Consider the following 53,447-nt stretch of genomic DNA (forward strand, 5'->3'; position numbering starts at 1 on the left):
CCCGAGGGCGGCGAGCGGCTTGCGCCGGACGATGTCGGCAAGTCCTTCCTGCCCCGCATCCACCGCTTGCGCCGCGCCCTTCGCCTTGTCGACCCATTCGTCGGCCAGCAGGGCCGCGCGCGCCAGCAGTTCCCGCGCCGCTTCAGCCGCCGCGGTGGCGGCCTCCGTACCCTCGCTCTGCGCGGCACGGGCAATGGCGGCGGACGCCTGGTCGAGATGTTCACGCAGAGCTGCAGCCTCCGTCCCGAGGTAGCCGAACCTGTCCTTGGAAGTGCACTTGGTCATGAGAATTCCCCTCTACGGGAAAGATCATCGGCGAAGGCCGGTTCCGCTTTGACCTGAGTCAAAGCGCATCGAGGGTGCGGAGACAAAATGACATCGTGCGCACGTTCGTCTTCCGCTGCCCGACCACGGGCTACAATGTCCAGGGCCGCTACGAAGGCGGCACGGGTCCCCTGCCCGCGTTCGTCGGGCAGCACTGCCTCGCCTGTAACGGGCTGCACGTCGTGGATCCGCGGACCGGAAAAGGAATGAGCGAATTGCGCGCTGTCGCAGCGCGCCGGCAGTCGTCTGACCCGACATCGTCCAACGATTGACCTGAATCAACGCGTCGCCGCGCACGCCGACGCAGGATATCGCCACATTATCACCGGGAGAAATCATGACTCACAGTCACGCCATCGTCTGGATGGACAGCAAGGAAGCCCACGTGTTCCGCTTCAACGCCGACGATGTGGAGCGCGAGACCATCAAGGCCCACAGCCCGTTCCGCAAGGTACACCACAAGGCAGGCGTCATCGGCGCGGGCCACGCGGCTCTCGACGTGAGCTTCCTCGATCATATCGTCGATGCTGTCCGCGGCACCGAGGAGTGGCTTCTGGTCGGCCCGGCGCAGGCCAAGCAGGACCTCGTCCGGCATCTCGACAAACATCTGCCGCACGTCAAGAAGACCCTCGTCGGTGTCGAGGCGATGGATCACCCGACCGACGGAGAGCTGCTCGCCTACGCGCGGCGGTCGTTCAAGGCGATCGATCGACTGCGGCCCAACGCCCCGGTCGGGGCCGTTTCTCACTGAGCATCGCGCAGGCAAGGAGGGTGCGATGAGCGATATCCCGATCTACTTCCTGCTGCTCGCCTGCGGCTCGTTCATGCTGCTGGGCGTTTCCGTGGCCTCGGCGACCGCGCAGTACCTGCGGTCGCACCAGCCGAAAGCCGCGACCGTCGTGAAGCGGCCAGCCAATCGCTGACCGGTGAAAGAAAATGACGGGCTGAATTTCCTGGAGGAACCGCGGAGGGCAGGTCGCTCCGCGATTCCCGGTCGTCCGGATCAGGCGTCGAGCTTGCGCAAGGCGGCCATGTTGCACAGATCGACCGACCGGCTGCCGGCCTGCAGGCGGATCAGGCCCTGGCGTGCGAAACAGGTCAGCGTCCGCGACACCGTCTCGATCGTAAGGCCGAGATGGTCGGCGATGTCGGAACGCTGCATCGGCAGCTCGACATGCTCGTCGTCACTGGAAATGCGCTTGGCCATGTCGAGCAGGAAGGTCGCGATCTTCTCCTGGGCGGTCTTGCGACCGAGCAGAAGCATGTGGTCCTGGGCGCGGCCGAGGCACTTCATCATCGACGCGAGCACCTGGTTGGCAAAGGCCGGATCGGCGGCCGTGAGTTCGGCAAGGCGAGAGCGGCGGAAGGCCACGAGGGTGGCGTCGCCCAGCGCTTCGGCCGTGAAGCGGTGCTCGGCCCCGGCTTCCAGGCCGAAGATGTCGCCCGGCAGGTGGAAGGCATCGATCTGCCGGCGACCGTCGCTCAGCAGCTTGCAGGTCCGGATCGAGCCCGACACCACCTTGTAAAAATAGTCCGCCGGATCGCCTTCGGCGAACAGCTCCTCGCCTTTCGCCAGCATCCGCGGCTGGCCCGCCGTCGGAGTACCGGCAGGCTGCATGTTGGCAGCTCCACGCAGGGCGACGGCAGCAGGAATACGGGCAGAAATCGCTGAATTCGTATGCATGGCTGGCTCCCGACTGGGTGTCTTTGACGGACACAGGGATAGGGCCCGGGCGGGCGGCCGACCATTTGGGTCTTGAACTAAGGGATTCTACGTAGGCCGCTGGCCGTCGGCCGGGGTCACGAGGTCCTCCAGAACACCCGCGAACAGCCGGTATTTGACCCCGACGACGGCCAGTTCGCGGGCCCAGTTCACGATGTCTCCCCAGGGGTCGTTGAGCTTTCCGAGCCCCGCCACCACCGCGACCACGGTTCCCACCTCGATCGTTCCTTGCAGGACCTGCCAGCCGCCGAAACAAAGCGCGGAGGCCACGGCCAGGTGATGCATCATGTTCATCAGCAGGTTCATCGTGAACTTGATCCTGTAGATGCCCATGTTCAGCGTGAACACGCGCTCGATCGGGTCCTGCGTCCAGCCCCAGCCGATGCGCCCGCCCGGGCCCCCGCGACCTGCGATGCGGCTCACCAGCCCGCCGCTGATGCCGCGCTTGACCAGGATGCGCGACTGGGCGCGCCGGTTGATGGCACGTTGCAGAAGAGGAACGAAGAAGACCTGCGGCAGGAAGAAGACGAGGCCCAGAAGCGCCATGCGCCAGTCGAGATAGAGCATGTAGACGATGACGCTCGCCAGCACGCCGCCCTGCAGCAGCGGCTCGGACAGGCTGACGCCGGTGAAGCCGCCGATCGGTTCGGCCTCCTCGAGCACCATGGAAATCTCGATGCCGGCTTCCTCGCCGCTGACGTCCCGCCTGGCCCGGTCGGCATATTCTCCGACCAGGCTGCGCAGGCGGCGCACCGAATCCTCGGCGACCCATCCGCGATACACGTTGAGGCAGAGCTTCAAGGCCTGCTCGGAAAGCACGACGCCGACATAAGCGGCGGCCAGCCACAGCACGGTCTCGAAGGCGCCGCGGTCTACCAGGACATTGATCACACGACGCTGCAGCTCCAGGGGAACAGCGCTCAGCAGGAAGACGAGGACCGACAGGACGGCCAGGGCTGCCTGATGGCGCCCCGACGAGCGGAGAACGAAGCCGAGGATCGTCGCTGGCATCGGCGCATGGTTGTCAGGGCCCGTCATCCAGGACTCGCCTGATGCTGCCGACCAGATCGGAGAGCGGCTTCTCCAGTACGTCCCTGATCCCCAGACCGGACGCCCGGTCGCGCAGGGACCGGGTCACCCGGCCGCTGATCAGGAGGACAGGCAAGGCAACGCCCCGGTTCCGCAGCCGCTCCACGAGTTCGAGCCCGTCGATCTCGGGCATCCGGTAGTCGATGACGAGGCATCCGTCAGCCGGCAGGTCGGTCTCGGCCAGAAGGGCCTCCGGGGTCGGATAGAGCCGGACGCTGAACCCCTCCATCTCGAGCGAGAACTTGAGGGCGTTGCGCACGGCCGCATCGTCGTCGACGAGCAGAATGACATCGGGAGCCTTCGACATGCAGCAAAGTCGCCCGCGGGGCGCGGAACCGCGTTGATCCAGCGCAAATTCTAGGAGTCTCCCTCGGCCAGGAGGACCATGCGGACCAATTCGGAAAGGCTGTCGGCCTGCATCTTGGTCATCACGTTCGCGCGATAGACCTCGACCGTGCGGGCGCTGATGCCGAGGTCGTAAGCGATCACCTTGTTCGCCTTGCCAGCGGCGAGCCCCCGCAGGACGTCGCGTTCCCGACCGGACAGGGCGTCCAGGCGCTTGCGGATCGCCACGATGCGGTCCTCGCGCTCGCGGTTGCGGGAATGGCTGTCGAGGGCAGATCTGATCGCGGAGAGAAGGGTTTCGTCGTCGAACGGCTTTTCGATGAAGTCGACGGCCCCGGCCTTCATGGCCTCCACTGCCATGGGCACGTCGCCGTGGCCCGTCATGACGATCACGGGAAAGCCGGCATTCAGGTCGACAAGACGACGCTGCAGCTCCAGCCCGTCCATCTCGGGCATGCGGATATCGGTGACCACGCAACCTGGCTGAGCATCCGGCAGGGCTTTCAGGAACGCGACCGCGGACTCGTGCACGCGCACAGCGAGGCCGGCCGTGCTGAGCAGGAAGGCGAGCGACTGCCGGACGTCGACATCATCGTCGATCACGTGAACGACCTGGCTAGGCATCCTCGTTCTCCCGATCGTGTGGCGCCGCGCGCAGGGTGAAGTGGAAGATCGTGCCGCCCTCCGGAGGCGATTCCACCCAGATCTTGCCGCCATGCGCCTCGACGATCGTACGGCAGATCGACAGGCCGAGCCCCATGCCCTTGCGCTTTGTCGTGACGAAGGGTTGGAAGAGCTGCCTCGCCACCTCTGGCGCAAGACCCGACCCGGTGTCGGCGACGGTCACCTCGACCTGTTCATCGGGCCCACCCGCGGTGGCGATGTCGAGCCGGCGGACCGCACCGCCCTCGCTCATCACGTCTATGGCGTTGCGCATCAGGTTGACGAGCACCTGCTGGATCTGGATCCGGTCGGCCAGGACAAGATCGGCGTCGGGATCGAGCCTGAACGTGACCGCAATGCCGTGTTCCCTCGTACCGACGAGCGCGAGCGTGCTGGCATCCTCGATCAGTTTCGGAAGACTCTCGATCCGCCGCTCGCTCTCCCCGCGCGCCACGAATTCGCGCAGGCGACGGATGATCTGTCCGGCCCGCAGGGCCTGGTCGGCGGCTTTGGAGACCGCATCGCGAAGCATCTCGACATTCTCGCCCTCCATCCGTTCCAGCAGGCGGCGCGAGCCCTTGAGATAGTTGCTGATGGCGGTCAGCGGCTGGTTGATCTCGTGCGCGAGTGTCGAGGCCATCTCGCCGAGCGCCGTGAACCGCGACATGTGGGTCACTTCCGATTGCAGCTCCTTCAGCCGGCCCTCGGTGAGCTGCTGGTCGGTCAGGTCACGGATGAATCCGGTGAAGTGGTGGCGGTCGCCGGCGCGGAGCTCGCCGACCGTGAGATGCATCGGGAACGTCGTTCCGTCCTTGCGCTGCCCCACCACGATGCGGCCGATTCCGATGATCCGGCGCTCGCCGGTCTCGAGATAGCGCCCGATATAGGCGTCGTGCTGCTCGCGATAGGGCGACGGCATCAGGAGGCTGACATTGTGGCCGCATGCTTCTTCCGCCCGGTAGCCGAACAGGCGCTCCGCGGTCGTGCTGAGCGATTCGATGCGGCCCCGCTCGTCGATGATGATCATGGCGTCGGGCACGGTCTGCAGGATGGACCGCAGGCGCGCTTCCGCCGCCTCGAGCGCAAGCGCGATCGACGGTTCGCTCATCGGGGCATCCGGCTCATCGGCGCATCACCATGACGGGTGCCTTATAGCACGCACCCAAGTGCCGGGGTCACCTCAATCAGGGTCGGATGAAGGAGAGCGGCGCATCCTCGTCGAGATTGTCGATCGCTGCCGTCAGCTCCGCCGCGATGTCGTCGATCGGCCGGCCCGACCGGAAGATGCGAATGGCCTCGGAGAGCAGGCAGCGCGCGACCACGTCGTCGGCAATGCCCTCCTTCGATGCCTCGGCCAGCGCTGCCTCGACGTGGCGGGAGACCATTTGGTAAGTGCTCATGACAGTTCCTTCTTCAAATCCCGCGGGAATGCCGGCCGTCGACATGGCCGAGGTGGGTATCGAAAGCAGCGCAGACGAAACGCACCAGCGGACGTCCGCGCTCGGTGACGTGCAGTGACTCGCCGTCGCGCTGGACGAGCCCGTCGCTGACAAGCTTGGGAAGCCCGGTCACCTCGGAAATGAACGATTGGGTCGAGGCGCCATGCCGGCGGCAGACGTCATCCAGATCGACCGAGAAGCTGCACATCAATCTCTCGATGATCTCGCCGCGCAGCCGGTCCGCCGCGGTGAACTCCAGGCCCCGCGCCGAGGCGAAGCAGCCCGCCTCGATCAGCGACTGGTAGCGTCCCGGATCGGCGATGTTCTGGGTATGGCCGCGGGGCAGGCTCGAAATCGCCGAAGCGCCCAGCCCAACGACGGATGGCTGGTCGACCGCGACATAGCCCTGGAAACTGCGGCGCAGCCGGCCGCGTTCCGCCGCCGTCGAGAGCGGGTCGTTCGGTCGCGCATAGTGATCCAGGCCGATCCGCGTGTAGCCGCCCTCGACCAGGCGTTCCGCCACGAGATTCGCCATGGCGGCGCGCGCCTCTGCCCCCGGCAGGCTCTCCGTGTCGATCAGGCGCTGACGCGCTTTCATCCAGGGGACATGCGCGTAGGCGAACACGGCAAAGCGGTCCGGCGACAGTGTGAGCGCGGCGTCGAGCGTGCGGGCAAGTGTCTCCGGCGTCTGCTTCGGCAGGCCATAGACAAGGTCGATATTGATGCGGGCGATGCCGGCGGCGCGAATTCTCGCGATGGCCGTGGCCGTATCGTCGACCGACTGCAATCGGTTGATCGCTTTCTGCACGTCGATGTCGAAATCCTGCACACCGAAGCTCACGCGGTCGACGCCGATCTCCCGCATCGTCGCAACGAACTCTTCGTCACAGAAGCGCGGATCCACCTCCATCGAGGTTTCAGAGCCGCTGCGCCTGTCGAAGCGCGCGGCCAGCCGCTTCGCCACCGCCGCGATGTTCGCCGTCCCCAGCTGGGAGGGCGTACCGCCGCCCCACTGGATCTGGCCGACCATCATTCCCGGCACAGCCTCGGCGACGAGATCGATCTCCTTGGCAAGGGCGCGGGCGTAGGCGCCAAGCGATTCCGAACGGTTCATTGCCGCCGTGTGGCAGGCACAGTACCAGCACAGGCGCGCGCAGAAGGGCACGTGGAGATAGACCGTCGAACAGTCTCGCCCGAGGTCCGCGAGCCAGTCCTTGTGCTGCACGGCCCCCACGGCGCCGTGGAACTGGGCGGCCGTCGGATAGCTCGTGTACCGAGGAACCGACCGGTCGTAGGCCGCGATGGTGGTAGCGTCCATCAGTGCGAGATCAGCACGGGGATGGTCATGCTGGAGAGGAGCGTGCGACTCACGCCGCCCAGCACCATCTCGCGCACCCGCGAATGGCCGTAGACGCCCATGACGATGAGGTCGCTGCCGATATCCGCGGCGCGCGACAGGATGATGGCGCCCACGTCGCTGTCGGCGGCGACATCGCGCTGCACCGTGACCTTGACACCGTGACGGGTGAGCCAGAGCGCCACATCGGCGCCCGGCTCGGCACCGTGGCCGTCCGGAGACGTGCGCGGATCGACCACGAGAATGACGACCTTCTTCGCCATCCGCAGGAACGGCAGGGCATCGGCCGCCGCCCGAGCGCTTTCGCGGCTGGCGTTCCAGCAGAGCAGCACGGACTCGCCGACCGGCGCGCGCACGCCGATATGCGGCACGACGAGGGTCGGCCGGCCGCTTGCCAGGACGACGGCTTCGGGCAGGTCCGAGGGAGTCGGCGTCTGGGCATCCGGGTCCGTCTGACCAAGGACGAGAAGATCAGTGTATCGCGCCTGGATGACGAGCTCGGAATCGATGAACCCGTCCGTCACGCGCCATTCGTGCGACGGGACGCGGCGCTCCTTGACCGCCTTCTGGAAGGCCGCGAGCGCGGCGGCCTGGTCGGCGTCGGCGCTGGCTTCGTAGCTGGCAAAAAGCGAGTCCATGGCGACACCGCCTTCGAAGAAGATCGGCGCTTCGAGCGGCGGACGGGCATGCATACCGACCAGATGGGCGCCATAGCGCTCCGCCAGTTCCGCCGCCACGGTCAGCCTCTGGCCAACCTTGGGGCTGGCATCGCAATGAACGAGAATCGTCTTGTAGGCCATGGGCATCCTCCTGAAGGTCCGTCGATCGTGCCGGGCCGCGAAGCGCGCGACCTTGACGCAGGTCAATCGCGGCCTGGGAAAATCATGGTCCATTGCCGTCGATGGACATCATTTCCCGTTTCTTCGCGATGTGCGGCGACGGCCTCATGGCCGCCGCATCGATGCCGCTCGGCCTGCCGGCGGCGCTGCTCCTGGCCGGCCTTGCCGGCAGCCTCGTGCATTGCGTGGGCATGTGCGGTCCCTTCGTGCTGGGCCAGGTGATGGCCTCGGTCGAGCAGCCGGGGAATCGCTCCTATGGCGAATGGCACCGGCTGACCGGCGCCCTGCTCGTGCCCTACCATCTCGGCCGATTCACCACCTACACAGCGCTGGGAGCCGTGGCCGGAGGCGCGACGGCGGTCTTTGCCTCCCTCGAGATGTTCAGCTGGCTGTCGGCCATCCTGCTGATCGTGGCGGCCGGCCTGCTGGCAGCGCAGGCCCTCGGCATGGCCGTGAACGCCGCCGCGCCCGCAACGACCGTGCTGGCGCGTCTCGCCGGCCCGCTTTCCGCCTCGCGCACCGCGCTCGCGCGGTACGGGCTGGGCGTCATCCTGGGCTTCCTGCCCTGTGGTCTTCTCTACGCGGCCCTGGCTGCCGCGGCCGGTACCGGCTCGGTCGTGTCGGGAGCCATCGCCATGGCCTGCTTCGCGCTCGGCACCGTGCCGGCGCTCGTCGCCGTCGGCTGGGGCGGGTTGATCATGCGGCGGCATCTGCGGACGATCGCGCGATGGGTCAGCCCGCCGCTCCTCGCCGGCAATGCGCTGGTCATGCTCGCCCTGGCGAGCCAGAGGCTCTGACAGCTCCGACCATCGAGACTTCAGCGGGTCGCGATGGACTCGAGAATGGCAGCCGCAGCCAGAACGAGCAGGATGGCGGCGAACAGCCACAGTCCAACGGACCCGACGTCATGGACCAACTCCTCGGAGGTCATCCGTTTTTCTTGCCTGGTCATGTCGCGCTCCTGCACCCACGCCTTCACCGCGCGCGGCGCCTCTGCTCTGCACAGCAGGCTAAGAGGATGTGCGCCAGCCGGCAATTACGGAATTGACCTAGGGGAGTCTACGTAGCCCACCCTGCCGCTCTTACGCGTCAGGAGCAGGCTCCGGCTCGAAGTTGATGACGTCGCGGTAGGCGTGCCACGTTGCGTGGGCGACCAGCGGCAGGGTCACGACCAGGCCGAGCAGTCCCGGAATCATGCCGACGCCGGTGAGGAACACGATCAGGCAGGCCCACAGGAGCATCGGCCGGAAATTGAGGCGGGTCGCGGCCACTGAGGTCGCGATCGCCTCGAATATATTCGAGTTCCGCCGGTCCAGCAGATAGGGAATGGAGAAGGCACCGATCGCGAAGGCGATGGCCGCCAGAAAAGCTCCCAGCCCAACTCCCAGTGCGAGGAACGGCAGGCTCTTCGAGGTCGTCCAGACGAGGTCGAGAAAGCGGTCCCAGGAGGGCACGGTGCGAAATTCGAAGAGGGCGAACAGGAGTTGCGCCATTCTCATCCAGGCCAGATGGAAGAGGAGGAGAAGTACCCCCATGAGCGCGATCTGCTCGGGATTGCGCCGCCAGGCCATCAAGGTGGACTTGCCATCGATGGGTTGCCCGGCCTCGATGCGGCGGCTGATCTCGTACAGTCCGGTGGCGATGAAGGGGCCGACATAGAAGAAGCCCGCGCTGAGCGGCAGCACGAGATAGGGCAGATCGAAGCGCAGCATCAGGACGATGGCCAGCCAGCCGGCGGCCACCGGCACGAGTCCATAGGCGAGGCTGGCGCCGGGCGCGGCCACTATGTCGCGCCAGCCGGCGACAAGCCATGTCCAGGGTCGATCGACGGGAACCCGCCGGATCAGTGGCCGGGGTGTCGGAAACACCGCAATCGTCTCGCTCATGGCGCCTCACATTCAGGTTGCATGCGTCATTCTGATCCGCCAATCGGCGCAACGGCCTTGACCCAAATCAAGGGACCACCCGGCACCACCTCCTAGTGTCCCCCCGACCATTCGGGGAGTGAGCATGCCGAGCCAAGCCGTATTGACAGCCGACCAGCGCCCGGCGCCACGTTATGTCGAGGACGTGATCCGCGCGGCCGTCATATTGACGATGTTCTGGGGCATCGCGGCCTTTCTGGTCGGCGTCGTCATCGCCGCCCAGCTCGTCTGGCCGCAGCTCAGCTTCGACAGCCCGTATCTGACGTTCGGCCGGCTGCGGCCGCTGCATACGTCCGCCGCGATCTTTGCCTTCGGCGGCACCGCGCTGATCGGCACGGCCTTTCACGTGGTGCAGAGGACCTGCCGTGCGCGGCTGTTCGGCGGCGAGCCGCTCGCTTGGTTCGTGCTGCTGGGCTACCAGTTCTTCATCGTCGCCGCGGCGCTCGGCTATCTGTTCGGCATCACGCAGAGCAAGGAGTACGCCGAGCCCGAATGGTTCGTCGACCTGTGGCTTACCATCGTGTGGGTGGCCTATCTGATCGCCTATGTCGGCACGGTGATGAAGCGCGAGGAGCCGCACATCTACGTGGCCAACTGGTTCTACCTGGCCTTCATCATCACCATCGCGATGCTGCACATCGTGAACAACCTGGCCATGCCGGTCTCGATCACCGGTACGAAGAGCTACGGTGCGTGGTCGGGCGTCCAGGACGCGATGATCCAGTGGTGGTACGGCCACAACGCCGTCGGCTTCTTCCTCACTGCGGCCTTCCTCGGCATGATGTACTACTACATCCCGAAGGCGGCGAACCGGCCGGTCTACTCCTACCGGCTGTCGATCATCCATTTCTGGTCCCTGGTGTTCCTGTACATCTGGGCCGGCCCGCATCACCTGCACTACACGTCGCTGCCCGACTGGGCCCAGACTCTGGGAATGGCCTTCTCGGTGATGCTCTGGATGCCGAGCTGGGGCGGCATGATCAACGGCCTGATGACGCTGTCGGGCGCGTGGGACAAGCTCCGCACCGACCCGGGCCTGCGCTTCTCAGTGACCGCCGTCGGCTTCTACGGGATGTCGACCTTCGAGGGACCGGTCATGTCCATCAAGGCCGTCAACTCGCTCAGCCATTACACCGACTGGACGATCGGCCACGTGCATTCCGGCGCGCTGGGCTGGGTGGCCTTCATCGTGTTCGGCACGCTCTACTACCTGGTTCCGAAGATGTGGAATCGTCCGGCCATGTGGTCAACGCGTATGATCAGCTGGCACTACTGGATCGCGACCATCGGCATCGTGCTCTACATCACGGCGATGTGGGTGAGTGGTATCATGCAGGGCCTGATGTGGCGCGCCTACGACGAGCTCGGGTTCCTCCAGTACTCGTTCGTCGAGACCGTCGCGGCCATGCATCCCTTCTACCTGATCCGTCTGCTGGGCGGCGTCTGCTTCCTGAGCGGCGGGCTGATCATGGCCTACAACATGTGGCGAACCATCCGCACCGAAACGGAGACGCTCGCCACCCACAACCAACCGGCACTCGCGGCGTAAGAGGAGCTTTCAATGTTTATTCGCCACGAGACGATCGAGAAGAACGTCATCCTGATGCTCGTCCTGACGCTGATCACGGTATCGATCGGCGGCCTGGTGCAGATCATCCCGCTGTTCACCGTCGAAACGACAATCGAGCGCGTCGACGGCATGCGCCCGTACACGCCGCTCGAGTTGATGGGCCGCAACGTCTACATTCGCGAAGGCTGCTATCTCTGTCACAGCCAGCAGATCCGCCCCTTCAAGGACGAGGTCGAGCGCTACGGCCACTACAGCCTCGCGGCAGAGAGCATGTACGACAAGCCCTTCCAGTGGGGCTCCAAGCGCACGGGACCGGATCTCGCGCGCGTCGGCGGCCGCTACTCGAATGACTGGCACGTCGCCCATCTGGTCTCGCCGCGCGCCGTCGTGCCCGAGAGCGTGATGCCGGCCTATCCCTTCCTGGCGAACAAGCCGCTCGACTACTCCGACATCGCCCAGCATCTCCGCACGCTGCGCAGCGTCGGCACGCCCTACACCGACGAGATGATCGCCAACGCGCGCGCCGATCTCGAGGCGCAGGTCGATCCGGACCGCGATCCGACGGCCATGCAGAAGCGCTATCCCCGCGCGCCCGTCGCCAAGTTCAACGGCGAGACGAGCACGATCACCGAGATGGATGCGCTGGTCGCCTACCTGCAGATGCTGGGCACTCTGGTGCAATTCGGCGACATTCCGCCCGACCGGCTCAAGCAATAGAGAGGAGCCCGCCATGACCCTCGAAAGCCTGCACGAGTTCCTCGCCTCTTTCTGGACGGTCTGGGCCGTCATCATCTTCCTCGTGATCGTCTTCTGGGCCCTGCGGCCGCGCAACCGGAAGCGTTTCGAGAAAGACGCCCAGATCCCCCTCGACGACGACCGCTGAAGGACTGGCCATGCCAACCAAGATCGAGAAAGACACGCTTTCCGGCCAGAACACGACCGGCCACGAATGGGACGGCGTTAAGGAGCTGAACACGCCGCTGCCGACATGGTGGGTCTACACCTTCTACGCCACCATCGTCTTCGCCGTCGTCTATTGCGCCCTGTATCCGTCCTGGCCGTGGCTCACGGGCCATACCCAGGGGCTGCTGGGCTATTCGAGCCGCGCGGAGCTGCGCCAGGAGCTCAGTGCCCAGGCGAAGGAGCGTGCCAGCTTCGTCGACCGCATCCGCACAGCATCGCTGGCCGACATCCGCAAGGATCCGGAACTCTTCAACTTCGCCATGGCGGGCGGCCGATCGGCCTTCCAGACCAACTGCATGCAGTGCCATGGCGCCGGCGGCGGCGGCAGCACGGGCTTCCCCAACCTGGTGGACGACGACTGGATCTGGGGCGGCAGCATCGACCAGATCTACGCCACCATCGAGCACGGGATTCGCAACAGCGACGACAAGTCCCGCCAGTCGATGATGCCGCGCTTCGGCGCCGACGGGTTGCTCACCGGCGCGCAGGTGGCGGCCGTGACGGACTACGTACTCAGTCTCTCCGGCAAGGCGAAAGCGACGCCCGAGGGCGCAAAGATCTACGAGGAGCAGTGCGTCGCCTGTCACAAGGCCGGCGGCAAGGGCGACCAGGAGCTGGGTGCGCCCAACCTCGCCGACGGGATCTGGCTCTACGGCGGCAGCCGCGACGCCATCTACCGTTCGATCTTCTACGCGCGCAACGGCAGCATGCCGGCGTGGAGCGGCCGTCTCGACGAGGCGACCATGAAGATGCTGGCGGTCTACGTCCACGCGCTGGGCGGCGACCGCTAGGCGCGATGCAGGTCGAACGATGGCTTCCCCCGCCCGCCAGACCGACACGGCCACGCCACGGCCGCCGACGCCGGAGCCTCCGCCGCTCTATGCCCCGCGCGCCAGGGTCTATCCTCGCGCGGTCTCCGGGAAGTGGCGGCAGATCAAGTGGGCCACGCTGGTCGTGCTTCTCGGCCTCTACTATGTCGTGCCCTGGCTGCGCTGGGACCGCGGCCCCGGCGCCCCCTCGCAGGCCATCCTGATCGATCTCGACCATCGTCGCGGCTGGTTCTTCGACGTCGTCATCTGGCCGCAGGAAGTCTACTTCGTCACGGGCTTGCTGATCCTGGGCGCATTCGGCCTGTTCTTCGCCTCGTCCCTGTTCGGTCGCGTCTGGTGCGGCTTCACCTGCCCGCAGACTGTCTGGACCGACCTCTTCATGTGGGTCGAGCGGATGGTCGAGGGCGACCGGAACGAACGCATGCGGCTCGACCGCCAGCCGATGTCGGCGGGCAAGGCCGTCCGCAAGACGCTGAAGCACGCCGCTTGGCTGGCGATCGCTGCAGCCACCGGCGGCGCCTGGGTCTTCTACTATGTCGATGCCCCGACCACGCTGCTGAAGATCTTCCGCGGCGAGGCGTCGATGGAAGTCTATACCTTCGTCGGCCTGTTCACCGCCACAACCTATGTCCTGGCCGGCTGGGCGCGTGAGCAGGTCTGCACCTACATGTGCCCGTGGCCGCGCTTTCAGGCTGCTATGCTCGACGAGCAGAGCCTCATCGTCACCTATCAGAAGTGGCGCGGTGAACCGCGGGGCAAGCATAAGGCCGGCGACAGCTGGGCCGGCCGCGGCGACTGCATCGACTGCAATCTCTGCGTCGCCGTCTGTCCGACGGGCATCGACATCCGCGACGGCCAGCAGATCGAATGCATCGGCTGCGGCCTGTGTATCGATGCTTGCACGCAGACCATGGAAAAAGTCGGACGTCCGACCGGGCTCATCCGCTGGGATACGCTCGCCGCCCAGCAGGCGAAGGAGGCCCGCAGCGCGCCCGTCCCGTGGCGGCCCGTCCGGCCGCGCACCCTGCTCTACGCCGCGCTGCTCGGCATCGTCGCCATTGTCATGCTGGTGGCCTTCGCGCTGCGCGCCGACACCGAACTGACGGTCCAGCGCGACCGCAACCCGAACTTCGTACGCCTGTCGAACGGCGACATCCGCAACTCCTACGCCGTCAAGGTGCTCAACAAGCGCCGCACGCCCCGACACGTCCATCTCGAGATCGACGGCCTGCCGTCGGCCCAGCTGGGCTTTGTCGGCGCAGACGTCGAGGGCAGCGGTGCGACCGCGACGCTGTCAGTTCAGCCCGACACCGTGGGCACCTTCCGCGTCTTCGTGACGGTGCCTGCATCCGCCGCGCCCTCGGGCGCGAAGCCCATCACCTTCACCGTGCGCGACGAGGCCGGCGACGGGCGTGCCTCGCACGACGCCGTCTTCGTCGGCCCGGGACGTTGAGGACAGGATCATGAATACCACCGATGCCACGCGCAGCCGTTACATCCCCTGGCTCTTCGTCGCGGGGTTCGCGATCGTCTTCGCCGTCAATGCGACGATGATCGGGGCGGCGGTCGGATCCTTCTCCGGCCTCTACACGCCGAAGCCGCGCGACCGCGGCCTGCACTACAACGAGGTCATCGCGGCCCAGCAGGCCCGCGATGCGCTCGGCTGGCGGGTCGAGCCCACCTGGCAGCCCGGCACTGACAGTATCGAGATCGCCGTGTTCGATCGCGCCGGCCAGCCTCTCGCCGGCGCACAGGTTGCCGTGGCGCTGGTGCGACCGGCCGAGAGGGGCGCGGTGGTGGACGTTGCGATGGCCGCCGTCGATATCGGGCGACACGCCGGCCATGTCGCCCTGCCCGCGCGCGGCAACTGGGACGTCGATATCTCCGTCGAACAGGGCGGCCAGCGCTTTGCGCAGACTCGCCGGATGTTCCTCAGGTGACCGACGCGGCCCTCTTCGCGCCGTCCGTCGCCGCTCCCGCGGCTGTGCGGACATGCGCGCATTGTGGAGAGACGCTGCGGGGTGCGACGGACACGCTGTTCTGTTGTCCGGGCTGCGCCAGCGCCCATGCCATCATCGGCGCCGCCGGACTCGGCGCTTTCTATCGGCGGCTGGAAGAGACGCGTGCCCGCCGGCCTGAACCGCTCGAAATCGATTTCACCACCTATGCCAAGCCCGACGGGCACGGGGGCGCCTCGCTGGAGCTTCTGGTCGACGGCCTCGACTGCGCCGCCTGCGTCTGGCTGATCGAGAGCCTGCTGGCGCGCAATCCCACGGTCACCCGCGCGCGGGTCCATCTCTCGACACGGCGCCTCTCGCTGGCATGGCAGGGATCGATCGACGACGCCAACGGACATGCCGGCCTGGTCGCAGCCCTGGGCTTCCGGCTGGCGCCCTACGACACCATCGCCGCGGCGGCCGGTGACGATCGCGAGACCCGCGAGCTGCTGCGCGCCCTGGCAGTGGCAGGCTTCGCGGCGGCCAACGTGATGTTGCTCTCCGTCGGCGTCTGGGCGGGCCATGACGGCTCGATGGGCGATGCCACGCGGACGCTTTTTCACTGGCTGTCGGCGTCCATTGCCCTGCCGGCGGTCGCCTATGCCGGCCGGCCCTTCTTCCGCTCCGCCCTGAACGCGCTGCGTGCCGGGCGCACCAACATGGACGTTCCGATTTCGATCGGCGTCACGCTCGCCTGCATCGTCAGCCTGCACGAGGCGTGGGCCGGAGAGCAGCACGCCTATTTTGATTCGGCTATCACGCTGCTGTTCTTCCTGCTGATCGGACGCTACCTCGACCGCCGCGCCCGCGGGCGCGCGCGGCAGGCGGTGCATGCGCTGCTGGCGCTCTCCAGCCGCAGCGCGACGGTGGTCGGCGCCGATGGCAGCACGGCGTCACGTCGCGTCGACAGTCTCGTTCCCGGCGACGTGCTGCTGGTCGCCGCCGGTGAGCGGCTGGGCGCCGACGGCATCGTGAGCGAAGGCGTCTCCTCGCTGGATACGTCCCTGGTGACCGGCGAGAGCCTGCCGCAGCCGGCCTTTCCCGGCGTCAAGACCTTCGCCGGCACGATCAATCTCGGCGCGGTCCTGCGCGTTAAGGTCACGGCGGCGGCCGACAATACCCTGCTCTCGGAGATCGTGCGCCTGGTCGAGGCCGCGGAGCGCGGCCGCTCGCGTTTCGTCGCCATCGCCGATCGGGTCGCACGCGCCTATGCGCCCGTGGTGCACATGACGGCCCTGCTGACCTTCCTCGGCTGGACCCTGCTGGGTGGCCTCGCGTGGGACCGGGCGCTGCTGATCTCCACGGCCGTGCTGATCATCACCTGCCCCTGCGCGCTGGCTCTGGCGGTGCCGGTCGTCCAGGTCGTGGCCAGCACACGGCTGCTGCGATCCGGCATGCTGCTTCTGTCGCCGACCGCGCTGGAGCGCCTGGCACAGGTCGATCACGTGGTCTTCGACAAGACCGGCACGCTCACTCTCGGCAGACCCGAGCTCGTGGCGGCGCCGGAGGACCCCGGGGCCCGGCAGCTGGCCGCCTCGCTCGCGCTCAACTCCCGCCATCCGCTGGCCCGGGCCCTCGTGCGGGCTATCCCGGAGGCGATCCCGGCCGCGCGCGTCGTCGAACATCCGGGTGCGGGACTGGAGAGTGACGGCGTAAGGCTCGGGTCGGCCTCCTTCTGCGGGGTTGCGAATCCGCCGGATGACGGACGGTCTGAACTTTGGCTCTCTCAGCCGCACCGCTCGCCCGTGCGCTTTGCCTTCGCCGACCGGCTGCGGCCCGACGCGAGTGCGACGGTCGCCGCCCTGCGCCGCAGCGGCCTCGCTGTCGAAGTCCTGTCGGGCGACCGGCAGGCAGCGGTCGCCGAAGCGGCGGCAGCCGCCGGCATCGCCGAGTGGCGGTCCGGCGTCACGCCGGCGGAAAAGGCGCAGCGCCTCGCCGACCTTGCCGCGCAGGGCAAGCGCGTCCTGATGGTGGGCGACGGGTTGAACGATGCGCCGGCGCTCGCGGCCGCCCACGCCTCGATCTCGCCAACCACCGCGGCCGAGGCCACCCAGTCCGCCGCCGACGCCGTCTTCCAGGGCGATGCGCTCGGGCCGGTCGCCGAGATCCTGGACGTAGCGCGCCGCGCCGACCGGCTGGTTCGCCAGAACTTGACTTTGGCGCTCCTCTACAATCTCGGCGCCGTGCCGCTGGCGATCCTGGGCAGCGTCACGCCGCTGATCGCGGCCGTGGCGATGTCCTCGTCTTCCCTGCTGGTGATCGGCAATGCCCTGCGTCTCGGCGCCGGCGGAGCCAAAGGCCGGAGATCCTGATGGACAGTCTGCTCATCCTGGTGCCGGCGGCACTCATACTCGGCCTGCTCGCGCTCGCCGCCTTCCTCTGGGCGCTGCGCAACGGGCAGTACGACGACCCCGACGGCGCCGCCGGCCGCATTCTGTTCGATGACGACGACACAAGGAGCAAGTGATGTCTTACTGGATCATGGGAATCATGGCTGCCCTGATGGGCTTGGTCGGGCTGTTGATGGCGGGCGCCGCCAAGGATTCGGGTATTCTCGCCTTCGGCCTCGGCCTGTCGCTCTTCGGTGTCCTGTTCTGCTGGTTCATGATCAAGACCGCCTTCGACGAGGCCGAGCGGAACGCCGCCGAGGGCCGGTAGCCGGTATTGATCTGGATCATGGGCCGTTGAATTCTGACGGGCATAGTGAGCCATCGCCCAAGGAGAACTCATGCCGCTCAAGAAGATCATCCTCGAACTGGCCCGCACGCCCCAGTTTCCCAACGGCAGCTCGAACCATGGCTATGAGTTCGTCGCGCCGCTCGATGCGGAGGGTCACCTGCAGGCCGAGGGCTGGACCAAGCACAAGGCCGCGTGCACCGTGCGCCGCTTCTGGCAGGGTGCCGACGACGAAACCGGTCACCTGATCCATCGCCGGGACGGCAAGTGGGCCTTTTCCTACGAACCGGGCGACGACGACGACGAGCCGATCTTCCGCTTCGACACCCACCGGTTCGTGGTTGGCGAATACGTGTCCGTCACCGAGCATGACGGCGTCCAACGGCCGTTCAAGGTGGTCAAGGTCGACAATCGGGTTGTCTGAACCCATCGACAGGATTCGGCGGGAGCAGCCCGGATACGGGCGCTCCCCGAGCCCAACTCGCTGCTGCCCGGCATCGGCGGCGAGCTGTCGGCAGGCGAGGCCCTCGGGTTTTAGTTCGGGATTTCCCGTGCCACGGTCTGGCCGAGTGCTTCCCTGCAGTTCTGCCCTTTGAGCGGCACGCGCAACTTCCAGCACATCGTTTCGTTGTCCCTGGTGACGCCGGCATTGCAGTAGAAGACTTCTCTCTTCTTCTGCAGCCAAACGCCGCCCGGGACGGCTGCCTTGACTACGTAGTTTCGACCCAGCAAGTCGGCGGCCGATATTCCGGGCTGCGCTTCATGCTGAGAAGTGCACGTCGCAAGCACCCCACCAGGGCTTTTCTGGGACGTTGCTTCCGACTGGGCCTGAACGCTGGCCGTTCCCAGAGTGGTGGCGAGAATGACCACAACAAGTCGAAGTCTGGACATTCAGTGCAGCCCCTCTTCCATTATGCCGCTTTCCCAATCGCCTGATGCTCCGCGCAGAACGGACGGCGTGACCGTCGGATAACGTCACCGGCGGGCCTCCTTCCCTTCATTCACCCACTTCCCGTCTCTGGCAGTGGCGCGAGTCGGGAGTCGGAGAACTGTGGTTCAGTCCCCGACTCCCCCATTGAGACCTCAGAGTATGAAGAAGTCTTCGTGCGTGAGGAGCGTACCTGCGGTCACAGACGCGAACTGCACCGCCGCACCGCCGCCGTTGCCATCCGCGTCATACATGACGTGACCGGAGGCCTGGTCATAGACGATCCGCTGGTCGGCATCGGTCGCACTCGCGCCGACATGGAACGCACTTTCTGCCAGGGCACCGGCGCTGATCTGCGTGAACACCGATTGGGCCAGGTTGAACACATCGTTCCCAACACCAAAGTCGGTGATCTGGTCGACATTGGTCGTGCCGTTGAGGGCAGTGTTGAAGACGAACGTGTCGTTTCCGTCACCGCCCGTCAACGTGTCGTTGCCCGCCCCGCCGTTGATCTGGTTGTTCCCGGCGTTACCATTGATGGTGTTGGCCAACCCGTTGCCGGCGCCGTTGATGTTGCCATCGCCGGTCAGCGTCAGGTTCTCGACGTTGCTCACCAATGCGTAGTCGATCGACGCAAACACGGCATCAATGCCAGGGCCGCCGCTCTCGCTGACAAAGTCGCCGGCATCGTCGACGAAGTAGGTGTCGTTGCCGCTGCCGCCGAGAAGCAGATCCGCGCCAGCACCGCCGTCGAGCGTGTCGTTTCCAATCCCACCCGTGAGGATGTCATTGCCATCACCACCCTCGAGGATGTCGTCACCGCTCCCGCCGTCGAGCTCATTGTCCTGGGCATTGCCGATGATGGTATTCGCAGCATCGTTACCCGTGCCGTAAATGGCATCACTGGTCAGCGTCAGATTCTCGACGTTGAGGCCCAGAACGTAGGAGATGGACGATTGCACCGTGTCGGTGCCGGCATCCGCCGCCTCCGTCACCTCGTCGTCCTCGTCATCGACCACGTAGGTGTCGTCGCCCAGGCCGCCCGCCATCGTATCGGCACCTGCCCCGCCATCGAGCAGGTTGGCCCCGTCGTTGCCGGTCAGTTCATTGGCCAGGTCATTGCCCGTGCCGTCGATGTCGGCCGTGCCCGTCAGCGTCAGGTTCTCGACGTTGGCGGTCAGCGTGTAGCTGGCCGAGGATCGCACCAGATCCGTGCCTTCGCCCTCCTCCTCCACCACCACGTCGCCCGTGACGTCGACCACATAGGTGTCGTCGCCGAGGCCACCAGCCATCGTGTCGATGCCGCCCAGCCCGTCGAGCACGTTGTTGCCCGAGTTACCGGTCAGGACGTTGGCTACGCCGTTGCCCGTGCCGTGGATGTCGGCCGTGCCCGTCAGCGTCAGGTTCTCGACGTTGGCCGACAGCGTGTAGGTAGCGGATGCCCGCACCAGGTCCGTGCCGGCATCGTCACCCTCCGTCACCACGTCGTCGGAGCTGTCGACGATGTAGGTGTCACTGCCAAGACCGCCGATCATCGTGTCGGCACCCGCCCCACCGTCGAGCACGTTGTCGTTGGCGTTGCCGGTCAACACGTTGTTCAGCGCGTTGCCTGTGCCGTCCGCCGCCTCGCCGGTGAGGGTGAGGTTCTCGAGGTTGTCGCCGAGCGTGTAGTCGATCGACGACTGCACCGTGTCGGTGCCGGCATCCGCCGCCTCCGTCACCACGTCGCCCTCGTCGTCGACCACGTAGGTGTCGTCGCCCAGGCCACCCGCCATCGTGTCGGCGCCCGTGCCGCCGTCGAGCAGGTCGTTGCCCGTGTCGCCGACATACCCCCCGCCAGCCTTGTCGTGGCCGTAGAGCTCGTCGTCGCCCGCGCCGCCGAACAGCTGGTCGTCGCCGCCCTTGCCGATCAGCCGGTCCTCGGCGTCCGTGCCCGTGATCGTCTGGTTCGTCACCGCCTGCACGGGCTTGTCACCCTGCAGTTCCGTCGCGATCGTCCCGGACGGCAGCACGATGTCGAACTCCGACGCATCGACGTTGCCCAGGATGCCGTCGATGTCCGCGTAGTTGAAGACCGCCAGGCCGTTCTTGTGCAGCCAGCCCGTCATCGTCACCCCGGCCAGCGTCACGGTGCCCATCGCCACCGCGCCGCCCGCCAGCGCCCCGTTGCGCGTCCCCGTCAGCTCGATCCCGTAGTCCGGCCGCAGGTTCACCGCCGTGGCCGGCGCCGAGCCCTCGATCGTGACGTCCTGGATCAGCGCATTGCCGCTGAAGTTGAACAGCTTGATGTGCGACGAGCCGTTCGCCCCGTTGTAGCCGTTGTGCGAGAAGCTGCTGTCGGTCACCACGAGGTTGGCAACCGCTACGCCCGAAGGCGCCGCTCCCGACTCGTTGTCGCCCTCGACATAGAGGCCGTAGGAGCCCGCGTCCCGCACCTCCAGCCCGTCCAGCGTCAGGGTGCCGATGTCGGCATCCTCCGTGACGTACACGCCGATCCCCTGGTTCGGCAGCGCCGCCGCTCCCGCCACCTCGATCCCCAGGATCGACACGCTCCCGCCCTCGAAGTCGCCGGTCAGCGTGATCGCGTTGGTGCCGGCCGGAGCCTGCACCACGACGTTCTCGCCCGCCGCCTGCAAGGTGATCGCCTTGCCCGAGATCGACAGCGCTTCGGTGTACGTCCCGTCCGCGATCAGGATCGTGTCGCCATCCGCCGAGGCCTCGATCGCCGCCTGGATCGTCTCGTAGCCGCCATTGCCGACCAGCAGGATCTGGCCGTCGGGGGTATCGTCCACTCGCGCGATCTGCGAGAGCGTATCGGTGCCTTGGCCGTCGGCCGTCACCGTCCAGCCCCCGCCCGATGCCGTAATCGTCGCAGTGCCACCATAGACCGCGGTGTCGATGCCGCCGCCGCCGATCAGGGTGTCGTTGCCATCGCCGCCCGCGAGGACGTTGTCGCCCGAGTTGCCGGTCAGGGAATCGGCCCCGCTGCCGCCGGTGACGTTCTCGACGCCTGCGATGGAGGTGAAGCCCGTTGCCGACCCGGTCCCCAGGTCGACCGTCACGCCTTCCGTCGTACCCTCGTAGCTCAGCGCGTCGCCGGCCTCCCCGCCCAGGTCGAGGGTGATGTTCTCGATGCTCGTCAGGGTCTCGCCCGGATTGGTCAGCTGCCCGCCGCTCACGATCGCCGTGAAGCTGTCGTTGCCGTCCGTGCCGACCAACTGCAGCGTATCCATGCCGGCGCCGCCGTCGATCGTATCGACGCCTTCACCCACCACCTCGACGAAGGTGTCGTCGCCCGCGCCGCCGGACAGGTCATCTTCACCCGTCCCGCCGATGATCGTGTCGTTGCCGTCGCCGCCCAGGATGGTGTCGTTCCCCTCGAGGCCCGACAGGACGTTGTCGCCGCTGTTGCCGGTGATGACGTTGGCCAGGTCGTTGCCCGTTCCCGAAGCGTTGTGCGCCACCGTGCTGCTAAGGTCGTCGAAATAGAATCCCTGATTCTGGCCACCAGGCCCGTCCGTCGGCTGGCCCGCGTTGCTGCCCCGGAAGATTACCCGGGCAGTCTGATTGGCCTCGGCGTTCGCCTCGTGGCTCCCACCCAGCGCGTCGCGGTAGTTCTCGAAGGTCGTCGTGGTGCCGATCAGCGCGCCGTCGAGGTAGACTTGGACCACGTCATTGTCCGCGCCGTCGACATAGGTCAGCCGCAGCTCGATCTCGTGCCAGATGCTCGCATCGACGTCCGAGATCAGCTCCCGATTGCCGGTGAACGCCGTGAAGACGTTGTTCGACCATTGCCCGTCGAGTTGCGGCTCGTTGACCGCGATGCGCAGGCCACCGCCGGCTACCGACTCGATCACCATGAAGTTGTTGCGATCGGTGCCGCCGGTATTGGCGAAGTCGACCTCGAGGCGCGAGTTGTCAGGGGTCTCGCTGACGGCCTTGACGCGGAACTTGACGGACTGGAACTCGCCGTCCGCCGTCGTCTGCGGCTCACCCGCACTCACGCTCAGCGACGGCGAATAGGGGCCGCCGAAATCGCCAGAAGCCGGATCGCTCGAGATTCGCCACACCTGGTTGCCGTCCAGGTCGGCGACCGCCTGATCGTCGGCCGTGCCCACGTCCTTCCAGCCGTCCTCACCATTCGAGATCGGCCCAAGTGCCATGTCGTCGAAGGTCTGGGTATCGCTCCCGAGGTCCACCAGCGTCAGGTTCTCGACGTTGGCCGCCAACGTATGGCTGTCCGCCGTGATCACCGTGTCGGTGCCTTCGCCAGCCGCCTCCACCGTGGTGTCGCCAGCATTGTCCACCATGTAGGTGTCGTCACCCTCTCCGCCCGACATCGCATCGGCACCCGCGCCGCCGTCCAGCACGTCGTTGCCGGCACCGCCGTCGATCGTGTCGTCGCCGCTCGCCGTCGTGATGCTGTCGTTGCCGTCGGTTCCGGTGACGTCGATCGCGCCGGTCGAGGTCGCGCCGTCCTGCGCCACGAACGTCGTGTCGCCTGCCGCCATGTCGACCGTCAGCAGCGACTTCGAGACGTTGTTGGCGTCGGCGACCAGCGCGTCGTCGACACTGACGCCGCTGACCTCGACATCCGGTCCGGTCACATTCGCCGCAGAGTTGGCCTTGTTCGGCTCGCCGACCCGGATGCCGACCGACGTCCCGGTGATCGTGCCGTCGCGGACGATGACCGCGCCGTCGAACGACGCACCTTCCGAACTGTAGCTCGGCGCGTCGTCGCGCGCCTTGATGGCGATCGCCGCGCCGCCAAAATGAGGCGCCGCCGCACCGCCCTGGTTCGAGGAACCGACGTTGGTGAAGGTGAAGTCCTCGATCGTGATGTCCGAATACGAGGCGTTCTCGCCCTCGTGGTCCCACTTCAGGTTGATGTCGATGCCCCCACCGAAGCCGCCCAGGTTGCCGTTGGCGAGCGTGCCGCCGAACGCCGGGCCACGGCCCAGCTCGCCGACGTCCGTCATCGTGATGCCGGTGATCAGGGCGTCGGACAGGGTCTCGACGTAGATGCCCTTCTGCGTCAGGTCCGAGAAGCTCGTCCCGCTGATCGTGAGCCCGTCGAGGTCGCGGCCCGCCGCGCTCTCCTTCGCGATGTACATGCCGAAGCTGCTGTCCGTGATCTCGCCGCCCGTCACGGTCAGATCGGTCACCGCCGCACCCGACCCCTTGCGGATGCCGGTCACCGTCTCGGTGATCGTCATGCCCGTCAGGCTCGCGCCGTCGGTCCCGTTGGCCAGTTCGACGCCCGTGTTGTAGCCCCGCACCTCCAGGTTCTGGATGGTCACCCCGTCCGCCTGGATGGTGATGCCCGCCCCGGACGCCCCGCTGTAGGCGGTCGTGCGGAACAGGTAGTCACTCACCGATTCGTCGGCGCCGATGCTCGTCGCCGGATTCCCCGTCGTGTTGTCCGCTCGGAACGTCCCCTGCAGGACCGCCCCTTCCTCCGCCACGATCGTCAGGCCGTTCACGTCGACCGTCACGTTGCCGCTGTACGTCCCCGCAGAAATGAGGATCGTGTCGCCGTCGGCCGCAGCATCGATCGCCGCCTGGATCGTCTCGTACGTGCCGCCGCCGCTGATGGTGATGGACATTTTTTGACCCCGTGAGGTGTGTGAACTGGAAGCCGAGCCGCGTTAAATGGCCTGGGTCATCTGCCCAGGTTGATGTCCGTGGATTTGAGAAGAGCGTCGAACCTGTCTTTGTCCGCCTTCATCAAGGCGGCGAACTGCCTGGAGTCGCTCACCAGGGTTTCCATTCCCTGTTCGGCGAGCTGCCGGTCGATCGCCGGCTTCGCGAGGATCTTCGCGATCTCGGCCGACAAACGGTCGGCGACGTCCTGCGGCGTTCGAGGTGGAGCGAGGAGGCCGAACCAGATCTTCAGCTGATAGCCACCCACACCACCTTCGGCGAAGGTGGGAACGTCCGGCAGGACCTTCGAACGGCGCTCGCCGCCGTACCCCAGCGCCTTCAGTCGGCCTTCCCGAATGAGGCTCAGGACCGCCAGGGGGCCCTGAAAGGACAGGTCGAGATGCCCCCCGAGGAGGTCGACCAGAGCAGGCGCCGCGCCCTTGTACGGCACATGATTGATACTCACCCCCGCACGGGCGTTGAAAAGGGCGCCGGCCAGATGGGACGCGGAAAATTCGCCCGCCGATCCGAAATTGAGCCGACCTGGTTTCTCCATGGCCAATGCAATCAGCTCCTGCAGATTGCTCGCACGTAACGATGGGTTGGCGACGAGGACGAACTCATTGCTTGCGATCGTGGCCACAGGCACGAAATCATTGAGTGGATCGTAGGGAGTCTTCCGCGAAGTGCTTGGAATGACGTGGGAAGCCGTAACGAGCAGAAGTTTGGAACCATCCGCGTCCGCGCGGGTGAACGCCTCGGCGGCAGCAAGCGCTCCGCCTGCAGGCCTGCCGACTACAATCACCGGTTGGCGCCGATGTTCTCGCAGTTCCGCAGCAATGACTCGAGCCAGCGAGTCGGCCACGGACCCCGGAGAATAGGGAACGATGATCTGCAGAGGACCGTTCGGACGACTCTGCGCACTGGCCGCGGCACCGGCAGAAGTCCAGAAAAGCGCCGAAAATAGGACCGTTAAGACGGTCGCGAAGTTCATAGATCGCCCCCTGCCCGGGCAAACACACCGGCTCAAAGTTCTCGATTGTGTTTGCTTCCCACCACTTCCCTGAAGAGCCGTCCGCTGGCGCGGAGCACGCTCGCCGACACTCCCCAGCGCGGCAGTGGGATTCGTAAGAGAACGATACAACCTAGACAATACATAGTCCGTGATACTACTATGCGTGATCTGAATAGTGGTGCCCCATGCAGATCCCACAACTCGAAGCTGTTCGTGCAATTGCCAAGAGTGGCTTCAACATGTCGGCGGCCGCGGAGATCCTCAATCGCTCGCAGTCCGGATTGAGCCGACAGGTCAAGGAATTGGAGAGCGAGCTTGGGGTGCGCATCTTCGCCCGGACGAAGAACAACATCGTGGGCCTCACTCCGCAGGGCGAAGAGGTTCTCCGCATCGGCCAGCGAATATTGTCAGATGCCGAGAACCTGCGACGGGTCGGCAGCTGGACTTCCACCGATACGGAAGTCGAGCTCAGGATCGCGACGACGCATGTACACGCGCGATATTTCCTCCCGCGCATCCTGAAGTCGTTCACCGAGCGGTTTCCCGAGACTCTTCTGACGTTGCAGCAACGCGACCCGGTCGATTGCTGTAGTGCCGTAGCGGCGGGCGAGGTGGACATAGCGCTTTCGACCGTCGACGAGCGGCTCCGGCACAAGATCGTCGCAATTCCCGCATACTCGCTGACCTCGGGCGTCTACGTACCGAAGAGGCATCCGCTGCTGAGGGAAAAGGGCCTGACTCTGAAGAAGCTGTCGGAATTTCCGTTCATTGCCTATTCGCCCGCCTTCGCGATGCGCATGGCGGTCGACGACACTTTCGCCAAGGCGGGACTTCGCCCGAGAATCGTCTGCACGGCGACCGATGCCGACGTATGCAAGGCCTATGTTGAGGCCGGAATGGGCATCGCGATCCTCGCAAAACTCGCGTTCGACCCGGCACGAGATACGAATTTGGCCGTTCTCGACGTCGGTTCGCTCTTCGAACCAAGCACCGTCTGCGTGGCCTTCAGAAGAAATGCCTATCTCAGTCGCTCGTTGTACGCCTTTGTTTCGACCTGGGCGCCTCACCTAAGTCAACAGGCGATACGGCTCGCTCTCGAGGGAGCGAAGCCTGGCACAGCCCGCAAGGCGACCGCACTTCCCAAACTCTAGCGGCCTGGCCGATCGCCAAACAGGACGTGTGTGGAGAGTATTTCGAGTGAAGGGACTAGCGGGAGGGTTGGCGTTTCTCTGACAGAGCGGCGATTGCAGCGCGCGCACACCATCGCATCCGCTCCTTGCCAGTTTCGTCCATCGCCGCGTAGCAACTGCTTGCATCCGGGAACAAGCTGTAGAAGATCGCGACAGCGACCCGCTCTTCATCGCTGACGTAACCTGCGGCCCTTTTCAGCGCGTAGTCGTAGGCATCACGCGATGTCCAATCGTCCTGTTCAATATGATCGGCCTTGTCATCGGCCGCGGGCGAGTGCCCGTCGTTCGATCGAATCGCCGAAGACAATTGGCCCCGTGCATACCGCCTCGGCCTGGCCCCCGAGAGTGATTGTTTCGGTGGATGTAGGGCTTTGCCTTGCTGGACAAGGTGTCCCTGCGCAGGACCCGGATCGGTCTGCGTTTCTCCCCCCGCGTGGCGTGCCAACGTCAACATTTCCGCCCCACTTGCATCCGAATCGCCGCTGACGGGCCAGCCTGCAGCCGACCTACCTGGAGGTGCACTATCACGGCTTGTATAAATTCTAGATGGCACGCGAAAATCGGTTGTCATGCAATTGGGTGACAACCAGTATGCAAGCCGTCGCAGCGACGCCGATCGCACCGTGTCGGCCCGCCCTTAGCCTTGGAGTCCGGATGGCTGCGCCCAACGAGAATGACCTGATCGAGTCTTTGTACGAAGCGGCACTCGGACAACGATCGTGGGAGGACGCCACCTTCGACATGGCGAGCATGCTCGGAGGCGAATCCCTTATTCTGTCGGTTCTCAACCCCAGGAACCTTTCAGTCGAAGTCGTCGGTTATCAAGGCCTGACGGCAGACAGTGTGAAGGAGTACCTGAGACTTGCCCATCACGACCCGTGGCTGGCGCGCGCCACCGACAGGGGATTGTTCAATACGGCGGTCATAGGCACTGAAATCTTGCCGGAAGAGGAGCTGGTCAAAAGCTTCATGTACAATGAGTTTCTGCGCCCGCGTACGGGTGTGCACCATCTCCTCGGATCGGTACTCGGCATGCACGATGGTCGCGTCAGCATTGTCGGAACGCATCGACCCCGCGATGCGAAGGATTTCGGCCGCCGCGACGCACGGCGCCTGGATAGGCTGCTGCCTCACCTGAGGCGTGCCCTGGAAGTACGAAGCAAGCTCGAGCAAGCCGGTCAGACCAGCCGCTCCGCCTACTCCGTCCTCGATCAACTGAGCCTCGGCGTCATCATGCTGGGCGTCACGGGGAAGGTTCTGCACGTCAATTCGGCGGCAGAGGTCATGCTGCGCGCCGGGGACGGGTTGATGCGCACGGCCACCGGCCTCCGCGCCGGCAACAATGAAGACAACAAGCGGCTCCAGACACTGATTGCGGGTTTTCGTCAGGACGCGCCGAATGACAGGTCGGCCGGGGGGCACCTCCGAATCCGTCGACCGAGCGGAAAACAAGCCTATGCGGTGATGCTCGCTCCCGCCGCATCGGGCATCGCGCGGACCGGCAAGGTATCGGCCTCCATTCTGGCTTTCGTATCGGACCCCGAGGACAAAATCGTCTCGGACGTGACCGTCCTGAGGGAATTGTTCGGCTTCTCCCAAGCCGAGGGGCGGCTCGTCCTGGCCCTTCTTTCCGGAATCTCCCTCCCGGATTTCGCGCGAAAGGTCGGCGTGACCTACAACACCGTACGTACGCTGCTTGCCCGGGCGATGGCTCGGGCGGAGGTGCGTACCCAGCTGGAACTGGTGCTGAAGGTTGTATCGGCGATGGGAGGCGCCAGCGCGGGCAGACACTCGCAGTGAGTCTGACGTCGGATTGTACGCATTGTCATGCAATCGCGTGACAACCAGGCGCTGCCTTCCAGGTAGGATTGCGTGTTTCGCTTGGGAAATGGCGCGACAGTCACTCAAGTCGTTGCTCATCAGATCAATGAGGCATGCCAATTCACTGGATTGTCGAATCCCGCCGCAAGCTGGTGACGGTCGTTGCGGAGGGTGACGTCGGCAAAGCGGACGTCGAGGCCTATCTCGCCATGATCGACGGCGCGAACCTCTCCGAATGGCGCAAACTGTTCGACGCTCGAAAAGGCCGGCCTGTCCTCACTCAGCAGGATGTGAACGACCTCGGCGCCCGAATCCGCGCCGCTGCTGTCGCACGGGAAGTCGGGCCGTTTGCCTTTGTCAAACCTGAAATGGAGACACCGGAGTTGCTGCGACTCCTCGGCTTCTTTGCTGCCGCCAAAAGGCCGATGAGGGTATTCCAAACGATCGGACCGGCGCAAAAATGGATCGCGACGGTCCCTTGCTGAACACTCGGCTTACGTTGCAGCGCGCAGGTCCCGGGGGATCGGGACTCGAAGAATTTTGCCCGGCCGAGCTTCGTCCCGTGTCGTCTGCCAGTTAGCGGGAGAGACTTTTCAACTGCGCGGTAGAGGCCTCCAGCTCCTCTGTCAGCGCTGCACGTTCGGCTTTGCGCTCGTCTATATAGCGGCTCAAATACCTGCGGCGCCGTCGTATTGCGCCGGCGTCGATTTCGTCAGTGGTCGTCTCGAGCCTGCTCTTCAGTTCGGCATCTTCCGCCCGGCACTTCGCAATATCCGCCTTCACCTCCGCAAGCCGATCGGTGCAGTAGTTGCGTGATTGCACGAGGGTACGAGTCGCATCGCTTGTCACCGTTTGCTCCTTTGCACCTTCCTCGACCCTGCAAATCCATTGCCAAGGTCGGGTCGGGTACCGGGGTTCGTCCTTGCAAATCTGCTTTGAGCTTCCTCGCGCTCTAGGCCGGTAAAGTTCGGCAAGAGAGGGTTGTAACCCATCGCCGTTCAGATGCCAGTCTGAAGAGCAATCGCGTGAGCACCGGTCGACACTCCGAGGTTTTCCGTCATCCTGCCTGTGTCCGCTCATCTGCGGAAGACAAACGCTCCTACAATGGTTGTATCTTCCACGCAATATGAAAGCCGGGCTAGCACCGTTCCAGGCTGGACGACGCCGCGCCGGCACTTTCACTCCCTGGCACCGAGACGAATCCGCGGCGGAAACGGCAAGTGTTTGAGCCGGACGTCGCTATCTCACTTGAAAGTCTACTGCCAACGCCGCGGGCAGGCGGTCTAGCGCATAGGTGCGCATCGCCGTGCCGCTGTAGAGCGCCGTCTTCTCGCCCGCCCCGGCCCTCGCCGTCAGGCGCTTGAAGGCGTTCCACAGGACCGGGTAGCTGCACTGCCCCTTGTCGACCGGGAAGTTGCTCTCGAACATGCAGCGGTCGGCGCCGAACGCCTCGATGCAGGGCTCGATATAGGGAGCCCAGGTCTTTGCCAGTTCCTCCGATCCCGGCGGTCGGGCCTTCCTGTGGAAGTCGAAGCCGTTCACGAACATGGTGAGGCCGCCCAGCTTCACCCGCACGTTGGGCTGTGCCGCCAGTTCCATCATGCGCTGCTTCCACTCCGGATAGACTTCGGCCTGCTTGCCGCGGAACGGACCGATGCCGAGCGGGCCGCCGACGTGATCGACGACGAGGGTCAGTTCCGGCACGACCTGCGCCAGCTTCACGACGTGCGGAAGCTGCGTGTGATAGGCCCAGACATCGAGCGGCAGCCCCTGCTTCGCCAACCGTCGCGCGCCCTCGGCGAAGGACGGATGCTCCAGCGGCCCCGGCGGCTTCATCACCAGGTTCGTCGTGACGTCGGGCGAGGGATGCCAGGCGGTGCGGTTGCGGATGCCGCAGAAGCGACCGCCCGCGGCCGCTCGATGCGCTTCCAGCAAGGGCTCGACACGATCCCCCAAGGTCAGGTCGACCATGCCGATGATGCCGGCGCAGGCGCGCGTCGGCCCGTGACGGCCGCTCGCGCTCACCGCCGCGACGCCGGTGACGAACTCGGTCTCGCCCAGCGACTGCTCCTCGACCGGCCCCGAGGCGCGATACATCTCGCCGCACTGGACGAAGATGGTCGCGCGGATGTCGTGGCCGCTCGACGTATCCGCCAGGAGTTGGGGCAGCAGGTAGGAATGCCCGCCGTCGCGCTCCCAGAGATGATGATGGGGATCGACGATCGGCAGGCCGGGCTCGAGGATCTCCTCCTCGGTCAGCCCAAGCCAATTCTCCCGCACGATGATCTGGCGCCCGTGTCCCAACAGCGGATCGTCTTCGGCCATCTGCTTGCTCCCATTCGATGCGAATATTGGCGCTCTTCACCATGTCGGCGAGGAAGGCGATCCACTTCTCGCGGAAGGCCGTGAATTCCGCAATCGTGTTGGGGCGCGGCCGCAGCGTCCGTCGGCGAATTCTCCGTGGACATGAATTTGAACGAGGCCCATGCTGAGCCCAATTAATGCACAAACAAGTGCGGGGAGGAAAAAGATGGGCCTGCTGTCGATTCGTCTCGGCGTCGCTGGCGTAATCCTTGGTCTCAGTGCAACCTCGGCGCTCGCCGTGGACGGGCCCAAGGTTTCCTGGAACCTCTCCGTATGGGGACCGCCGCGCGCTTTCACCGCCGGCATCGAGACCCTTGCGAGCTACGTGAGCAAGGAAACCGACGGCAAGTTCACCATCAAAATCCACTACGGCGATTCGCTGTCGAAGGCATCGGACAACCTCGACAACATCAAGCTCGGCGCCTTCGAGATGGCGCAGATCTGCACCGGCTATCATCCGGGCAAGCATCCCGGCATCAATGCGCTCGACCTGCCCGGCCTGCCTCTGGCCGACCCGGAAGTCCACGCGATGGTGCACGACGTCTTCTACAAGAACCCCTACATCGTGAACGAGTTCAAGCGCTGGAACGCCATGGTGCTGATGTCGGTCCTGCAGCCGCAGTCGGAGTTCATGGGGACCGGCGATGCACCGACCAGGATGGCGGACTTCAAGGGCATGCGCGTGCGTGCCCTGGGCGGCACCGGCGCGGCCATGAAGAATCTCGGCGCCGTCCCCACCTCGGTCCCCGCGCCGGAAGTCTATACGTCGATGGAGCGTGGCGTGTTCCGGGCCGCGGCGTTCCCGTACACCTACGCCTTCGCGTCGTACAAGATTCCCGAGATCGCGAAGTGGTACACGACGAACCTGTCGCCCGGCGCGAACAACTGTCCGACGATCGTCGCCCTCGATGCCTTCGGCAAGCTGCCGCCGCAGTACAAGGAGCTGTTCGACAAGGCCAAGCCTCTCGCCTATCAGGCACTGATCAAGGCGCATAGCGAGACCGACAAGAAGAACCTGGCCGACTGGGAGAAGAAGGGCCTGAAGGCGATCGTGTATTCGCCGGAGGAACTCAAGATCTTCCAGGAGGTCGGTGCCGCACCGGTCTGGAAGGCCTGGGTCACGGAAAACGCCGCCAAAGGCGTCCCCGCCCAGGAACTGCTCGACCTCATCCTGAACGAAGCCCAGAAGGCCAAGGCCAAGCTCAAGAAGAGCTGACGCGGCAACCGACATGGCCACGATGGCTTCTTCCGGCCAGGCGATGGGCGGGGCAACCCTGGACCGCCTCGATCGCGCCCTGCAGGTCGTCGAGTTCGCGACGGCCGTGGTCGGCGGCGTCGTGATCTTCGGCGTGATGTGGGTCGGCGTCGCCGAAATGATCATGCGCAAGGCGTTCAACGCGCCGCTCTATGGCCAGCTCGACCTCATCGAGCAGACCATGGCGACCTACACCCTGCTGACGATCTCCTACTGTTACCGGAAGGCCGGCCATATAAGGGTCGACATCCTGGTCGGCCACTTCAAGGGACGGCGCAAGTGGATCGCCGAACTGATGGCTTCGATCGCGGCGTTCGCCCTGATCGTCCTGCTGCTGCCAGGTGTCCTGCACTTCTTCGAAAATGCCTACTACATCGGCGATTCGACGATCAACACCCAGTGGCCAACCTGGCCTTCGAAGCTGGTTCCTGTCATCGGCTTCAGCGTCCTCGCCTGCCGGATCGCGCTCGAAATCTGGGCCTATGTGCGGCTGGTCGCCGATCCCCTGGCTGAACCGATCGCCGTACCCGTCGCATCGCACCTGCCCGAGGACGCCTGATGGACCCCATCACGATCGGCATCCTCGGGATGATCGCCCTCACCGTCATGATCGTGGCCGGCATCCGCATCTTCGTGGCGGCAGGACTCGTCGGCTTCTTCGGATTGTGGGCGCTTCGCGGCTTCGACAAGGCCGTCGGCATCGCCGGCCACATCCCCTATTCCGACACCACGAACTACGCGCTGTCGGTCCTGCCGCTCTTTATCCTGATCGGCCACCTCGCCCACCATGCCGGGATCGTACAGGGCGCCTATCGGTGCGCGCGCGCCTGGCTGGGATGGATGCCCGGCGGACTGGCGGTCGCAACGATCTTCGCTGCGGCGGGCTTCGCCGCCGTCTCGGGCGCCAGCACGGCGACGGCCGCCGTCTTTGCCCGCATCTCGATCCCCGAGTTGCTGCGCTACAAGTACCAGCCGGGGATTGCCGCCGCGGTCGTCGCCGCCGGCGGAACGCTCGCGTCCCTGATCCCGCCCTCGGCGATCATGGTCGTCTACGGCATCATCACCGAAACCTCGATCGGCGGGCTGCTGATGGCCGGCTTCATTCCCGGCGTCATTTCCGCAATCCTGTACGCCTCGATCATCGTCGTGCGTTTCAAGATTAATCCGACGCTCGGCCTGTCGGTGCATGGCGTCCCCTGGCGCGAGCGGTTCGTCACACTGCCCGACGCGCTGCCTATCGTGTTCGTGATCGGCGCAGTGATCGGCGGCATGTACACCGGCTGGGCGACGCCCACCGAGGTGGGCGCGCTGGGCGCCTTCATCGTCTTCGTCATGGCCTTGCTCAAGAGGTCCCTCACCGGGCGCGGCCTGCTCGACTCGCTGCTCGATACGGTGAAGCTCACGGTGATGATCTTCTCGATCATCTGGGGCGTCCTGATCTTCGTGCGCTTCCTGGCCTTCGCCGGCGTGTCCAGCAGCTTCTCCGACTGGATCGTCGCGATCGGCGTGTCGCCCTACCTCGTGCTGCTGTTCGTGATCGTGCTCTACACGGTGCTGGGCATGTTCATGGACGGCATCGGCATGCTGCTGCTCACGCTGCCGGTCATCTTTCCGGTCATGATGAAGCTGGACTTCGACCCGATCTGGTTCGGCATCATCGTCGTGAAGATGGTCGAGGTGGGCCTGCTGACGCCGCCGGTCGGCCTCAACTGCTACGTCGTGAGCGGCGTCCGGCCCGACATCCCGCTGCAGGCGATCTTTCGCAACGTCTGGCCGTTCGTGCTCATGGACTTCGCCTGCGTCGGACTGTTCACCCTCTTTCCCGGGATCGTCACCTTCCTTCCCAGGCTGACGATGAGCGGGACGTGACGCCAACGCCTCAGGTCGCTGCAGTCCCCCGCAAGGCCCGCACGACATAGCGGTTCAGACGGCGTGCAAAGGCCGCCGGATCTGACGGGATTTCGCCGTCGAGGATGCAGGCCTCGTCGAGCAGCAGGTTCGCGAGATCCTCGACGTCCTGCGCGCGGTCGTCCTTCTTCGCGGTGGCCAAGGCCCGTACCATCGCGTGCTTCATGTTGAGCTCGAGGATGGGCCTGGCGCCACTGCCGCGGTTCTGGCGTTCGAGCAGCCGCTCGAGTTCGCGGTCTCGGCCCTGGGCGCTCGCCACCAGGCAGGAAGCGCTGTCGGTCAGGCGCGTCGAGGCCTTCACGTCCGCCACCTTGTCGCCCAGCACCCGCTTCGCAGCCTCCAGCACGGCGGCATCGTCCTCGACGGCATCGGCGCCGGCGTCCCTGGCCTTCTCCTCGTCGACGAGCGGGATCAAGCCGAAATCGACCTCGCCCTGGCTCAGAGACTTGAGCGGCTTGCCGTCGAACTCCTGCGGCAACGTCGTCCAGAAGGCATCGACCGGATCGGTCAGCAGCAGCACCTCGACGCCCCGTGCCTTCGCGGCCTCAAGCTTGGGATTGGACTTCAGCCTGTCGAGGCTGTCGCCCACGAGGTAGTAGATCTCCGTCTGGTTGGGCTTCAGGTCGGCCACGTAGTCCTTGATCGAGCGCGGCGTATCGCCCGCCGTCGAGGCGAAGCGCGCGAGGCCGAGCAGTTGTCCGCGCCGCTCCTGGTCCTCGTACAGCCCTTCCTTGAGGATAGGGCCGAAGGTCTCCCATATTTTCCCGAACGCATCGGCATCCTTGATGGCGGTGCTTTCGAGTTCCGACAGGACGCGGCCGACCAGGCCCGAGCGGATCTGGCGGACCTGCGGATTGTTCTGCAGCATCTCGCGCGACAGGTTGAGCGGCAGGTCCTCGCTGTCGACCACGCCGCGCACGAAGCGCAGATAGGCCGGCAGCAGCTCGGCATCGTCGGTGATGTAGACCCGGCGGACGTAGAGCTTCACCCGCCCCTTGCGCGCCGGATCGGTGAGATCGAACGGCGGCATGCTGGGCACGAACAGCAGCACCGCATAGGACTGCCGTCCCTCGACCTTGTAATGCAGGGTCAGCGCGGGCTCGTCGAACGCCATGGCGAGCGAGCGATAGGCCTGCGTGTAGTCCTCCGGCGTCACTTCGGATTTCGAGCGCTGCCACAGGGCGCTCGCGGCGTTGACCTGGCGCGCCTCGCCCTTGTCGTCGATCAGCTCGATCGGGAACAGCACATGGTCGGAATAGGTGCGCACGATGCGCTCCAGCTCGTAGGGCTGGAGATAGCGCGCCGCGTCTTCCTTGAGATGCAGCACGATCTCGGTGCCGCGCGACACGCGCGCCGCCTGCTCCGGCGTCGCCGGCGACACCTCGAAGCCGGCGCCGCTTGCCGAGGTCCAGGTCCAGGCCTCGGCCGAACCGGCGCGGCGGCTCGTCACCTCGATGCGGTCGGCCACCATGAAGGCGGCGTAGAAGCCCACACCGAACTGGCCGATCAGCCCCAGCCCGTCCTTGGCGTCCTTCAGCCCCTTCAGGAAGGCCTTGGTGCCGGAGCGCGCCAGGGTGCCGAGATTGTCGATCAGCTCCTGGCGGTCCATGCCGATGCCGTTGTCGGCAATGGTGAGGGTCTTGGCGGCGGCATCGGGCTTGATCCAGATGGCCAGGCGTTCGTCACCCGCTAGAAGCTCGGGCCGGGAGATGGCCTCGTAACGGACCTTGTCGCAGGCGTCGGAGGCGTTCGACACCAGCTCGCGCAGGAAGACGTCGGTCTCCGAATAGACCGAGTGGATCATCAGGTTGAGGAGCTCGGCCACCTCGGCCTGGAACTGATGCTTCTCCGGGCCGCCCTGGGCCGCTGATCCGTCGCCGTTCATTGCGCTTGGTTCCCTCGCGGTGGATTTTCCGGCGGTGGATATAGGAAAAGGAGCACGGACGGCAAGGGCCGGCGGCCCCTACCAGGTCATGCGAACGCCGACAGTGAAGGCATGAGCGTTGTCCTGCCCAGAGACCTCGCCCTCGTAGCGGGCGTAGACGTTCATTCCCTCGGCGACGGCGGTCGTCGCGGCCAGGCCCAGCACGACACCGTCGCGCTGCGGCGCCACACCGTAGGTCGTGAAGGGCGCGACCGGCGCCCCGGCGAACGAGGCCGTCACCGGCCGCGCCGTATCGGCGTATTCGTGGCTCCAGCCCAGCCGCACCTTCATCGCGAGGCGATCGCGCCAGCCCAGGTCCATCGAGCCGCCGAGTTGCGCGCCCAGCACGGTGCGCAGCGAGTTCGTCGTCTGCTGCGCCACCGACAGGTTGAGCGACCCCGCCCCCGTCTCGGTGAAGGCATTCTGGGTGCCGGTATAGGCCTGCAGCCGCACGAACGGCGTCACGAAGGCCTCGGCGAGGCCGCCGAGATCGAAACGGTAGCCGGTCTCGACCTGGCCGTAGACCTGGTTGGCGCCGGTGAGGCCGTAGGCGGTGCGCGGCGCCAGACCGGGGATCGCGATGCTGCGCCACATCTGGTTGGCGCTGTAGGCATAGCCCGCGATGGCGTCGGCGTAGACCTTGCCCTCGCTGTAGTTGGCGTAGAGGCCCGCCTGGAACGTGTTCGAGTTGCCACTGCCGCTGAAGCCGGCGACCCACTGGTTGCCGTTCTGATAGCCCACCGTCGCGCCGATGCGCAGGCCCTGCGCCACGAGCCGATCGAGGCCACCCGCGAAGCCGGTCACGTTGTAGGTGAGCGCGCCGCTGTTGCTGCCGCCGTTGCTGATCGTGCCCAGCCCACCGAGCGCACCGCCCCAAGCGCCCCACAGGGCGGGAGAAGCCGTGTCGCAGGCGACATCGCAGGCTTCGGCCAGTGCGACGCGGTTCGAGCCGTCCAGACCGCCGCCACCGCCAGCCTGTCCGGCGAAGTTGCTGAGGAAGAGCTGGGTGCCTTGGACCATCGAGCTCGAGAAGCCGGAATAGTTCTGGCCGCTGATGGCGTTCATCACCGTCTGGCCCTGCTGGGTGGAAAGGCCCGCGAGCGCCGTGACGACGGTGGCGTAATCGCCGGTCGCATTCGGTGCTGTGGCGTCGAGCACCGCGCCGACCGCCGCCTGGTTGGGCGTCACGGCCGCCTGCGCAAAGCCGCCGACCTGCAGGTTGAGGTAGGCGTTGTTGGCGTCGTAGCTCAGCGTCGGGATGAGAAACGGCAAGGTGCTGGTCGCCGACTGAAAGGCGCCGCTCAATCCGCCCGTTGCCGTCACCAGCGTGTAGCTGGAGCGGGGCGCGAAGGTGCCGGGCTGGGCAATGACCTGCAGGCCGCCGTCCAGTCTCGCGGTGCCGTCCACCACGAGCCGATCGGCGGCGGTCGGTGACACGCGCATTCCCATCGTGCCGGCCGCCGTCTGGACGAAGGTGCCGCTGATCTGGTGTGTCGCGCCGGCGCCGGCGGCGCTGATGCCGAGCCAGCCGCTGTTCTCGAAGCGGGCATAGGATCCGGCCGCGATCGACACCAGGCCGTTGATGATGCCGTTGTTGACGACGATCGATCCCATCGCCGTGGCGTCGGTCTGGATGGCGTATCCGCCCGGCGCGGCGTTGATCGTGCCCGCGTTCAGCAGCGTGCTGAAATCGCCCGACATCTGCACGGCTGTGCCGCCGGCCCCCGTCACGCCGATCGTGCCGTAGTTGGTCACGACGCCATAGGTGCCGTTGCTGATGCCGATGCTGTTGGCCCCCGTCATCAGGATGGACCCGTTGTTGACGACGTCGTCGCCCGCGCCGTTGATCGCCACCGCGCCGGCGGCACCGGAGGTGAGATTGGCTGAATTGGTGACGGGATTGTAAAGCCCTGGGATGTTGACGGTGTAGGCCTTCGTCACACCCCCCTCGACGTACACGCCGATGACGGTGCCGCCATAGGTCGAATTTGCCGACGTCACCTCGGCGCCCGACACGGTGATCTCCGTCCAGGTCGCAACGCCCGCCGCATCGACGGAGACGGCCCAGGCATGTGGCCTGAGGTCGGTGCCGATGGAATCGGCAACAAGATTATAGGTATTGGCCCGGCCGCCGCTGGTGATGCCCTCGAAATGCGTGAAGAGGGAATCCGGAGCATCGTATCGCGTGAAGATGCTCGTCGTCTGATTGTAGATGTAGCCATGCTCCGTCGGGATGAGCACAGGCCCGGGTCCCGAGTTTTCGCCGTAGCCGCCGGCGATCTTGTTGCCGTAGACGCCGTAGGCCGTGGTGCTGACCGCCCCCGGCTTGTTGTTGGTCGTGAACGTCCCCGTCGGGATGTCGTAGACGAAGGCGTTGCCGGTCGCGAGCATGGTGTCGTAGTTGCCGACGACCTGATTGCCGAAGTTGCTGTGAGCAATCGTGAACAGCGTGAGATTGCCGGGGGTACTGGGATAGCGCAGCGTCGTGAGCTGCGATGCGGACGGCGCCGCCGCATCGAACAGATACCCGAGATCGTAGGGGCTGGAGGCCGCCGTTATGTAGCTTCCGACGACACGCAGGATGCCCGTGGAAGATCCGAAACTCGGACCATAGGGCGTGCTGCTGAGGGCACCGGGATAGTTCGACTGGTTCGCCGTCGCCGTCGGAAACGGATTGATGGTGTCGGCGGGCACTCCGAAGAGCAATCCCCCCGTATTGCCGCCGCTTCCCGGGATCGAGTAGTTGCCGGTCATGTTGCCACCGCGAATGCCGGTGACCGTCGTGATGTTGCTGTTTCCGTATTGATAGGTCTTGAAGCTCAGTTGGGCCTGCGCCGTTCCGGGCAAGGTGCAGAGAACGACCATGCCGATCTGAAAGCCGACGGTGAGCAACGAGCCGCCAACGGCGCCTCGGATCCCGGTCTCGCCCATGAACTGTCCTCGCTCCGGTCGGCTTTGGATCTTGTCACCAAGCTAACGACCGGCAAGGTACCCGGTCGCCCGGCATGCAAGCAAACAAAGTCTGAAGGAACCGCTCCCGCGTCGACCGGAATGGAGCGTCCGACGCGCGGCGGCCTGCGCGCAGCCTCTTCGTGGGGAAGTCGCTCCGGTCAGCCCTTCTGCTTGGCCCGCTCGATTGCCTCCGTGATGAGGCGCCTCGCTTCGTCCACGTCGCCCCATCCCAGTAACTTCACCCACTTGCCGGGTTCGAGATCCTTGTAGTGGATGAAGAAGTGCTCGATCTGCTGCCGCGTGATCTCCGGCAGGTCGCCGACGGTCTTCACGTGCACGTAGCGCTGGGTCAGCTTGGGCGACGGCACGGCGATGATCTTCTCGTCGCCGCCGCCATCGTCCTCCATGCGCAGCACGCCGATCGGCCGCACATTGATCACAGCGCCGGGAATGATCGGACGGGTGTTGGCGACCAGCACGTCGATCGGGTCGCCGTCGTCCGACAGGGTGTGCGGCACGAAGCCGTAATTCCCCGGGTATCGCATCGGCGTGTACAGGAAACGGTCGACCACCAGGGCACCGGCTTCCTTGTCCATTTCGTACTTGATGGGCTCGCCACCGATCGGCACTTCGATGATGGCGTTCACGTCGTCGGGCGGCCGGTGGCCGATGGCAATGGCTTCGAGTTTCATGGCGCGATACTTACCGGAGCCGCGCCAAACCGCAAAAAGGAAACCGGCGGCCCTCGCAGGCCGCTGGTTCTTTTTTTGTCGCAGACGGCCGTCGGGTCGTCGACGTGTGCGGCGTCAGCCGCGGACGCCCCAGACGATCGCAGCGCCGATGCACAGCGCCAGCGTGACGACACCGGCCATCTCCGCGTAACGGAGGTAGGTCTTGCGCAGAACCTCGAGCAGTTGCTCGGGTGGATAGCCCGGCGGGAGATCGGCGCCCTTGTCGAGGAGCACCCAGAGTTCCGTCGACTTGTGATTCCACCTGGGCGCGTTGTAGGCAAACAGGCCGAGCACGACCCCGTGCAGCGCCTGGAGGACTGCTCCAGACTTCAGGCAGAGCAGCAGATCGTAGGACAGGCCAAGCATGACCATGCAGATCGCGAGCAGCGCGAATCCGCAGCCGCGACGCACGATGACATCCGCAAGATACTCGATCCTGTCCATGCCGGCCCTTGGACCCAGACTATTGCACGGCACCCGATATGAGCAAGACGCGGACCAGGGCGGGAAAGCAGAGCACGAGCGCGACCAGGGCCCACACCCAGTTCGGGCCGGGCGCCTCGCGCGAGGCGGGAAAGCCACGCTCGATCAGGGCGGCCGGCACGCCCGACAGGAGGAGCGTCGTCGTCGCCACGATCAGGCTCGCGAAATAGAAGGTGACGCTCGGATCGTTGGGCAGCCAGGGCGGTGCCCAGATCAGGCTGTAGGCCGCGACGAGATGGACCAGCGGCGAGAAGATGCCGTTGAAGACGGCGAGCCCCAGCACGAGAGCGAAGACCTGGTGACGGAGCATCTCAGCCCCCACCCGCCAGGCGCGGCGTCATGCCGGCCGAGGCCATGGCGAAGTAGATGCCGGTGCGCAGCCAGAACAGCCAGAACGCGGTGATGAGGGGCAGCCAGCGTTGCCCGAGCGAGGCCGGCGTGACGAAGCCGACCGCGGCGATGGCCCAGCCGGTGAGCCAGACGAAGGAACGCCAGATGTAGTTCCGAGGCTGCAGGGCCGGCACGAAGAACGCGAGCATCCAGCGCCCTATGCAGGCCCAGGCCACGAGCGACAGCCCGTAGTTCAGGATCCAGAAGGGCAGGTAGCCCCAGAAGAAGTCGGGTTGGTTCATGTTCGCAAATGGAAAGGGCGAGGCTTGCGCCCCGCCCTCACTCTCATTGGATCGAGGCGGCCGTCAATGGGCCGCTTCGGCATTGCGCACCGATCCCGCGGGCACGCGGATCGAGTCGATGAAGTCCTGCATCTCGGCCGATGCGGGCTTGCTCACCCAGCCGGCGATCAGCATGGCGATGAACGCCGCCGGGATGCCGAAGATGCCGACCGAGATGTTGTTGATGCCCCAGATGTACGCAACGTCGCGGCCGCGGATCTTGACGATGTTGATGTCGCCCATCCAGCTCAGGCTCTGCTTGACCCACGGCCCGTAGAACTCGGTCGCGATCAGGAAGAACATGCAGAGCCCGAAGCCCACGATGATGCCCCAGATACCGGCCGCATCGCCCGCCCTCTTCCACCAGATGCCGAGGACGAGGCCCGCGAACAGGCCGGCCGCCGCCATCGAGAAGGCCCAGGACACCAGGAACAGGATGTCCGCCCCCAGCGTGCCGGCCACGTAGGCCGCGACCAGAGCCACCAGGCCGAGCAGGATCCGGCTGATGACCAGTCGCCGCTTGGTGTCGGCGTTGGGGTCGATCATCTTGTAGTAGATGTCGTGGCTGAGCGCGTTGGCGATCGCGAGCAGCAGTCCGTCCGCGGTCGACAGCGCGGCGGCGAGGCCACCGGCCGCGACCAGTCCGGAGATCACGTAGGGCAGGCCGGCGATTTCCGGCGTCGCCAGCACGACGGCGTCGGTGTGCAGGCGGAACTCCGAGAGCTGCAGGATGCCGTCGCCGTTGCCGGTGACGCCCTTGCAGAGCGCGAAGGTCTGGGCGGCATTGGCGCCGTCGCAGGCACCGACCAGCCCGATGCTGCCCCACGAGGAGACCCAGGCCGGCAGGCTGGCGATCGGCTGCCCGATCACGTGCTGGTACACTTCCAGCTTGGCGAAGGCCGCGTAGGCCGGTGCCGTGAAGTACAGCAGGAAGATGAAGAACAGCGACCACGCCACCGAGTCGCGCGCCTGCTTGACCGACGGCGTGGTGAAGTAGCGCATGAGGATGTGCGGCAGCGACGCCGTGCCGACCATCAGGCAGAGGATCAGGGCGAAGAAGTTCCACATCGCCGTCGGGCTGTAGGCGCCCTTGGCATCGGTGAAGGCCGAGGCATAGGGCTGGGCCACGCCGAAGGTCTTCTCCAGCGCCTCGATCTTCTCGAGCGCCTGACCATACATGATCTGCGGGATCGGAACGCCCGTGACCTTGGCCGACAGCACGACGACCGGGATCAGGTAGGCGATGATCAGGATGATGTACTGGGCCACCTGCGTCCAGGTCACCGCCTTCATGCCGCCCAGCATCGAGCAGAGCAGGATGCCGAGGAGGCCGACGAAGCAGGCGAGCTGGAACGGGATGTCGAGGAAGCGCGCGGTGATGATGCCGACACCGACGATCTGCGCCACGACATAGGTGAAGGAGGCGGTGATCAGCACCACGACGGCCAGGGCACGCGCCACGTTGCCACCGTAACGTGCACTGAAGAAGTCCGGCACCGTGAACTGCCCGAACTTGCGCAGGTACGGCGCCATCAGGATCGAGACCAGAACGTAGCCGCCGGTCCAGCCCAGCACGAAGGCCAGGCCGCCATAGCCGCCGAAGTAGAGCGAACCCGCCATGCCGATGAACGAGGCGGCGCTCATCCAGTCCGCGCCCGTGGCCATGCCGTTGTAGAAGGCGGGAACGGCGCGGCCGGCGACATAGTATTCGTTGACCTCGGCGGTCCTCGCCAGCCAGCCGATCAGCGCGTAGACGCCGAGCGTCAGGAAGATGAAGAGATAGCCGAGGACCCGGTTCGGCACGCCCAGCAGTTCGAGCAGGCCGATGAAGATCGTGAACCCGATGAAGGTTCCCGTGTAGAGGGCGTAGATGCGCCCGAGATTGGCGAGAAACCCGCCCTGGGTGGCAGCCATGGTCGTTCCCCCGTCACTCGTCCTGGACGCCGAATTCGTGATCGATCCTGTCCTGCGACTTGGCGTTCCAGACGCACATCAGGACGAAGGCGATCAGCGAGCCCTGGGCCGCCATGTAGTAGCCCAGCGGAAATCCGATGATCCGGATCTGGTTGAGCTGCGGCGCCCAGAAGTGAATCACGAAGCTGAAGAAGAACCATGCGGCGAGGATGACAAGCATCAGCCGCTTCGTTTTCTCCCAATAGGCGGCCTGTTGCGAGGCCGTCAGTCTGCTTTCCGCCATGTGCTCGTTCCTCCAAGGACACGCTGGAGGCGCCGCTGAACCATCACCGTTGCGATGAGTTGGGGTTTTCCCCGAACGTACGCTTACTCCCCATCGCCCGGTTGTTCGGACGCCTTGTTTCTTGCTTCTCGTTTACTCAGACTGCGTGAACGTACATCACTGTCGGGGAAGGGCGCTCCCCTACCTTAGTCGAATAGCCATTCACAGGCGGCGCAGCCGACGAGACTCAGGATGCTGGCAGGGCTCAAGAGCTATCTTTTTCCGACGCGAATCCGTTCGCGCGCCCAACTCACGCGCTTCGTCAGCGGTGAGGCGTCGTACGTGGCACAACGGTCGACCTACGAATTCTCGCGCAATACGCTCGCCTGGTTCGGCCAGTCGGCCTTCGGCGATCCCGCCTTCAACGACGCCTTCGCGGTCTGCCGCTGGGAAGCCTTCGCGGCAATCGCCGCCGACATGACCTTCGTCGTGCGGTCCTTTCTCGACGGCGGCCCCGAGCTCGATCCGGCACTGGTCCGTATCTACGCGGACGCGCTGGGCGAGTATCCGGCGCCGGTCCATCGACCCGGCGGCTGGAGCGATCGCCATGCGGCCCTGCTCAGCCGCTTCGCCGGCACCCCGTCCGATTATCGGCTCGACTTCAAGGCGATAGGACACCGGACCGGCATCATGATCCACGAGCACGTGCCGGCCCGCTCGAAGAACGCCGAGGAGGAACGCCAGGTGCTGGCCGCTGCCGTGACCTTCGGCCTGATCTCCTTCAACGATCGCCTGCCCCGCCGCCTCGATGCCGATGCGTTGCGGAAGGCGCTGGGCCCCGCAGCATGATCATCGCGGACATCTTCGATCGCTTCCTCGCCGCCCGGCGCAGGCGTCAGCGGCCGCGAACGCCGGCCCATACGCCTCTCGAGGCACTCGAGATGGTCGCCATCGACAGCGAAACCACCGGACTGGAGGTCAGGTCCGCCCGAATCGTGTCCTTCGCCGTCATCAGCATAGCAACGGGCCTCGACGTCGAGCCGCGCCCGAAACTCGACCTTCTCGTCGACCCGCGCGTTCCCATCCCTGCCGGCGCGACGGCCATTCACGGGATCGACGCCGGGCGCGTGGCCGGCGCGCCGTCGATCGCGGATGTCTGGGATGAGCTGACGGCGGCGCTGGCCGATCGCATCGTGGTCGGCCACCACATCGGTTTCGATCTCGCGATTCTCGCGGCCGAAGCGCGCCGGATCGGCCGGCCGTGGCGGGAGCCGGCAAGCCTCGATACTGCCGCAATGGCAGCCGGACTGGGGCTACCGGTCGATCGTCTGGATCTCGTCGATCTTCTGGCGCGCCTCGGAGTAAGGCTGCGCGGGGAACGGCATACGGCAGCCGGCGACGCCCTGATGGCGGCCGATCTCTTCGTCGCGATCGCCCACCGGCTGCGCAGCCAGCAGCGCGCCACGCTGGGTGGTGCGGTCGGGCTGCAGCGCGGGCCGCTTGCCTGACGCCATGCGCACCGACTCGCTGCGCAGAATCGACAGCTTTCCCTATCGCCACCGCGTGGCCGAACTCATGTCGGCGCCACTGGTCTCGGCCCTGCCGGAGGCGACCGTTGCCGAGGTATCGCGCCTCATGAGCAAGCGGCGGATCAGCTCCGTCGTCGCCGTCGACCACCAGGGCCGCCCCAGCGGAATCCTGACCGAACGCGACATCCTGCGCATCGTCGCGACGGATCCGGCACTGCTGTCGCGCCAGTTCGGCGAGGTCATGAGTTACCCTGTACACACGGTCGGCTCCGGCGCACTGGCCTATCGTGCGATCGGCCGGATGTCACGCCACGGCGTGCGGCATCTTGCGGTGGTCGACGACGACGGCCGCGCCGTGGGGATGCTGACGGCCGGAGCGCTGCTCAAGCAGCGCGCGACGCTCGCACTTACCCTCGGCGACGAGATCGAGCAGGCGACCGAAGCGGACGCGCTACGCGAGGCGCACGGGAAGCTGCCGTCCCTTGCCGCCGCTCTGCGTGTCGAGGAGGTGCCCGCAGTGCAGGTCTCGGCTGTTGTCTCCGGCATCGTGTGCGATCTCACGGCCCGCGCCGCGGCCCTCGCGGCAGCCAGCATGCCTGCTCCGGCGCCCGCGCCCTGGTGCCTGCTGGTGCTGGGCTCGGCGGGCCGAGGCGAATCCCTGCTCGCGGCCGACCAGGACAATGCGTTGATCCACGAGGGAGACGAGCACGATCCGTGGTTCGGGACCTTCGCCGACCGTCTCAATGAGATGCTGGCGACGGCGGGCATACCACTCTGTGCCGGCGGCGTGATGGCACGAAATGCGGCCTTCCGTGGCACGCCCGCCACCTGGCAAGGAAGGGTCGGGCAATGGGTCGACAAGCCACAGCCAGGTGCGCTTCTCAACGTCGATATCTTCTACGACTTCGTTCCGGTCACCGGCGAACGGCGCCTCGCTGCCGAGCTCCGTGGACACGCGATGGCCGCAGCTTCCCGCTCGCCGCTGTTCCTCCGCCTGCTCGCCGAGGCCGGCGGCGACGCCAGCGGTGCCTTCGGCTGGTTCAATCGAGTGCGCACCGAAAACGGGCGCATCGACCTTAAGCGTCATGGGCTGTTTCCGCTGGTCGCCGGCGCCCGCGTTGCGGCGCTCGCCTGGAGGATCGCCGCGCCGGGCACCGATGCACGGCTCGCCGGCGCTGCGGCAAAGGCCGGCCTGGCGGCCGACATGGCGGACGATCTGGCCGCCGCGCGGGCCGTACTGGTCGAGGCGATCCTCGACCAGCAAATCGCCGACATTGCCGAAGGGCGGCCGCCATCGAACCATGTCGAGCTCCGCCGCCTGGGCCGGCGCGGCGCACATCGGCTGGCCAAGGCGCTCCGGACGGTCACCACGATCTCCGACTTCGTGCAGCGAACCTTGAGCAACCGCCGGCCCGAACAAGCGGCTTGATACCGGCGATGACAATGGCCACCCTGCTGCCATGGCCGATGGCGAGCGTTTTCTCGTTGCCGACGATCACCCGATGGTGCGCGACGCCCTGGCGTCGGCGCTCGGCCAGACGTTTGCCGGCGCGCAATTCAGCATGGCGGGCACGCTGGCCCAGGCGCAAGCCGCGCTCGACCGGCAACCCGACACCGACGCCGTGCTGCTCGACCTCGACATGCCGGGCATGGACGGGCTGACCGGGCTCGCACGCCTGCGGTCCGAGCATCCGACCGTGCCGATCATCATCGTCTCGGCGGCCCGCGAAGCCGGTGTCGTCCAGCGCGCCTACGAGTTCGGTGCCTCCGCCTATATCGACAAGTCCGCCCCGCTCGAGGAGATCGCGGCCATCGTCCGCGCCGTGCTCGACGGCGAGATCTTCGCGCCGCCCGAAGGCGCCACGGTCGACACCTTCGCCCAGCGCGCCGCGCAGCTCACGCCGCAGCAATGGCGCGTGCTGGCCCTGATGGTGCAGGGCGATCAGAACAAGCAGATCGCGCACAAGCTCAGCGTCGGCGAGGCGACCGTGAAGGCGCACGTGACGGTGATCCTGCGCAAGCTGGGCGTCCGCTCCCGCACCCAGGCCGTCATCGAGGCACGCGGACTCGCACTGCCGACCGACACGATCAGGACTTGACCTGACGCGATTGCGCACCGGTGCGCTGTCGCTCCAATTTCGGTGAAGTCGGCAGTGTGCCACCTCAGCTGACTGCTACGCTGTCAGGCGCCCCGCCGCAGCACTGCGCAACCTCAGCAGCGCACGAAGCGAAGCCGGCTTCACCGGCTTGTGCAGCAGTTCGACCTGCAGCGCCCGCACCCGCAACCGCAGCGTCGGATCGCGATCGGCGGTGACGAGGGCGGCCGGCACTGCACGGCCCCAGGCCTCGCGCAGCGCCACCACCGCGTCTAGTCCATCGACGCCTTCGTCGAGATGCAGGTCGGCGAGTACGAGGTCGGGCAGGCGGCCGGCTCGTGCCACCACATCGAGCGCCTCGGCCTGCGTGGCCGCGGTCGCGACCTTGCAGCCCCAGCCGCCCAGCAGCGCCGCCATCGCCTCGCGCACCCGCGCCTCGTTGTCGAGGCAGAGCACGAAGCTCTCTGCCTCGATCGACGGCATCGGCTGCGGCGCCGGCACGGCACCGGACGGCGTGAGCACAGCCGCCACACGGGGCACGGTGATGGAGAAGGTCGACCCACGCCCCGGCGCCGAGGCCAGCGCCACCGGCAGGTCGAGCATGCGCGCGATGCGGTCGACGATGGCGAGGCCGAGGCCGAGGCCGCGCTCCTCGCGCGGACCCTCGTCCTCCGGTTGCAGCCGCACGAACTCGTCGAAGATCAGTTCCTGCTTGTCGGATGCGATGCCCGGCCCGTTGTCGCGCACTTCGATGCGCAGCGATCCGTTCACGCGGCGGCAGCCCAGCAGCACGCGCGCCGGGCGGTTCTCGACGCGGCCGTAGCGCAGCGCGTTCGACAGCAGGTTCTGCAGGATGCGGCGCAGGAAAGCCGGATCGGTGTCGACGAAGGCGCGCGTCGGGACGACCACCAGCTCGACGCCGCGCCGGGCGGCGGTCGGCGCGAAGGCGGTGGCCAGCGACTCGAACAGCGGCTGCAGCGCGAACGGGCGCTTCTCGGGCTTGAAGGCGCCGGCATCGAGCTTGGAGATGTCGAGCAGCGCATCGAGCAGCGATTCGACGGCGCCGAGGCTCGCATCGATCTTGCCGCCGAGATCGTTGTGCGGATCGCGGTCGATCAACGCCGCCGTGAACAGCCGCGCGGCGTGCAGCGGCTGCAGCAGGTCGTGACTGGCCGCGGCGATGAAGCGGGTCTTGCCGAGATTGGCTGCCTCCGCCTCGGCGCGGCTCGCCTCGAGCTCGGCCGTGCGCTCGACCACGCGTTGCTCCAGCGTCTCGGCGGCGCGGCGCAGCTGGCTGTCGCTGTCGCGCAACGCCTGGGCGGTGTGCACCCGTGCCGTGACGTCGTTGCAGGTGGCGACGAAGCCGTCCTCGGGCAGCGGATCGAGGCGCAGCTCGATCACACGGCCGCCGCGCGTGGCGATCTCGTGGGTCTGCGGCGTCGCGGGCCGGCGCAGCAGCGCCACGACGTCCGCTGTCGCGCCGAATTCCTGCGGCGAAACGCCGACCGCCACGGCATCGTCGTCGAGCGCCAGAAGCGCCGTGAAACGGTCGTTGAAGATCTCCAGCCGCCCCTCGCGGTCGAACGCGGCAATGCCCATGCCGACATGGTCGAGCGTGTTGCGCAGGATCTCGTAATTGTAGCGGATCGCCTCCGAGGCCTCGTCGATGATGGCGCGGGCGCTGCGCGGCAGCAGCCGTCCACGCCGGCGCGACGCCGCCACGATGACGCGCGCCGATGCCGCCCCCAGCGTGCCCGACAGCATGCGCTCGGTGCGGGCGAGCGCGGCCTCCATCGAAAGCTCGCCCGAGAGCGCCCGGGCCGCGCGTTCCACGCCGACGAAGCGCGCCAGCAGCTGGCGCAGCTCCTCGATGCGGGCGGCATCGGCCGGCGTGCGGGGGGCCGGCGGCTTGGCCTCGGCACCCGGAACGAAGCCCCCCGACACGAAGGCATATGCCTGCTCGCGGTCGCGCCCCACCGGCCGGACCGCCAGCGACACGCCGACCAGCAGCGCCGTATTGACTGCGATACAAACCAGGAAGCCCTGCAGCACCGGATCGAGCGCGGCCAACGGTCCCGGCAGCCACGGCATGAACGGCGCCACCGGGGCCCCCTCAGTCCCCGCGCCCGCGCTCTGGTGCAGGGTCGGCAGCAACAGGGCGTAGAGCCAGACGATGAAGCCGCCCGCCAGTCCCGCCACCACGCCGAACCGGTGGGCGCGCTGCCAGTAGAGGCCCAGAATCAGGCCCGGCGCGATGTTGGCGACGGCACAGAAGGAGATCATGCCGATCGAGGCGAGCGGCAGGTAGCCCGAGATGATGCGTTCGTAGGCGTAGCCCGCCATCAGGATCAGCACGACGGCGGCGCGGCGCACGAACACCACCAGCGGTCCCATGTCGCGCGCCACCCCGGCCTGCCGGCGCAGCAGGTAGGGCATCACCAGTTCGTTGCCGATCATGCCCGACAGCGCCATGCAGGCCACGATGACCATGGACGTCGCCGCCGACAGGCCGCCGATGAAGACGAAGGCCGACAGCCAGTTCTCGCCGCCGACCAGCGGCAGCTTCAGCACATAGAGGTCGGGACTGACCTGCGGCCCGAGCAGCAGCAGGCCCGCCGCCGCGATCGGGACGACGAACAGGTTGATCAGCACGAGATAGATCGGGAACAGCCAGCGCGCGGTCTTCAGACTCGCAGGATGGTCGTGCTCGACGACGGCGACGTGGAACTGCCGCGGCAGGCAGAGGAAGGCCATGCCCGACAGCAGCGACATCACCACCCAGGTGAGCGGCGAGGCCTCGCGCGTCAGCCGCTCGGCCACGGCCGGCGCCTCGGCCAGGCGCCCCATCAGGTCGGCCGGCCCGTCGAACAGGAACCACACGACAAAAGGGCCGACCGCCAGCAGCGCCAGCAGCTTCACCACCGACTCGAAGGCGATGGCCAGCATCATGCCGCGATGCTGCTCGGAGGCCTGCACGTTGCGCACCCCGAACAGGATGGTGAACAGCGCCATCAGCGCCGCCACGATCAGCGAGGTGTCGGCATGGACCACGCCCGGCGCGCCGCCGACCCACGGCGTGGGTGCGGCGATGGTGCGGAACGACGAAGACACGGCCTGCAGCTGCAGGGCGATGTAGGGCAGCACGCCCACCGTCGCGAACAGGGTGGCGGTGACGCCGACGGCGCGGCTCTTGCCGTAGCGCGAGGCCAGGAAGTCGGCGATCGAGGTGACGTTGTGCTGCTTGGCGACCCTGACCATTTTTCGCAGGATCGGGTAGCCCAGGGTCACGACCAGGACCGGGCCGGTATAGATCAGGATGAAGTCGATGCCCGAGGTCGCCGCCCGCCCGACCGCGCCGTAGAAGGTCCAGGAGGTGCAGTAGATGGCCAGCGAGAGACCGTAGACGATCGGCGCCACCGAGTTCCGCGACCAGTCGCGCGCGTGGCGGTCACCGAAATACGCCACGGCGAACAGCAGCCCCAGATAGGCCAGCGACAGGGCCAGGACAGCCGGTTCGGCCAGCATGCGTGTGCGTTTCTCCCCGACGGCATTGAACCTGTTCGGTCGGGCGACGACAAGCTTGTCCTATGGCTTCCTGCCGGTAATGACTTGAACTTCCTTGCCAGATACCGTCCGCGATATGTGCTGGGTTATCCAAAGATGGCGGAAGTGACCGTGTTGCAAACAATCACTCTCACATTGCGCCCTTGCAGCCCGAGTGACCGCGCGGACTTCATCGACCTCGAGCTCGATCCAGAGGTGATGCACTTCTTGAGTGGCGGTGCGGTCGACCATGAGAATACCGATCCGGAGGACGTGACATTCCTCATGCCGAGAGGATCGGAACCGTATGTTTGGACGGCGCGGCGAACGGCCACCAACGCGTTCGTCGGATGGTTCTGCTTGTTTCCGGAGACTCAGACTCTCGCCGAGATCGGATACCGCCTGCGTCGGGAGGATTGGGGCATGGGGCTGGCAACGGAAGGAGCCTTGGCTCTGGTCAATTGGGGATTCAGGAGCGCCGGGTACGACAGGATCGCCGCCTGCACCATGGCAGTGAACCACGGCTCGCGCCGCGTGATGGAAAAGATCGGCATGAAACACGTCCGCACAAGTTTTCCGGACTTTCCCGCTCCTATCCCGGGCACTGAAGACGGGGAGGTTTGGTACGAGGTGCTGCGCTCGGACTGGAATGAGGACAAGTGATTGGAGATCAGGTGCATGCCAAACTTGCGGTCCCGTCCCCCGACCACACCGTAGAACCTCCTCGAGAAGTAGATGGCAACGACCAGCCGGCACAGCCGGTTCGGCCAGCATGCCTGCGCGTTTCTCCCCGCCGTCATTGAACCGTCTGGGCGGGGCAGCTACAAGCGCTGCACATCAAGGAATCAGCATGGCATCCTACCAGTACATCTACGTGATGAAGGGTCTGAACAAGACCTTTCCCGGCGGCAAGCAGGTCCTGAAGGACATCTGGCTGTCGTTCCTGCCCGGCGCCAAGATCGGCGTGCTCGGCCTCAACGGCTCCGGTAAGTCGACCCTGCTCAAGATCATGGCCGGCCGCGACGACAGTTTCACCGGCGAGGCCTGGGCGGCCGAGGGCGTGAAGGTGGGCCTGCTGGAGCAGGAACCCGGCCTCGACCCGGCCAAGGACGTGCTGGGCAACGTGATGGACGGCGCCGGCGAGATGGCCCGCATGCTGGCGCGCTTCGAGGAGGTGTCCAACGCCTTCTCCGATCCCGACGCCGACATGGACAAGCTGATCGAGGAGCAGGGCGAGCTGCAGGAGAAGATCGACGCCGGCAACGGCTGGGACCTCGGCCGCACCGTCGAGATCGCCATGGACGCGCTGCGCTGCCCGCCGTCCGACGCCAATGTCGAGAATCTCTCGGGCGGCGAGAAGCGCCGCGTGGCGCTGTGCCGCCTGCTGCTCAGCAAGCCCGACATGCTGCTGCTCGACGAGCCGACCAACCATCTCGACGCCGAGTCGGTGGCCTGGCTGGAACGCCATCTCGCGGAGTTCCCCGGCACCGTCGTGGCCGTCACCCACGATCGCTACTTCCTCGACAATGTCGCCGGCTGGATCCTCGAACTCGACCGCGGCGCCGGCATCCCGTGGGAAGGCAACTACTCGTCCTGGCTGAAGCAGAAGGACAAGCGCCTCGAGCTGGAAGAGAAGACCGCCGACGCCCGCCGCCGCACCATGCAGCGCGAACTCGAGTGGATGAGCACCAGCCCGTCGGCCCGCCGCTCCAAGAGCAAGGCGCGTATCGCGGCCTACGAGCAGATGGTGGACGAGGACAGCCAGCAGACGCTCGACCGGGCGCAGATCGTCATCCCCGCCGGCCCGCGCCTGGGCGACCATGTCATCCGCGCCGAGGGCATCTCCAAGGGCTTCGGCGACCGCCTGCTGATCGACAACCTCACCTTCAACCTGCCGCCGGGCGGCATCGTGGGCGTCATCGGCCCCAACGGCGCGGGCAAGACCACGCTGTTCAAGATGATCACCGGCCTCGACAAGCCCGACACCGGCACCTTCTCGGTCGGCCCGACGGTGAAGCTCGGCTATGTCGACCAGAGCCGCGAGACGCTCGATCCCAACAAGAGCGTGTGGGAGGAGCTTTCGGGCGGCCTCGACATCATCAAGCTCGGCACCAGGGAAGTGTCCAGCCGCGCCTATTGCGGCTCGTTCAACTTCAAGGGCGCCGACCAGCAGAAGAAGGTCGGCCAGCTCTCGGGCGGCGAACGCAACCGCGTCAACCTCGCCAAGATGCTGAAGAGCGGCGCCAACGTCCTGCTACTCGACGAGCCGACCAACGATCTCGACGTCGACACCTTGCGCGCGCTCGAAGAGGCGCTGGTCGAGTTCGCCGGCTGCGCCGTCGTGATCTCGCATGATCGCTGGTTCCTCGACCGTACCGCCACCCACATGCTGGCCTTCGAGGGCGACAGCCATGTCGAGTGGTTCGAGGGCAACTACCAGGACTACGAGCTCGACCGGCACCGCCGCCTCGGCACGGACGCCGACCAGCCGCACCGCATCAAGTACAAGCCGCTGGTCCGCTAGACTGGCGGGCCCAGGAACGGCGGCACGGCATGAACCCGCTCAACGAAGTCCAGTGGGGACAAGACTGGGCATGGGGCGTGCCGCTGATCGCCCTCACCTGCGTCATCCACATCCTCTGCCTGGCGGTCTTCACCGCCCGGGTCGACCGGGTGCTCGACAGGATGCGGGACCGCGGCCGCCACGTCACCCTCATCTTCTCCCTGGTGATGGCGATGGCGGTGACGCTGGTGACGACCCTGCACATCCTCGAAGGCGGCATCTGGGCGCTGGCCTTCCGCTACCTGGACGCCATCCCCGACAACCGCTCCGCCATGCTCTACTCGCTGGGCGCGCTGACCACCTACGGCGACACCACCATCCACCTCGCCCACCAGTGGAAGATGCTGGGGGCGCTGGAAGCGGTGAACGGCATGCTGCTGTTCGGCCTCACGACGGCGTTCCTGTTCGCGATGATCCAGAGGGTGCTGCCTCCGGCGAAGCGATGACAGGCCGTCGAAAAATCAGGGTCCTGGCGAATAAACGAAACAAACAAAATAATCGAAATACATGAAACGAATGTCGCACCCCCCGAATCCTGGGTCTGGGCGACCGTCGGCGTAACAATGTTGCTCACCGGGCTCCCGAAATGCCTACTTCGACCGCCTGCTAGCGTCTTTCCGCATTAAGTTCACCCACACACCATCCTCATCCTGAGGAGCACGCCCAAGGCGTGCGTCTCGAAGGATGGGCAATAAACGTGGTGCTCGTGCCCATGCTTCGAGACGGCCCTTCGGGCCTCCTCAGAGTTTGTGAATCTATTCGACTGCGAAACGTATGCCTGACAACCGCGCAATTTTGATTCTCGCGATCCACGTGTGACGAACGAAATGGAATCGCGAGAAGGCGGCCAAGATTCGAAAGCATCTCAAAAGTTCAGCATCCCCATGCCCTGCTCAAAGATTCACAAGCTCTCAG

The 53,447-nt window shown here is 66.0% G+C and carries 51 protein-coding genes and 1 pseudogene (1 of these 52 running past the window's edge); 26 read left to right on the forward strand and 26 right to left on the reverse strand.

Translation table 11 applies throughout. The annotated features are described in order from the left end of the window. On the reverse strand, positions 1-285 hold the 5' portion of the coding sequence (locus Q7V45_RS02305) for a hypothetical protein (protein ID WP_304846306.1). 51 nt of this gene lie to the left of the window's left edge; 285 of the gene's 336 nt are visible here — the first part of the coding sequence; its start codon is at positions 283-285; the stop codon falls past the left edge of the window. Positions 286-661: 376 nt separating this feature from the next. Here Q7V45_RS02305 and Q7V45_RS02310 point away from each other — a divergent pair, with 376 nt between their 5' ends. Further along, complete coding sequence (locus Q7V45_RS02310) at positions 662-1,075, forward strand: translational machinery protein (protein ID WP_304846308.1); 414 nt, start codon at positions 662-664, stop codon at positions 1,073-1,075. A 25-nt stretch (positions 1,076-1,100) separates the two neighbouring features. Continuing rightward, positions 1,101-1,247 carry a hypothetical protein gene (locus tag Q7V45_RS02315; protein WP_304846310.1) on the forward strand — a complete coding sequence of 49 codons (147 nt, stop codon included), beginning with the start codon at positions 1,101-1,103 and terminating at the stop codon, positions 1,245-1,247. 80 nt (positions 1,248-1,327) lie between these two features. Here the strand turns inward: Q7V45_RS02315 and Q7V45_RS02320 are convergent, their stop codons facing one another. The 8 genes and pseudogenes from Q7V45_RS02320 to Q7V45_RS02355 form a co-directional block, all read right to left on the reverse strand. Continuing rightward, positions 1,328-1,942, reverse strand: coding sequence for a helix-turn-helix domain-containing protein (locus Q7V45_RS02320; protein WP_304846312.1), 615 nt, complete (start codon positions 1,940-1,942; stop codon positions 1,328-1,330). 153 nt (positions 1,943-2,095) lie between these two features. Beyond that, positions 2,096-3,085, reverse strand: a complete 990-nt coding sequence (locus tag Q7V45_RS02325; protein WP_304846315.1) for an ABC transporter ATP-binding protein — start codon at positions 3,083-3,085, stop codon at positions 2,096-2,098. Continuing rightward, positions 3,072-3,443, reverse strand: coding sequence for a response regulator transcription factor (locus tag Q7V45_RS02330; RefSeq protein WP_304846318.1), 372 nt, complete (start codon positions 3,441-3,443; stop codon positions 3,072-3,074). The genes Q7V45_RS02325 and Q7V45_RS02330 overlap by 14 nt, the downstream gene beginning before the upstream one ends. A 50-nt stretch (positions 3,444-3,493) precedes the next feature. Then, positions 3,494-4,105 carry a response regulator FixJ gene (gene fixJ / locus Q7V45_RS02335; protein WP_304846321.1) on the reverse strand — a complete coding sequence of 204 codons (612 nt, stop codon included), beginning with the start codon at positions 4,103-4,105 and terminating at the stop codon, positions 3,494-3,496. Continuing rightward, positions 4,098-5,228, reverse strand: a pseudogene (locus Q7V45_RS02340) (nitrogen regulation protein NR(II)); the annotation flags it as partial. The gene fixJ and the pseudogene Q7V45_RS02340, both read right to left, overlap by 8 nt. Before the next feature lie 100 nt (positions 5,229-5,328). Next, positions 5,329-5,544 carry a hypothetical protein gene (locus Q7V45_RS02345; protein ID WP_304846324.1) on the reverse strand — a complete coding sequence of 72 codons (216 nt, stop codon included), beginning with the start codon at positions 5,542-5,544 and terminating at the stop codon, positions 5,329-5,331. 13 nt (positions 5,545-5,557) lie between these two features. After that, positions 5,558-6,901, reverse strand: a complete 1,344-nt coding sequence (hemN, locus tag Q7V45_RS02350) for an oxygen-independent coproporphyrinogen III oxidase (RefSeq protein ID WP_304846327.1) — start codon at positions 6,899-6,901, stop codon at positions 5,558-5,560. After that, a complete protein-coding gene (locus Q7V45_RS02355) occupies positions 6,901-7,740 on the reverse strand; it encodes a universal stress protein (protein ID WP_304846330.1) in 840 nt (279 codons plus the stop codon). The genes hemN and Q7V45_RS02355 overlap by 1 nt, the downstream gene beginning before the upstream one ends. Positions 7,741-7,841: 101 nt before the next feature. Here Q7V45_RS02355 and Q7V45_RS02360 point away from each other — a divergent pair, with 101 nt between their 5' ends. Continuing rightward, positions 7,842-8,576 (forward strand): sulfite exporter TauE/SafE family protein, encoded by a 735-nt coding sequence (locus Q7V45_RS02360; RefSeq protein WP_304846334.1) that lies wholly within the window; start codon positions 7,842-7,844, stop codon positions 8,574-8,576. Between the two features lie 20 nt (positions 8,577-8,596). Here the strand turns inward: Q7V45_RS02360 and Q7V45_RS02365 are convergent, their stop codons facing one another. Both Q7V45_RS02365 and Q7V45_RS02370 read right to left on the reverse strand, forming a co-directional pair. Beyond that, positions 8,597-8,731 carry a hypothetical protein gene (locus Q7V45_RS02365; protein ID WP_304846337.1) on the reverse strand — a complete coding sequence of 45 codons (135 nt, stop codon included), beginning with the start codon at positions 8,729-8,731 and terminating at the stop codon, positions 8,597-8,599. Positions 8,732-8,861: 130 nt separating this feature from the next. After that, positions 8,862-9,665 carry a DUF2189 domain-containing protein gene (locus tag Q7V45_RS02370; protein ID WP_304846340.1) on the reverse strand — a complete coding sequence of 268 codons (804 nt, stop codon included), beginning with the start codon at positions 9,663-9,665 and terminating at the stop codon, positions 8,862-8,864. A 124-nt stretch (positions 9,666-9,789) separates the two neighbouring features. Here Q7V45_RS02370 and ccoN point away from each other — a divergent pair, with 124 nt between their 5' ends. From ccoN to Q7V45_RS02420, 10 genes are all read left to right on the forward strand, one after another. Next, on the forward strand, positions 9,790-11,253 hold the full coding sequence (gene ccoN / locus Q7V45_RS02375; protein ID WP_304846342.1) for a cytochrome-c oxidase, cbb3-type subunit I: 1,464 nt from the start codon (positions 9,790-9,792) through the stop codon (positions 11,251-11,253). A 12-nt stretch (positions 11,254-11,265) separates the two neighbouring features. Continuing rightward, positions 11,266-11,991, forward strand: a complete 726-nt coding sequence (gene ccoO, locus Q7V45_RS02380; RefSeq protein WP_304846345.1) for a cytochrome-c oxidase, cbb3-type subunit II — start codon at positions 11,266-11,268, stop codon at positions 11,989-11,991. 13 nt (positions 11,992-12,004) lie between these two features. Next, positions 12,005-12,157 (forward strand): cbb3-type cytochrome c oxidase subunit 3, encoded by a 153-nt coding sequence (locus Q7V45_RS02385; RefSeq protein ID WP_304846348.1) that lies wholly within the window; start codon positions 12,005-12,007, stop codon positions 12,155-12,157. A 10-nt stretch (positions 12,158-12,167) separates the two neighbouring features. Further along, entirely contained in the window at positions 12,168-13,028 is an 861-nt protein-coding gene (gene ccoP / locus Q7V45_RS02390) for a cytochrome-c oxidase, cbb3-type subunit III (RefSeq protein WP_304846351.1), read from the forward strand. A gap of 19 nt (positions 13,029-13,047) precedes the next feature. Continuing rightward, the gene (ccoG, locus tag Q7V45_RS02395; protein ID WP_304846354.1) at positions 13,048-14,520 is read left to right on the forward strand and encodes a cytochrome c oxidase accessory protein CcoG; all 1,473 of its coding nucleotides are present in this window, start codon (positions 13,048-13,050) and stop codon (positions 14,518-14,520) included. A 10-nt stretch (positions 14,521-14,530) separates the two neighbouring features. Beyond that, a complete protein-coding gene (locus Q7V45_RS02400) occupies positions 14,531-15,007 on the forward strand; it encodes a FixH family protein (protein WP_304846357.1) in 477 nt (158 codons plus the stop codon). Continuing rightward, positions 15,004-17,376 carry a copper-translocating P-type ATPase gene (locus Q7V45_RS02405; protein ID WP_304846360.1) on the forward strand — a complete coding sequence of 791 codons (2,373 nt, stop codon included), beginning with the start codon at positions 15,004-15,006 and terminating at the stop codon, positions 17,374-17,376. Before Q7V45_RS02400 ends, Q7V45_RS02405 begins: the two co-directional genes overlap by 4 nt. Further along, positions 17,376-17,531: a cbb3-type cytochrome oxidase assembly protein CcoS gene (ccoS, locus tag Q7V45_RS02410; protein ID WP_304846365.1), complete on the forward strand. Its 156-nt coding sequence runs from the start codon at positions 17,376-17,378 to the stop codon at positions 17,529-17,531. The genes Q7V45_RS02405 and ccoS overlap by 1 nt, the downstream gene beginning before the upstream one ends. After that, positions 17,531-17,722, forward strand: a complete 192-nt coding sequence (locus Q7V45_RS02415) for a hypothetical protein (protein ID WP_304846368.1) — start codon at positions 17,531-17,533, stop codon at positions 17,720-17,722. Before ccoS ends, Q7V45_RS02415 begins: the two co-directional genes overlap by 1 nt. A 70-nt stretch (positions 17,723-17,792) precedes the next feature. Then, on the forward strand, positions 17,793-18,164 hold the full coding sequence (locus Q7V45_RS02420; RefSeq protein WP_304846371.1) for a hypothetical protein: 372 nt from the start codon (positions 17,793-17,795) through the stop codon (positions 18,162-18,164). 110 nt (positions 18,165-18,274) lie between these two features. On the opposite strand, the gene Q7V45_RS02425 is transcribed toward Q7V45_RS02420, so the two are convergent. From Q7V45_RS02425 to Q7V45_RS02435, 3 genes are all read right to left on the reverse strand, one after another. Continuing rightward, entirely contained in the window at positions 18,275-18,631 is a 357-nt protein-coding gene (locus Q7V45_RS02425; RefSeq protein WP_304846374.1) for a hypothetical protein, read from the reverse strand. A gap of 192 nt (positions 18,632-18,823) precedes the next feature. After that, on the reverse strand, positions 18,824-24,274 hold the full coding sequence (locus Q7V45_RS02430) for a hypothetical protein (protein WP_304846377.1): 5,451 nt from the start codon (positions 24,272-24,274) through the stop codon (positions 18,824-18,826). A gap of 56 nt (positions 24,275-24,330) precedes the next feature. After that, entirely contained in the window at positions 24,331-25,305 is a 975-nt protein-coding gene (locus tag Q7V45_RS02435; protein WP_304846380.1) for a tripartite tricarboxylate transporter substrate-binding protein, read from the reverse strand. A 206-nt stretch (positions 25,306-25,511) separates the two neighbouring features. On the opposite strand from Q7V45_RS02435, the gene Q7V45_RS02440 reads away from it, so the two are divergent. Beyond that, positions 25,512-26,477 carry a LysR substrate-binding domain-containing protein gene (locus Q7V45_RS02440; protein ID WP_304846383.1) on the forward strand — a complete coding sequence of 322 codons (966 nt, stop codon included), beginning with the start codon at positions 25,512-25,514 and terminating at the stop codon, positions 26,475-26,477. A gap of 55 nt (positions 26,478-26,532) precedes the next feature. On the opposite strand, the gene Q7V45_RS02445 is transcribed toward Q7V45_RS02440, so the two are convergent. Continuing rightward, positions 26,533-26,823: a hypothetical protein gene (locus Q7V45_RS02445; RefSeq protein WP_304846386.1), complete on the reverse strand. Its 291-nt coding sequence runs from the start codon at positions 26,821-26,823 to the stop codon at positions 26,533-26,535. A gap of 347 nt (positions 26,824-27,170) precedes the next feature. On the opposite strand from Q7V45_RS02445, the gene Q7V45_RS02450 reads away from it, so the two are divergent. Next, positions 27,171-28,316: a hypothetical protein gene (locus tag Q7V45_RS02450; RefSeq protein WP_304846391.1), complete on the forward strand. Its 1,146-nt coding sequence runs from the start codon at positions 27,171-27,173 to the stop codon at positions 28,314-28,316. A 134-nt stretch (positions 28,317-28,450) separates the two neighbouring features. Next, on the forward strand, positions 28,451-28,822 hold the full coding sequence (locus tag Q7V45_RS02455; RefSeq protein WP_304846394.1) for a hypothetical protein: 372 nt from the start codon (positions 28,451-28,453) through the stop codon (positions 28,820-28,822). Between the two features lie 91 nt (positions 28,823-28,913). On the opposite strand, the gene Q7V45_RS02460 is transcribed toward Q7V45_RS02455, so the two are convergent. Together Q7V45_RS02460 and Q7V45_RS02465 are read right to left on the reverse strand one after the other, a co-directional pair. Beyond that, a complete protein-coding gene (locus Q7V45_RS02460; RefSeq protein ID WP_304846397.1) occupies positions 28,914-29,186 on the reverse strand; it encodes a hypothetical protein in 273 nt (90 codons plus the stop codon). 390 nt (positions 29,187-29,576) lie between these two features. Next, entirely contained in the window at positions 29,577-30,662 is a 1,086-nt protein-coding gene (locus Q7V45_RS02465) for an amidohydrolase (RefSeq protein ID WP_304846400.1), read from the reverse strand. 205 nt (positions 30,663-30,867) lie between these two features. Between Q7V45_RS02465 and dctP the strand changes: the two genes are divergently transcribed. Genes dctP through Q7V45_RS02480 form a run of 3 tightly spaced genes read left to right on the forward strand, consistent with a single transcriptional unit; the run spans position 30,868 to position 33,825 of the window. Then, the gene (dctP, locus tag Q7V45_RS02470; protein WP_304846403.1) at positions 30,868-31,917 is read left to right on the forward strand and encodes a TRAP transporter substrate-binding protein DctP; all 1,050 of its coding nucleotides are present in this window, start codon (positions 30,868-30,870) and stop codon (positions 31,915-31,917) included. A 13-nt stretch (positions 31,918-31,930) separates the two neighbouring features. Next, entirely contained in the window at positions 31,931-32,515 is a 585-nt protein-coding gene (locus Q7V45_RS02475) for a TRAP transporter small permease subunit (RefSeq protein WP_304846406.1), read from the forward strand. Next, on the forward strand, positions 32,515-33,825 hold the full coding sequence (locus Q7V45_RS02480) for a TRAP transporter large permease (protein WP_304846409.1): 1,311 nt from the start codon (positions 32,515-32,517) through the stop codon (positions 33,823-33,825). The genes Q7V45_RS02475 and Q7V45_RS02480 overlap by 1 nt, the downstream gene beginning before the upstream one ends. A 10-nt stretch (positions 33,826-33,835) precedes the next feature. Here Q7V45_RS02480 and htpG read toward each other — a convergent pair whose 3' ends face one another. From htpG to Q7V45_RS02520, 8 genes are all read right to left on the reverse strand, one after another. Beyond that, entirely contained in the window at positions 33,836-35,749 is a 1,914-nt protein-coding gene (gene htpG, locus Q7V45_RS02485) for a molecular chaperone HtpG (RefSeq protein WP_304846412.1), read from the reverse strand. 78 nt (positions 35,750-35,827) lie between these two features. After that, entirely contained in the window at positions 35,828-38,719 is a 2,892-nt protein-coding gene (locus tag Q7V45_RS02490) for an autotransporter domain-containing protein (RefSeq protein ID WP_304846415.1), read from the reverse strand. 179 nt (positions 38,720-38,898) lie between these two features. Then, complete coding sequence (gene ppa, locus Q7V45_RS02495) at positions 38,899-39,432, reverse strand: inorganic diphosphatase (protein WP_304846418.1); 534 nt, start codon at positions 39,430-39,432, stop codon at positions 38,899-38,901. Between the two features lie 114 nt (positions 39,433-39,546). Beyond that, positions 39,547-39,915: a hypothetical protein gene (locus Q7V45_RS02500; protein WP_304846421.1), complete on the reverse strand. Its 369-nt coding sequence runs from the start codon at positions 39,913-39,915 to the stop codon at positions 39,547-39,549. Positions 39,916-39,934: 19 nt separating this feature from the next. Continuing rightward, positions 39,935-40,264 carry a hypothetical protein gene (locus Q7V45_RS02505; RefSeq protein WP_304846424.1) on the reverse strand — a complete coding sequence of 110 codons (330 nt, stop codon included), beginning with the start codon at positions 40,262-40,264 and terminating at the stop codon, positions 39,935-39,937. A 1-nt stretch (position 40,265) separates the two neighbouring features. Further along, on the reverse strand, positions 40,266-40,586 hold the full coding sequence (locus Q7V45_RS02510; protein WP_304846427.1) for a hypothetical protein: 321 nt from the start codon (positions 40,584-40,586) through the stop codon (positions 40,266-40,268). A gap of 63 nt (positions 40,587-40,649) precedes the next feature. Continuing rightward, complete coding sequence (locus tag Q7V45_RS02515; RefSeq protein WP_304846430.1) at positions 40,650-42,539, reverse strand: sodium:solute symporter family protein; 1,890 nt, start codon at positions 42,537-42,539, stop codon at positions 40,650-40,652. A 13-nt stretch (positions 42,540-42,552) separates the two neighbouring features. Continuing rightward, positions 42,553-42,822, reverse strand: a complete 270-nt coding sequence (locus Q7V45_RS02520) for a DUF4212 domain-containing protein (protein ID WP_304846433.1) — start codon at positions 42,820-42,822, stop codon at positions 42,553-42,555. Between the two features lie 231 nt (positions 42,823-43,053). Here Q7V45_RS02520 and Q7V45_RS02525 point away from each other — a divergent pair, with 231 nt between their 5' ends. From Q7V45_RS02525 to Q7V45_RS02540, 4 genes are read left to right on the forward strand one after another with little or no spacing between them, the layout of a single operon-like run. Beyond that, positions 43,054-43,650, forward strand: coding sequence for a hypothetical protein (locus Q7V45_RS02525; protein ID WP_304846436.1), 597 nt, complete (start codon positions 43,054-43,056; stop codon positions 43,648-43,650). Then, complete coding sequence (locus tag Q7V45_RS02530) at positions 43,647-44,309, forward strand: 3'-5' exonuclease (protein WP_304846439.1); 663 nt, start codon at positions 43,647-43,649, stop codon at positions 44,307-44,309. Before Q7V45_RS02525 ends, Q7V45_RS02530 begins: the two co-directional genes overlap by 4 nt. Then, positions 44,302-45,759 carry a DUF294 nucleotidyltransferase-like domain-containing protein gene (locus Q7V45_RS02535; protein ID WP_304846442.1) on the forward strand — a complete coding sequence of 486 codons (1,458 nt, stop codon included), beginning with the start codon at positions 44,302-44,304 and terminating at the stop codon, positions 45,757-45,759. Before Q7V45_RS02530 ends, Q7V45_RS02535 begins: the two co-directional genes overlap by 8 nt. A gap of 31 nt (positions 45,760-45,790) precedes the next feature. Beyond that, positions 45,791-46,429: a response regulator transcription factor gene (locus Q7V45_RS02540; protein WP_304846445.1), complete on the forward strand. Its 639-nt coding sequence runs from the start codon at positions 45,791-45,793 to the stop codon at positions 46,427-46,429. A 75-nt stretch (positions 46,430-46,504) separates the two neighbouring features. Here Q7V45_RS02540 and Q7V45_RS02545 read toward each other — a convergent pair whose 3' ends face one another. Next, entirely contained in the window at positions 46,505-49,951 is a 3,447-nt protein-coding gene (locus tag Q7V45_RS02545) for a NahK/ErcS family hybrid sensor histidine kinase/response regulator (protein ID WP_304846448.1), read from the reverse strand. Positions 49,952-50,086: 135 nt separating this feature from the next. Here Q7V45_RS02545 and Q7V45_RS02550 point away from each other — a divergent pair, with 135 nt between their 5' ends. The 3 genes from Q7V45_RS02550 (at position 50,087) to Q7V45_RS02560 (ending at position 52,978) form a co-directional block, all read left to right on the forward strand. Further along, complete coding sequence (locus Q7V45_RS02550) at positions 50,087-50,632, forward strand: GNAT family N-acetyltransferase (RefSeq protein WP_304846451.1); 546 nt, start codon at positions 50,087-50,089, stop codon at positions 50,630-50,632. Between the two features lie 187 nt (positions 50,633-50,819). Beyond that, positions 50,820-52,493, forward strand: a complete 1,674-nt coding sequence (ettA, locus tag Q7V45_RS02555) for an energy-dependent translational throttle protein EttA (RefSeq protein WP_304846454.1) — start codon at positions 50,820-50,822, stop codon at positions 52,491-52,493. Positions 52,494-52,522: 29 nt separating this feature from the next. After that, positions 52,523-52,978 carry a hypothetical protein gene (locus tag Q7V45_RS02560; RefSeq protein WP_304846457.1) on the forward strand — a complete coding sequence of 152 codons (456 nt, stop codon included), beginning with the start codon at positions 52,523-52,525 and terminating at the stop codon, positions 52,976-52,978. Positions 52,979-53,447 lie beyond the last annotated feature (469 nt).

This window comes from Reyranella sp., assembly GCF_030651995.1.
In the GTDB taxonomy this organism is placed as follows: Bacteria; Pseudomonadota; Alphaproteobacteria; order Reyranellales; family Reyranellaceae; genus Reyranella.

Excerpts from the sequence above, each read along its gene's own strand:
- Q7V45_RS02450 (WP_304846391.1), top strand. The coding sequence starts at position 27,171 with ATGGCTGCGCCCAACGAGAATGACCTGATCGAGTCTTTGTACGAAGCG.
- ccoN (WP_304846342.1), top strand. The coding sequence starts at position 9,790 with ATGCCGAGCCAAGCCGTATTGACAGCCGACCAGCGCCCGGCGCCACGT.
- Q7V45_RS02465 (WP_304846400.1), bottom strand. The coding sequence starts at position 30,662 with ATGGCCGAAGACGATCCGCTGTTGGGACACGGGCGCCAGATCATCGTG.
- Q7V45_RS02520 (WP_304846433.1), bottom strand. The coding sequence starts at position 42,822 with ATGGCGGAAAGCAGACTGACGGCCTCGCAACAGGCCGCCTATTGGGAG.
- ccoG (WP_304846354.1), top strand. The coding sequence starts at position 13,048 with ATGGCTTCCCCCGCCCGCCAGACCGACACGGCCACGCCACGGCCGCCG.
- Q7V45_RS02325 (WP_304846315.1), bottom strand. The coding sequence starts at position 3,085 with ATGACGGGCCCTGACAACCATGCGCCGATGCCAGCGACGATCCTCGGC.
- Q7V45_RS02430 (WP_304846377.1), bottom strand. The coding sequence starts at position 24,274 with ATGTCCATCACCATCAGCGGCGGCGGCACGTACGAGACGATCCAGGCG.
- ccoS (WP_304846365.1), top strand. The coding sequence starts at position 17,376 with ATGGACAGTCTGCTCATCCTGGTGCCGGCGGCACTCATACTCGGCCTG.
- Q7V45_RS02310 (WP_304846308.1), top strand. The coding sequence starts at position 662 with ATGACTCACAGTCACGCCATCGTCTGGATGGACAGCAAGGAAGCCCAC.
- ettA (WP_304846454.1), top strand. The coding sequence starts at position 50,820 with ATGGCATCCTACCAGTACATCTACGTGATGAAGGGTCTGAACAAGACC.
- Q7V45_RS02385 (WP_304846348.1), top strand. The coding sequence starts at position 12,005 with ATGACCCTCGAAAGCCTGCACGAGTTCCTCGCCTCTTTCTGGACGGTC.
- Q7V45_RS02415 (WP_304846368.1), top strand. The coding sequence starts at position 17,531 with ATGTCTTACTGGATCATGGGAATCATGGCTGCCCTGATGGGCTTGGTC.
- Q7V45_RS02540 (WP_304846445.1), top strand. The coding sequence starts at position 45,791 with ATGGCCGATGGCGAGCGTTTTCTCGTTGCCGACGATCACCCGATGGTG.
- Q7V45_RS02505 (WP_304846424.1), bottom strand. The coding sequence starts at position 40,264 with ATGCTCCGTCACCAGGTCTTCGCTCTCGTGCTGGGGCTCGCCGTCTTC.
- dctP (WP_304846403.1), top strand. The coding sequence starts at position 30,868 with ATGGGCCTGCTGTCGATTCGTCTCGGCGTCGCTGGCGTAATCCTTGGT.
- Q7V45_RS02480 (WP_304846409.1), top strand. The coding sequence starts at position 32,515 with ATGGACCCCATCACGATCGGCATCCTCGGGATGATCGCCCTCACCGTC.
- Q7V45_RS02425 (WP_304846374.1), bottom strand. The coding sequence starts at position 18,631 with ATGTCCAGACTTCGACTTGTTGTGGTCATTCTCGCCACCACTCTGGGA.
- Q7V45_RS02510 (WP_304846427.1), bottom strand. The coding sequence starts at position 40,586 with ATGAACCAACCCGACTTCTTCTGGGGCTACCTGCCCTTCTGGATCCTG.
- Q7V45_RS02345 (WP_304846324.1), bottom strand. The coding sequence starts at position 5,544 with ATGAGCACTTACCAAATGGTCTCCCGCCACGTCGAGGCAGCGCTGGCC.
- Q7V45_RS02515 (WP_304846430.1), bottom strand. The coding sequence starts at position 42,539 with ATGGCTGCCACCCAGGGCGGGTTTCTCGCCAATCTCGGGCGCATCTAC.
- Q7V45_RS02440 (WP_304846383.1), top strand. The coding sequence starts at position 25,512 with ATGCAGATCCCACAACTCGAAGCTGTTCGTGCAATTGCCAAGAGTGGC.
- Q7V45_RS02545 (WP_304846448.1), bottom strand. The coding sequence starts at position 49,951 with ATGCTGGCCGAACCGGCTGTCCTGGCCCTGTCGCTGGCCTATCTGGGG.
- htpG (WP_304846412.1), bottom strand. The coding sequence starts at position 35,749 with ATGAACGGCGACGGATCAGCGGCCCAGGGCGGCCCGGAGAAGCATCAG.
- hemN (WP_304846327.1), bottom strand. The coding sequence starts at position 6,901 with ATGGACGCTACCACCATCGCGGCCTACGACCGGTCGGTTCCTCGGTAC.
- Q7V45_RS02370 (WP_304846340.1), bottom strand. The coding sequence starts at position 9,665 with ATGAGCGAGACGATTGCGGTGTTTCCGACACCCCGGCCACTGATCCGG.
- Q7V45_RS02560 (WP_304846457.1), top strand. The coding sequence starts at position 52,523 with ATGAACCCGCTCAACGAAGTCCAGTGGGGACAAGACTGGGCATGGGGC.
- Q7V45_RS02320 (WP_304846312.1), bottom strand. The coding sequence starts at position 1,942 with ATGCAGCCTGCCGGTACTCCGACGGCGGGCCAGCCGCGGATGCTGGCG.
- Q7V45_RS02330 (WP_304846318.1), bottom strand. The coding sequence starts at position 3,443 with ATGTCGAAGGCTCCCGATGTCATTCTGCTCGTCGACGACGATGCGGCC.
- Q7V45_RS02400 (WP_304846357.1), top strand. The coding sequence starts at position 14,531 with ATGAATACCACCGATGCCACGCGCAGCCGTTACATCCCCTGGCTCTTC.
- Q7V45_RS02420 (WP_304846371.1), top strand. The coding sequence starts at position 17,793 with ATGCCGCTCAAGAAGATCATCCTCGAACTGGCCCGCACGCCCCAGTTT.
- ccoP (WP_304846351.1), top strand. The coding sequence starts at position 12,168 with ATGCCAACCAAGATCGAGAAAGACACGCTTTCCGGCCAGAACACGACC.
- ppa (WP_304846418.1), bottom strand. The coding sequence starts at position 39,432 with ATGAAACTCGAAGCCATTGCCATCGGCCACCGGCCGCCCGACGACGTG.
- Q7V45_RS02355 (WP_304846330.1), bottom strand. The coding sequence starts at position 7,740 with ATGGCCTACAAGACGATTCTCGTTCATTGCGATGCCAGCCCCAAGGTT.
- Q7V45_RS02365 (WP_304846337.1), bottom strand. The coding sequence starts at position 8,731 with ATGACCAGGCAAGAAAAACGGATGACCTCCGAGGAGTTGGTCCATGAC.
- Q7V45_RS02530 (WP_304846439.1), top strand. The coding sequence starts at position 43,647 with ATGATCATCGCGGACATCTTCGATCGCTTCCTCGCCGCCCGGCGCAGG.
- Q7V45_RS02490 (WP_304846415.1), bottom strand. The coding sequence starts at position 38,719 with ATGGGCGAGACCGGGATCCGAGGCGCCGTTGGCGGCTCGTTGCTCACC.
- ccoO (WP_304846345.1), top strand. The coding sequence starts at position 11,266 with ATGTTTATTCGCCACGAGACGATCGAGAAGAACGTCATCCTGATGCTC.
- Q7V45_RS02525 (WP_304846436.1), top strand. The coding sequence starts at position 43,054 with ATGCTGGCAGGGCTCAAGAGCTATCTTTTTCCGACGCGAATCCGTTCG.
- Q7V45_RS02455 (WP_304846394.1), top strand. The coding sequence starts at position 28,451 with ATGCCAATTCACTGGATTGTCGAATCCCGCCGCAAGCTGGTGACGGTC.
- Q7V45_RS02360 (WP_304846334.1), top strand. The coding sequence starts at position 7,842 with ATGGACATCATTTCCCGTTTCTTCGCGATGTGCGGCGACGGCCTCATG.
- Q7V45_RS02475 (WP_304846406.1), top strand. The coding sequence starts at position 31,931 with ATGGCCACGATGGCTTCTTCCGGCCAGGCGATGGGCGGGGCAACCCTG.
- Q7V45_RS02500 (WP_304846421.1), bottom strand. The coding sequence starts at position 39,915 with ATGGACAGGATCGAGTATCTTGCGGATGTCATCGTGCGTCGCGGCTGC.
- Q7V45_RS02435 (WP_304846380.1), bottom strand. The coding sequence starts at position 25,305 with ATGAACTTCGCGACCGTCTTAACGGTCCTATTTTCGGCGCTTTTCTGG.
- Q7V45_RS02550 (WP_304846451.1), top strand. The coding sequence starts at position 50,087 with ATGGCGGAAGTGACCGTGTTGCAAACAATCACTCTCACATTGCGCCCT.
- fixJ (WP_304846321.1), bottom strand. The coding sequence starts at position 4,105 with ATGCCTAGCCAGGTCGTTCACGTGATCGACGATGATGTCGACGTCCGG.
- Q7V45_RS02315 (WP_304846310.1), top strand. The coding sequence starts at position 1,101 with ATGAGCGATATCCCGATCTACTTCCTGCTGCTCGCCTGCGGCTCGTTC.